The following is a 57,671-nucleotide window of genomic DNA, read 5'->3' as shown; positions in this document are numbered from 1 at the left end:
GACCCAAAAACTTCCCAATTGTTTTGGCCTTTGATGGTGATTCAACAATCACTAATTTCTTTTTTTGTTTTGCGCGACGAGTTGTTTTTCGTTTACTCGTTGTCTTTTTCTTTGTAGTACTAGTTGCCATTATATTGGCTCCTTACTTCTATACTTTTAAATATCTTGCTTACTGATACTACTATTATTAATGCATTTATATAGTATCTGTCAAACTATATCCAATCGAATGTTGATTTTAATTAAAAAGGAGCCGAAATGCAAGGATTAATTCGTTAAAAGAAATTCGTCAAGGAGATCCTTTGCCGCTGTAATTGGTTTGGCTCCCGCCGCAATTAACTGGTTACATCCCAATGATAGCGGAGCATCAATTCGTCCAGGAATTGCGCAAACATTCCGATTTTCTTCTAAAGCAATGTTTGCCGTGATTAGACTTCCGCTACGTTTCTTTGCTTCTACAACCAAGAGCGTTTCAGCAAGACCAGCGATAATTCTGTTACGTTCCGGGAAGTGCCAGGCTAATGGCTCCTCCCCTAACCCGTACTCAGAAATCACTAGCCCCTGCTCAGCAACCGCTTGCTGAAGATACTGATGATTTCGGGGATATACTTGATCTAATCCAGAACCAATGACACCAATTGTCTTTCCCTGATTTTTTAATGTAATCTCATGACTTAGACCGTCAACCCCTGCCGCTAGACCACTTATGATTGTAATTCCCCGTTTTATAATCACTGGAAGAATCCCCTTTAACGCTGCTTCACCATAACTCGTCATCTGGCGAGCACCAACGACCGCTAAACCTTGTGTATTCAGAAGTCTAAGATCACCTTGATAAAATAGCACTAGTGGTGGACAGAAGATTTCATTTAGTTGTCGTGGATATTCACCATCCACAATCGTAATATATGACTGCTTCATATTTAATTGAATTTTCTCACGTAACTCAATACTGTCCCATTTTGTGCACGAATACTAATACCAGCACGTTCAATTAACAAACTAAGATTATTAAATGACCGTGCTTTTTCCGCTGTTTGCCATAGTCGCCACCGGGAAACTGGGCTTAATCCCGGACAAAGGCTTAGTTTTAATAAAAATTCTCGAACTTGTAACATAAAAATTCCCCCTACTATTACAGTACGGAGAATTTTCAATTTACTATTATTTTAAATATTCCGGAACTGGATTAAATGAACGGCGGTGAATTGGGGTCGCCCCTAATTTACGTAAACCAGCTAAATGCTTTTTTGTCCCGTATCCCATATTTTCAGCAAAGTCATACCCAGGATAAACCTGATCATAATCGCGCATCAGATGATCTCGATACTCCTTAGCTACAATACTAGCTGCTGCTACACTAATTGATTTTTGATCTCCCTTAATTAAAGTTGTTTGGGGAATATCAAGTGCCGGTAAAGGAACAGCATCAACAATTAAGTGTTCGGGCTGATGATGTAATTGACGAACGCTTGTCATCATCGCGTCTTGCGTTGCTGCATAGATATTTAACTGATCGATTTTTGGCGAATCATTAACCGCAATGCTAACTTCAACTGCTTCGTTAACAATTTGCAGGTAAAGGTTTTCTCGCTCATGGCGGGTTAACTGTTTCGAGTCAGTGACCCCGATCAAATCAAAGTCTGAACTTAAAATAACAGCACTCGTTACAACCGGCCCTGCTAATGGACCACGACCGACTTCATCCATTCCAGCAACATACTGGCATCCTTGCTGCCAATACTGTTTTTCAAATTTAAACCGCTGATGAAATGCAGCTAATGCTTTTTGATAGTGTTCTTCTCGTCGCTGCCACTGCTGAAGGGCATTTTGGACTCCCTTTCGCGGATCCTGAGCTAGTTCTAGTAATAATGGCGAATTCGAATCATGCACTGTTTGAAGCGCTTGTTTAATCTCCGCAATCGTTTGCTTACTCATTAACGCCATCCTCATTTAAGTCAGCTGGAACTTCCATCGTAATGGGGCCTAACTTTCCCTTACGTAATTCAAAGATTAACCGTTCACTAGCCCGATCATAGTCATCACGAAAACCCATTTTTTCCGTAATTCTTAATAATAAATCTGGATTAGAAACACTTTCATCTAAGTCGGCATCCGTTAATCGGTACCGTTTCTTTAATTCTTCAGGTTGTTGGCAACGAAGATAGTCAAGGGCAAATAAGGCAACATCGTCTTTAGCGTAAAGACTATCTTTAATTGCCCCTGACAAAGCAAGCATTATTCCTTGCTTCTGACTGGCAAATTTATGCCAAAGAACTCCGGGTGTATCTAGCAATTCCAACTCAGCTGATGAACGTAGCCACTGTTGACCAGTTGTAACTCCTGGACGGTTTCCTGTTACAGCAACGTTCTTTTTGACCAGGTGGTTTAATAGGGTTGATTTTCCAACATTGGGAACCCCCACGCACATTGCTCGAATAGGCCGCTTTTTTAATCCCTTGGCTGCTTCTTCTGCTAGCTTATCATGAAGGATCTCCTTACTCTTAGCGGTAACAATTTTACTAACATTTTGTTGACGAGAATCAAGTGCTACTACTGGCTGGTTATGTTCCTTAAAGTAAGTTAGCCATTCACCTAACCGTTTAGGATCAGCAAGATCCGTTTTAGTCATAATTAATAAACGCGGCTTATCACCTGCTGCTAACGCTATTTCTGGATTCTGTGAGGAATAAGGAACCCGGGCATCAACTAGTTCAAAGACAATATCAACTAAGGACATTTGTTCACGAATTTGTCGAAGCGCCTTTGCCATATGTCCAGGGAACCATTGAATTGTAGCCATTTACCTTACCTCCTAATTCATTGCATCGCGATATTGTTGCCATGCGGTATCAAAGATTGTCATTGACGGTAAATAATCCGCATTTTCTTCTAGGTACTTTGAAATTTCGTCAAAATCTGTTGACTGCTTTGGAAAAGCTGAATCATAGAATGCATTATTAGCAAACTGTTCAACTTCATCCGCATCCGTAGGCTTTCTCTGGGTCATTAAATAGTGATAAAAGCTTTCACGAACTGCCATCTAATCCCCTCCTTTTATTTTTCAGGAACAGTAATTAGAAATTTAAACTGACCATCCTGCATGTTAATTTCTTGTGCCGAATACTTTAATTGCCGATTCCTACTATAACGATTTAAATCTAGTAAAACAGTCTTTTTCTTTGGGTTAATAGAAACCCACTTAGGAATATTATAATTTTTGGCGATATATCCCATCACAAATTTAATCGGAATATTGAGGCGACCAACGCTTAATCCTTTAGCACGCAAAAGAATGTTTCCCTGACTTGTCCGTTCGGGAATAAAATTAATTGCGAACCGAACCTTAGTACCAAGGAACTTAGTATCCCCAACTAAAGTTGCGTATTTTTCACCAACAATAAACTTATATTTAATTTTATTATCCTTTAAAAAATTATCCAAATAGTTTGCTGATAAGGCATTTACTTGTTTGCGGTTTAACTCCACCATTAATGATGAATCATTAGCCTTGGTGGTTTGCGACATTTCTGCTTGTGGTGCTGGTGCGGTTGCTCGCTGAAGAATAACACCACAGCTAATCACAATTAATAATACTAAAGTAATAAATGCCCATTTCCACCAGTTAATCTGTTTTTTACTATTCATTAACTATTTCCTCACATATTCCCAACTATCATACTTAACCATGCTCTTAAACAATTGACTTGCCATGTGTTGATATCCTAAATTATTCGGATGAAAATTATCTTCAGTCGAAATGTATTCGTTCAGATTACGGTCTTTGTTACTCATGATCGATAACAGTTGTGATTGCTGAACCTTTCCATGGTTCACCTTTTCTTCCTGTTGAATCAATTGTTGTCGTTGAGCCTTTGTTTGGTATTGGCCATATGACATTACCTTATAAATACTAACAAAATGCATTTTTGAATATTTCTTTGTAACACTTCGAGTTGCCTGATTCCACTGATTGATTGAGTCGTTAATTGCAGCTACATCTGGGAAGTATGTGTAAACCGGGTTATAAATACCCATTACAAAGATCGGTGCATGTTTATTCTCTTTTCTTACGGCTGTAAATAGTTGGTTTAATTTATCCTCATATATCCCCTGTGCTTGATTAATGCTCGACTGAATTTTGGCTTGTGATTGCATCATAATGTCCTTTTCCAGTGTTTGCATTAAATCATTACCACCAACCGTCATTATGATTACATCAGCGTTTCTTAAATCTTTCCGCATCTCTGCCTGCTTATTTAGCCGAGCAAGGATCTGGTCAGAACGATCACCACTTACACCGTAGTTAACGGTCGAAACACTAGTCTTCTTATACTTATCCTGAATCTTCTGCTTTATAATGCCTACATAGCCGCCATTTTTCTTCTCATCACCCTGTCCATAGGTAAGTGAATCACCAACTGCTACCAGCTTTATATGGCGCTTTTCAATGCGTTTAACCTGATGCTCCTGACTTATTGATGGCCGAATAAAATACTGATAGCCATACCATCCACCAACTATAAGCAGAACCAACAGCAAGGCGCCCCATAACCACTTTATTTTTTTCATTATTATTTCACCCTTCACCAAAAAAGCGGCATAGTGACTATGACCGCTTCCGAAATGTTTAAATTTAAACTATTCAGTATAGTAAAGCAAACAACAAGCTCCTAAACCAGTATGAGTGGCAATAATCGGCACCGTTTCCCGGACTACGACATCAAGATTAGGTTCAAATTCTTTAATCTTCGTTAAAAGACGGTTGACTTCACTATCCCCTTCAACATGAGAAATACCAGCGCCCATAACTTTAGGGCCATTTTTCATTTCATCTAAAATTCGATTCCACTCTTTATGAAGGGCCTTCTTTCCCCGACCCTTCATAATAATATGGATCTGGCCGCCATAAACTTGAAGCATCAACTTAATGTTTAATAAATTAGAGAGGGCCCCCGCAAATTTGCTGACACGACCACCAGCAACCAAATTGTCTAAGTTATCAATTGCCAAATAAAGCTTAGAATGTGCAAGAACATACTTCATTCGTTCGATCGCATCTTCAACAGAGCCACCATTTTCAATTACTTTAGCAGCCTCAACGATCTGGAAAGCCATTCCCCGGTCGGTTGTCTGGGAGTCGTAAACAGTAACCTTAGTCTTCGTCATCCCTGCAGCTTGTTCAGCTGCGTGAACAGTTCCACTAATAGATTCCATCATGTTGACACATAGAACCTCACTGCCGTCTTCACCAAGTTTATTAAACGCATCAACAAACCGTCCAATTGGTGGTTGGGATGTTTTAGGTAATGATTTAGCGTTTTTCATTAATTCTGGGAACTGGTCATTAGTAATTGTTTCCCGTTCCACATATACAGTTCCATCAATCATTACCGTTAATGGAATAACCGTAATGTTATACTTCTTTATTTCTTCTTCTGTTAATCCTGCAGAGGAATCACAAACGATCTTAATCTTTCCCATGAAAATTCACTCTTCCTAGAAAATGTTATGTTATAATAATCTAGTCTTAGAAACTAGATGACAAAGTTTCACGAACCATTATGCGACATAAATTTGCGCTGGTCAACTTGTTTATTTATTATTTAAGTATAGCAAAAGTAGCAGTAAAATTCATTGCTACATTACACGAAAGGGGTAGAAAAATGGAAAAAAGCAGAGAAACAAAACATTCAGTAATTATTGAAATTGGAAATGCAATTACCCATGGGATTGGTCTCGCCCTTGCAGTTGCTGGTTTAGTACTCCTAATACTTAAAGCCGTGCATACGGGTAGCCCAATGAGAATCGTTACTTTTACAATATATGGAAGTACCCTCGTATTATTTTATCTTTTCTCTACACTTTATCATTCGCTCTACTTTACCAAAGCACGACGAATTTTCCAAATCTTTGATCATGATTTTATCTATATCCTAATTGCTGGGACATATACTCCTTATTGTCTTGTAAGTATTAAGGGTTGGGAAGGCTGGACCCTATTTGGGGTTATTTGGGCACTTGCAATTATAGGCGTTGTCTACAAAAGTATTTGGTTAAGGAAAAAAAGTCACTGGTCAACTCTCTTATACGTCCTGATGGGCTGGTTATGTATTGTCGCCTTTTGGCCGCTTTGGGATGCCTTAGGTCCCGTTGGGTTTGGCTTACTCTTTGCGGGTGGCTTAACCTTTACAATCGGCGCACTATTTTACAGTCGGCCAACACAGTACACTCACCTTATTTGGCATATCTTTGTACTAGGAGGAACTACTTTTATGTTCTTTTCAATCCTTTTATTTGTTTAACTCCCAGGTTTCAAACCAACAACTAGTCTGACCATCTTCATTAACTTCATCACGGTTAATCAAATGCCATTGATCATAACTGATCGATGGCATTTTTACGTCACCGTTATAATGACCATTAATGATTGTTCGCTCAAGTTTATTTACTAACGGCATCATTAAGGAGAAAATTCGTGCGCCACCAATTACATATACCTGATTATCCGGTAACGCATCAATCAGCTGGTCGAGAGTTTCAACATCATGGACAACCGTAACCTGATCATTAGCAATTGATTGATGTGTTAACACAATATTCTGCCGGTGTGGTAACGGCTGACCAATTGAATTATAGGTTTTCCTTCCCATAATAATTGGGTGATTAGCTGTTAATTTGCGAAAATGTTTTAAGTCTGCAGAAACATGCCAAGGCAATTGGTTATCCTTTCCAATCCAACCATCAAGATCCTCAGCCCAAATAAAATTAACTTCACGCATTTCTTTGTCTCCCCTTAATTTAAACTGCAACTGGTGCCTTAATGGCTGGTTCGTGAGTGTAGTCTTCCAATTTAATATCACTCATCTGGTATTCGTCAATCGCCTTAGGTTCATCCGGTAAGATTAATTTAGGCGCCTTATGCGGCGTTCGTGATAATTGTTCCTTAATCTGTGAAAGATGATTCAAATAAATATGAGCATCCCCCAAAGTATGAACAAAATCACCTACCTGCAGCCCGCATTGATGAGCAATCATGTGCGTTAACAATGCATAACTAGCGATATTAAATGGCACTCCAAGAAAGATATCGGCGCTTCGCTGGTATAGTTGGCAACTTAACTTCCCGTCATTCACATAAAACTGGAACATTGTATGGCAAGGAGGTAAGGCCATTGATGGAACATCTTCCGGGTTCCAGGCAGAAACAATCATCCGTCGCGAATCCGGGGTCGTTTTTATTTGATGGATCACATTAGCAATTTGATCAATTGTTTGCCCATTGCTGGTTTTCCAATGACGCCACTGACTACCATAAACTAATCCCAAGTCACCATATTTCTTAGCAAAATCATCATCGTTAACAATCCGGTCACAAAAATCACGTTTTTCTTTTAAATAGACCTTCTTAAACTCAGGATCCTGAAGCCAGCGATGACCAAAATCCGTCATATCTGGACCATGATACTCATCACTCTCTACCCATTTTTTAAATGCCCACTCATCCCAAATATGATTTTTGTGTTTTAAAAGGAATTGAATGTTAGTATCTCCCCGAAGAAACCATAACAATTCACTTTTTATTAGGCCAAACGGAACCTTCTTGGTTGTAAGTAGCGGAAATCCTTCTTCAAGATTAAACCGCATCTGATAGCCAAAAACAGATTTTGTCCCCGTGCCGGTACGATCACCCTTAGTGTGACCATGCTCCAACACATATTGCGCTAAATTTAAATATTGTTGCTCATTTTCATTGATTACCATTACGTATCCTCATCATTAGTCAATATAGTTACTTAAATATTCCCATCGTGCTGTTTTATCGTCAATTTCTTTTTTGACCTGATCTAGCTTCTTTTGCAATTCGGCTAGTTTTTGATAATTAGCAGACTGCTCAGTCATCTGTTCTTCAATTGCTTTACGCTTATTATCAAGTTGATCAAGATCATCGTCAATATGATCCCATTCCAACTTTTCCGCATACGTTAGCTTAGTTTTTTTCTTTTCACTTGAACTTGGTACTGATTGTTGATGCTTAGCTGTTTGTTGCTTTTTTGCAGCGCGTTTTTGCTGTTGCTCCTCTTCAGCCTGCTTTTTAGCATCAGTAAGGTAATCAGTAAAGCGTCCAGTATAACGTTGAATATCACCATTACCGTGGAAAATTAACAAGTCATCAGCTACTTTGTCCAAGAAATAGCGATCATGAGAAACTGTAATAACAGTTCCCGCAAAGTTATCCAGATAATCTTCTAAAACCGTTAATGTTCCAATATCAAGATCGTTAGTTGGTTCGTCAAGAAGAAGGACGTTGGGCTGCTGCATAAGGATTTTCAGCAAGTACAGGCGTCGCTTCTCACCACCCGAAAGCTTCCTAATCAATGTTCCGTGCATAAAGCGGGGAAATAAGAAACGCTCAAGAAGCTGAGTAACGCTAAGCTTATTGCCATCCTTATCGGTGACATTTTCGGCAATTTCACTCAGAAAACTAATCATTCGTTTATCATCATCAATTCCCTCAGTTTGCTGAGTATAGTAACCAAGCTTTACTGTTTCACCAATTTTGAGCACTCCACTATCCAACGGTACTCGTTGCGCAATTACATTCAATAGACTGGTCTTCCCCGCGCCATTTTCACCGGTAATTCCAATTCGATCGCCAGCCTGAACCAACCAATCAAAATTATGGAGAATCTGGTGATCACCCAGGGTCAAATCAGCATTCTTAAACTTAATTACATCTTTACCGAGCCGTTGAGAACCCAAATTAATCGAAATATCCTCGTCAGTTTTCAGATTACCGACCTTATTTTCGAGTTCATGGAAACGATTAATCCGTCCTTTTTGCTTGGTTGATCGTGCCTTAGCACCGGTTCGCATCCAAGCTAATTCCTTCTTGTATAACTGTTGATTCTTTTTCTCGGTATCCTTAGCTAACTCTACTCGTTCTGCCTTTTGCCGAACAAAGTCTTGGTAATTACCATCATAGTGATAAAGGTTCCCAAATGACAATTCCCAAATATGATTAGTAACTTGATCGAGGAAGTACCGATCGTGAGTTACCAAGAGAACTGCTCCCTTATAAGAAGCAAGAAAACCTTGAAGCCAGACTACTGAATCAAGATCTAAGTGGTTAGTTGGTTCATCTAAAAGCAATAAATCTGGGTGTTGAATTAATACCTGGGCCAAGCCTACCCGCTTTTGCTGACCACCAGATAATTCACTAACCTTTTGACTAACGTTCTTAATTTTTAATTGGGTAAGGATCGTTTTAACCCGGCTATCAGCTTCCCATGCATCCTCTTGATCCATCTTTGCTTGCAATTTCGTGTATCGATCCATTGCTTGAGGATCTTCGGGATGATTACTAAAACGATCAAGTGCAAGTTCATATTCCCGAATAGTTTGAAAAACAGGCTGATCGCCTTCAAAGATTGCATCCATAATCGTTTTGGTTGGGTCAAGCGCTGGCTGTTGTTGCAGATACCCAATCGTGTAGTCATTTGGTGTAGTGATCGAGCCGCTTTCCGGGCTTTTCCGCTTACTAATAACGTTAAGAAGACTGGTCTTTCCACTCCCGTTAACACCAATTAAACCGATTCGATCGTTTTCGTTAATTGTAAAGGAGACATTATCAAATAGGGTTTTCTCGCCATAAGTACTGGTTAATCCCTCGGCTTGCATTGTTTGCATCTCGTTTTATCCCTCTTTTTTTAGTTTTTCTGCTTCATTAATTAAGGCTTCCCTATCATTAGGTAATTCGCCATTAACGACTTGGACTGTTAGTTTCCTAATGATCTTTCCTAGCAATGGGCCAGGCTTTACCCCAGCATTACTAATAAGAACTCCTCCATTAACAGCCAGTTCTTTACCGCTTTTAATGGGCAATAAATCATACTGCTTCATTAACTGCTCATCAGGAATCGCCCAGCCATATAATTTAGCAACTTGATTAGCATCCTGGACAGCTTTTTTCCCAGCCTTAAATAAGGTTAGCGGTGATAAATCACTAGTTCTTAATTCAGCAATCACTGGAAGCATCTTCTTCACATTGGTGATCAGTTCGTTAGAAGTCTTCCACCGGCGAAGAAACTTACCACTCTCTTGTAAACTCAAGCCAAGTTGGGTCACAAGTGTAGCCCATGCCTGCTCATTGTTTTGAAGTTGCCAATTATTTAATAATAACAGACCACTTAATTTTTCCTTTTGTCCAGATAATCCTGGGCAGTATTGATAAAGACCTGTTTGGAGGAAATCATTAAGACCAGCTACCGGATTTTGTCCTAGTAATAAATTCTCGAATTCGACTCGAATCCGTTCAACCGCAATTTTGTCCAACAGAGGTGCATTCTGCTTAATCCCATTAAGGGTCTTTGTAGCAATTACGAAATCCAATTTACTAGCAAAGCGAACAGCGCGCATCATCCGCAATGCGTCTTCATGGAATCGCTCATTAGGATCCCCGACAGCCTTGATTAAATGATGTTTTAGGTCGTCTAAACCATTAAAAAGATCAATTACCTCACCATTTTCCTTCAACGCGAGTGCATTAATCGTAAAATCACGCCGTTTAAGATCCTCGCTTAACGACCGAACAAAGGTTACCTTATCAGGACGCCGAAAATCTTGGTAGCCAGATTCGGTTCGAAATGTTGTGGTTTCATATCCCGTCCCATGATCAAGAATCATCACCGTGCCATGTTCGATCCCAGTATCAACGGTGCGGTTAAAAATCGCTTTAATTTCACTTGGATAAGCACTGGTAGCAATATCAATATCATGGATTGAATCGCCTAAGATCGTGTCACGAACGCAACCACCCACAAAATAGGCTTCGAATCCTGCTTCCTCAATTTTTTGGAGTACTGGTCGTGCAGGTTCAAAGATTGGTGGTAAGTGTTTGATGATCATTTAATCAAGTCCTTCATTTTTTAGTCAACCTCGATTATAGCAAATCTAGCAAGGGCGTGTGAACTGTTGTGGGTTCTTTTCTTTTGAGTGATTTTGGTTTAAAATGTTAGTTAAAGTAAATATCTGCTCATCAAGGAGACGAAACATGAATTACCCATACCAAGACCGTTTTCAATTATTCTTAAATCAACAGGGACTGGCACCACTAACAATTAAGACCTACGATGCTACCCTAACTCATTTCTTCACTTTTCTCATGGACAATCGACCAGAATTTGCTACTAGTCCTCAGCTAATTAACCTTACCGAAACCGACGTTCGTGCCTTCCTGACTGCCCTAAAAGAAAATGAAAAGATTACCCTTAGCACTTACAACAAGAACCTTTCCCACCTGAATCGTTATTTTCGTTACCTTTTTACTCATAAGTTAATCAAGATTTACCCAACCCTGACAATCCACGGGAAAGCAACTAGCAATAATAAGCGGTTAACAACTAAGTGGCTTGAAAAGCTTCCTGAAATTCTCCATGATAACCAAATTCACTTTTACACTCGCCTAACAATTTTTCTCTCCAGTCGCGGATACACGGTTAGTGAATTCCTTGCTCCCGGTTTTGAAAACGTTTGGCAAAAGCTTAGTCCTGCTAATGAAACCGAGAAGAAATTCATCAGTAACTTTAATTTCTTCATTAAGCCCTTACAAGAACTCCAACATTCTCCCCAAATCTTTCTTAAGCAGCGGTTCTCACCGGATAATCCCGGACTTTCAAATGCTGGTCTGCATAAATACCTGCGTCAAGATGAAGGTTATCTTGGCTTTAGCCTAGCCCCAAAATTTCTCCATCAGGCATACATTCTCTACGAACTCAACAATCATCCAGAGCTTTCTCCTGCCCAATTGATGGAGAAATTACGGTTGGACCCAGCTTCACTACTGTATTATCAAAAGCAACTGATTAACCATAATAAATAAAGTCCCCTAACACTCCGTTTCCTGACATTTCTGTCATTCGGATTGAAAGTTAAGGGACTTTTATTTACTTGAAATTAGAATTGTTTCTTTTTAACTACTCCTAAGCCAAAGATAGCTGTAAGGGCGCCTAATGCAATTAATGATATTGAGTTATCATTTCCAGTTTGTGGAAGACTATTTTTCTTTTGGCTTTGGTTTGAACTTGGGTTACTTGCTTGTGAGCTATTAGGTGCAACAAATGCTACTTGAGCTGGTTTATCACCTAATCCACTCTTGATATCTGCCGCACCAAAACTAACCTTGTCATCATTTATTGACTGAGCTACACCTGAACTAGTATTTAATTGAGTGGCACTGCTGTCGCTTTGTTTAGCCGCACTTAAACTAGCACTGTTGTCACTTGACTTAGCTGCACTCGAGCTGGCACTACTGTCACTTGGTTTAGCTGCACTCGAACTGGAACTGCTATCACTCGGTTTAGCTGCACTCGAACTAGCACTGCTATCACTTGGCTTGGCCGCACTCGAACTAGCACTGCTATCACTTGGCTTGACCGCACTCGAACTAGCACTGCTGTCACTTGGCTTAGCTGCACTCGAACTAGCACTGCTATCACTTGGCTTAGCTGCACTCGAACTAGCACTGCTGTCACTTGGCTTAGCTGCACTCGAGCTGGCACTACTGTCACTTGGTTTAGCTGCACTCGAACCAGCACTGCTGTCACTTGGCTTTGCCGTACTGGAACCAGCACTGCTATCGCTTGACTGTAATTTTGCTAGCTCAGCTTTTAATGCTGTTAACTTAAAATTGGCTTGTGCTAAGGCATTGCTGGCCTGATTAACTGCTTGAGTTGCATTATCATTGTTTCTAGCAGCTTGTGTATAATCATCATTAATTTTATTTAACTTTGCACTATATTGGTTCAAAAAGGCAACTGCTTTATTGTACTTATTTTGATCCTCTGGGGATAGGTACGATGGATCAAAAGTATACCATCCGCCTAGGTTTGCCCAATTCTCAGTATGTAAAGGTGAATCCCTAAATTTTCTCCATTTAGTAAGAGCGGCTTGAGAGTCAGCTGATGCCTTTTCGTAAGCCTTGTTTCCTTGTTTCACTAAGGGGATCATTTCTTGATATTTTGCATTGTATTTCTCCCTCTCCTTAGTGAGTTCTTCAATAGTAGCTTGATCCTGATCAGAAAAATGTCCCCTACGATTATCATATATTTGTTGTATTTTATTATAAGCATCTAACCATTTATTATAATATTGTTCTTGCAACTTTTCCGGTTCTGAAGTCAATAAATCGTTAGCTTCACTCTTCAATCGGTCATAATCTGCAAATAATTGAGTATCTGTTTTATTATATAGATCTATCGTTGTGGGCGCGTAATTTTTATATTGTCTTACATATCGCTGATTTCTTGCCCAATCTCCACCGATTTTCATAAGCTCTTTACTAGCTTCTTCCTGGGCAGTTTTAGCATTATTATAGTCATTCTGCTTTTGCTGAACTTCAGTCTGAGCTTGCTTAATTTGTTGCTCTAACTCAGCCTGCTTTGAAGCATTATCAATCGACTGATTATTGGTTTGAGCGTCACTCACGGTCAAAGTTTGGTCATTCTGAATTTGAGCCACTGTCGAATTAGTATTTTGTTCATCGGTTGCTGCATGAACTGGTGAATTAGCATATAGCCCAGTAGCAGTAATTGCAGCTGTCAAAATTGTTGCGGTTACCCAATTCTTCCCAGACTTATATAATTTCTTATGTTCTTTCATTATCATTAACTCCTCCTAATACCTGTCGTTAGAACAGATCTTACTACCCCCCCCTCATAAAAAATCAAGTGTTTTTATACAACAAAAGCAGCTAATGATTACTAAGTGGCCTAATCATTAGTTGCTTTTGTTTAATTATTTTAATAATCTTCTTCGTACTGTTCCAGTAACTCTTGCATTTCATCATCTGTTGGCACGAGCTTAAGATAGTGCTTCAATTCTTCAACCATTTGTTCAGTGTCACCAGCCTCACGGTAAAAGTTGACTAATTCCTTTAGGAAAGTTGGATTTTCACTATAAGTAACTGCCGCTTCACGGTAGTACTTGCTAGCAAGATCAAATTTTTCTAAGCGCTGGTATGAACGAGCGAGGTTCCAGTAAATCTGCGGATCAACTTCATCCTCTTCAATTAGCGGTTCTAGCAGTTTCACGTTGGCTTCATCATTATGCGTATGCAAAAGGAAATTGCTATACTCCAAAGTAATTGTTAAGTTATCAGGATCCAATTCGTGAGCCTTCCTTAAATACTCATCCATCAACTTATTATTTCCCAGGTGGCTAGTTACATTAGCCGCCTGTGCATATAAACGGGCATTGTATTGATCGACAGCCAGCCCTTCTTGAAGCGTTTTTAGTGCTTGCTGATACTTATTTTCCTTAACGTATGCTTTGGCTAACTCAGGGTAAACAGAAGCGTATTGAGAATCATCCTTGATTAAGTCATTGAATGTTTTAATCGCATCGGTCGTCTTGCCTAACTCTAATTCTGTCAGGCCAGTTTGAAAGCGAATATCACTGGTTCGGTACTCTGGACTAACCTGATTTAGGTAGCCAAGTGCCTGCTTAAATTGACCACTTTGCGCATAACAAATTCCCAAGCGACCCGCAATATTGACCTTTGCAAACTCTGTATAACCGTTTCGGATTAACTCAAAATAATATTGAATGGCCTCATCAAACCGACTAGTCATGAAATAGAATTCACCAAGGGCAAACTGAACTGCTGGCTCATCAGAAGCAATCCGATAAGCCTCCTTCAGTTTCTCTTCCGTAACTTCATATTCGTTTTCGGTCTGATACAAATCAGCTGCCACAAGTAACGATTGCAAGTAAGCATCCGAATCAGGCTGGACTTGAGCTAAATATGCTAAAGCTTCATCATTATGACCCTCACTAACCGCAATTTCCGCCAAATTAACCCGTAACTCATCTTCATTCGGGTATTTAGCTAACAAATGGAGGTAAGCCTGCCGTGCTTGGTGCAGAAATCCCATTCCATAAAGTTCTTCTGCTAAGCTAAAGACCATATCATCACTGTCCTTAGCCAGGGCTTCAGTGAAGGATTGTTGGGCAGCTGGCATTTGTCCAGCCTGGATCTGTTCTAACATTTTTTCAGAATAAGTCATTATTTTCCTCCTCTACTATCCCCACATCACATTAATTATCTTAGCATAGTTAGGTCAAAAACAGTTATTAGCCGCACTAAAAAAGGACTGTGAGCATGATGTTCACAGTCCTTTAAATATTTATCAAGTAATCCAAAATTACTTAACAGCATCCTTCAAAGCTTTACCAGGCTTAAATGCTGGTACCTTGCTTGCAGGGATTTGGATTTCTTGACCAGTTTGTGGGTTACGACCCTTACGAGCAGCACGTTGACGTACTTCAAAGTTACCGAAGCCGATCAATTGAACCTTTTCACCCTTAGCTAATGATGCTTGGATTGAGCTAAATACTGCATCAACAGCAGCAGTAGCATCCTTCTTAGTTAAACCAGTTGCAGTTGCAACATTACTTACTAATTCTGCTTTGTTAGCCATTGAATTTCACCTCCAACATTTAACGTAACCAGAATTGATTACATCAATGAATGAATGTTAATTTTGAGTGGTCCAAAATTAACGAAACATACGAAGAACTCGTATAATTTCATTGTTAAGATTAGCATAGTGAAACCTTGATGACAAGCGGTTTATAGGCTTTTTCACCCTTTTTTCAGAAATTTATAACCAAATTGAATGATTTACTGACGCTTTCGCTTAATAATTCGGATTGGTGTCCCCGTAAAATCAAACGCCCGGCGAATTTGATTCTCTAAGTAACGCTGGTATGAAAAATGCATTAAGTCTGGATCATTGACGAAAATAACGAACGTTGGCGGTTGAACAGCAACCTGAGTACCATAATATACTCGTAACCGACGTCCATTTTGGGTTGGCGTTGGGTTAGCAGCTAATGCATCCATCAGAACATCATTAAGGACAGCTGATTGAATTCGTCGACGACTATGATCGTAAACCTCTTCAATCATCGTTGGCAGTTGATTTAGCCGTTGTTTAGTCTTAGCAGAAACAAAGATAATTGGCGCATAGCTTAAGTACTGGAATTCATTCCGAATCAAGGTTGTAAAATCAGTCATTGTCCGGTGGTCTTTATTCTTGATTGTATCCCACTTATTAACAACAATAATAACTCCACAGCCTGCTTCGTGAGCATAACCAGCAATATGCTTATCGAGCTCGCGAATTCCCTCTTCAGCATTTAGAACCACTAAAACAACGTCACTATCATCAATTGCCCGCATTGACCGCATCAATGAGTAACGTTCAGTATTTTCATAGATCTTACCCTTTTTTCGGATCCCGGCCGTATCAATCATTGTAAATTCACGACCATCCTTAGCCGTAAAGCGAGTATTAATGGCGTCCCGTGTCGTCCCAGCAACATTTGAAACAATTACCCGATTTTCACCTAGAATAGCATTAACTAATGAGGACTTTCCAACATTCGGCCGACCAATTAAACTAAAGTGAATCGTCCCATCATCTTCATTATCAGCTGTCTCAGGGAAATGATTAATCACCGCGTCAAGTAAATCACCGACACCAACACCGTGAACTCCAGAAACTGGATAAGGCTCCCCTAAACCTAATGAGTAAAAATCGTAAATATCACTTCGCCGTTCTGGATTATCAACTTTATTAACAGCCAAGACAACTGGTTTATCTGAACGATATAAAATCTTAGCAACCTGTTCATCAGCATCAGTAACACCATTTTGAATATCCACAACCAGAACGATGACATCTGCCTCATCAATCGCTACTTCTGCCTGTTGACGAATTTGTGTAAGAAGCGGTTGATCAGAAATCTCAATTCCACCAGTATCAATTAGGTTAAAATTTTTACCTAGCCACTCAGCATGGGCATAAATTCGATCTCGGGTAACTCCCGGTGTGTCTTCAACAATAGAAATCCGTTCACCAGCGATTCGGTTAAATAATGTTGACTTTCCGACATTGGGACGACCAACAATCGCAACAACTGGATTTGCCATTTTTACACCTTCCTTCTTTTATTTGAAATAAAAAGAGTATGACAAAATGCCATACCCCTTTCTAAGTTAAATATGTGGTCTCGATTACTTCAAGCCCTTTAATTGATCACCAATTAAATCACCCATTGAGAAGCCACTTTCTTCTTCAGGGGCGTTGTTCATGAAGTTACGGTTATTGTTACGACGAGGACGACGACGACCACGGTTTTCGTTACCGTTGTTTTCTTCATCCTTTGGACGTTCTTCAAGAGCCTTCATGGATAAACCAAGACGTTGATGTTCAGGATCAACGTTTAAGACCTTAACCTTAACTTCTTGACCAGGCTTCAATACATCAGCTGGTGTAGCAATGTGCTTGTGAGAGATTTGGGAAATGTGTACCAAACCTTCAACACCAGGGAAGACTTCAACGAAAGCACCAAAACTGGTTAACCGCTTTACAGTACCAGTAAGGACACTGCCTTCTGGAGCCTTTTCTTCAATGTCATCCCATGGTCCAGGCAATGTTTGCTTGATTGAAAGTGAAATCCGTTCACGTTCAGGATCAACATTTAAGACCTTAACCTTAACTTCTTGACCTGCTTCCAATACATCTGAAGGCTTGTCAACATGATCATAAGAAATTTCAGAAACGTGAACCAAGCCATCAACACCACCGAGGTCGATGAAGGCACCGAAGTTAGTCATCCGAGCAACCTTACCTTCTACAACATCGCCTGGTTGAAGCTTAGCAAAGATTTCCTTAGCTGCTTCTTCATGTTGAGCTTGAACAATTTCCTTGTGAGAAAGGATAAGACGGTTTTCACTAGGTTCGATTTCGATAATCTTGAATTCAAGTTCTTGACCCTTAAATTGGTTCAAGTCTTCTACGTAGTGATCAGTAATCATTGAAGCAGGGACGAAGCCACGTACTCCGGCATCAACTACTAAGCCACCCTTAACAGCTTGGGTAACCTTAGCAGTAATGTGTTCACCAGCATCGAACTTCTTTTGAACGTCATCCCAAACCTTACGTGCTTCAAGACGACGGTGTGAAAGTAAGTAGCTACCATTTTCCTTATCGTTACCGATCTTAGAGATAACTACTAAATCAAGTTCGTCACCGACTTTAACTGCGTCATTGATGTCTTCAACTGGCTTGGTTGATAATTCCTTAGCAGGGACGACACCTTCAACCCCTGCATCTTTAATACCAACGATAGCTTGGCGATCATCATCAATTGCCAATACTTCACCCTTAACAACATCACCCACTTTTACAGTTTCAATGCTATCAAGAGCTTCTAACATATCGTTTTTGTTTTCGTTGTTTTCAGCCATTAAAAAAAATCCTCCTTGCGACAATCAACTCTAAAGACTATTTTACTAGATGAGCGCTCACATTTCCAGTAATTATGCTAAATGTTTTTCAGTTTTTTTTATTATTTTACTAATCTCAGCAACAACCTCATCAATTGTTAAATTAGTTGTGTCTAATCGAACTGCGTCACTAGCTTGAGTTAGCGGTGAAACCTTCCGCGTTGAATCTTTCTGATCACGTAATTCGATTGCTCGCTGTAACTCTTCAAGACTTGTGGTCGTAATCCCTTTTTGCTTATTTTCTAAATAACGGCGCCGCGCCCGCTCATGGGCAGTTGCTACCATAAAAATTTTGACTGGGGCATGAGGCAAAACAGTTGTTCCAATATCGCGACCATCCATTACAATTCCGCCTTCAGCTGCAATTTGCCGTTGCTGTTTGGTCATTTCCTGACGCACAGTTGGGATCGCAGCAACTGCCGAAACATTTTTGGCAACTTTAGGAAGTCGGATATCGCGTGTTACTTCCTGCCCATTAATAAATACTCGCTGTTCTGGTTCCGCTGGTTGAAAAGTAATCTTGATCTGCTTTGCTAGTTCACTAATCTTTTCGGTATCAGTCATTACTAATCCTTGTTGTAAAGCCGCAAGGGTAACCGCCCGATACATTGCTCCCGTATCACAATAAACATACCCGAACTTCTTTGCGACTTTCTTCGCAACGGTGCTTTTACCTGCCGAAGCTGGCCCATCAATTGCAACTTGTAATCCAATCGTCATTCAATTCACTCCTCATTTACCGAACTCTTAACTGTTGTCCCGGCCTTAAATGTGCATTCGGGGTTAAACCATTTAACCGCATTAATTCATTAACAGAAATTCCGTTCTGTGCTGCAACACGATATAAGCTACCGTTACGAGGAACAGTAGCATAGCGAATCATACTTGATGATTGGCTCGCCGATGAGGAAGAACTTGTATTAACCGATGAAGAACTACTCATACTTGTTACCGAGCTCGCGTTAGTCTTACTAGACGAACTCAGAGAATTGTGTCTCTTTGAATTGGCTTCCCGTTTCTTTGGCTGGGCTTTTTTTTTAGTTGATCGTGACTGCGCTAACCGTTCAGTTCTTACCGGATGATTCATCGTTTGCTTATGGTTAACCCAGTATATCAACGGAATAGCCGCTAAAATAATTATTAAGACGATCAAGATAGTGGTAATAGTAGAATTATGTTCTCTCTGCCGACGATGTTCGGTTCGTGACAGATGACCATCACTACCTAAATCTTCACTATCAGCAAACTTCTTATCCCATAGCTTGTCGTTAGCCTCACGACTTTCTTCCCGTCGTTCACTCATGGTTGCCCCTCCTTTTTTATAAAATTAACATTCTGATTGTAGCGCAAATAATCATAGAATGTCTAGTTTTCTTTATTATGATTAATATTAAATAACTGATAAAGTCGTTCTTGCCAATTTAGTTTTACTGTTGGTTGTGTATGCTTAGTTAACCCATCATCGCTTTTTTCAAACTGTTGAAGCAATGTTTCGTCGGTAATGTCACAACATGGCACTTGGGGTTTAGCTAACTGTTCACCAAAGTATTCTAAAATCATTTGTCGGCGGCACAATTTAGTATTATTAATGTACCTTGCCATCCAATTTAAATGCTTTTTCAGACTTGCTTGTCTGTTTCTAAATGCTTTTATAATTGTCTCACCATCATAACCGTGACGAAGGTAGAAAGTAAATAATTCTCGATTATCTCCCAAAGCACTACTAGGCTGACGTTTCTCTCTTACAGCATTTAATAATTCCTTATCAGGAAGTTCAATATAATTTAGCGTGCGTTGAATCTGCTCATCGCCTGGAGAATACAGAAGCATTGCTAGACTTGGCTTACCATCACGACCTGCTCGGCCAACCTCTTGAACATAGCTTTCTAGATTCGCTGGTTCATGAAAATGAATGACAAAGCGAATATCTTCCTTATCAATCCCCATCCCAAAAGCACTAGTGGCACAAATTAGCTGAATCTGATTCTCCATAAACTGTTGCTGCAGACGGTAGCGGTCTATTGAGGCAATCCCCGCATGGTAAGCAGCCACTGTCTTATTGGTTTTCTGGTTTAACGTTTCAGCAAACTGCGTAGCTAATTTACGACTTGCAAAATAAATTATTCCGGAGCCTGCTAACCGATTAACTAAATCAATTAGATACTGTTCCTTCTCGTTAACGGAGATGAAACGTTCTACTGCATAATAAATATTGGACCGATTTACAGAACGAATTACTTGAGTAACTGTCTCTCCTTTCAACCCCATCTTTTGAATAATATCCTGACGCACTTCCGGAGTCGCCGTGGCCGTCAGTAAAAGTGTCGTTGGTGAACCGAGGTTCCTCCTTATTGAACTAAGTAAGAGGTATTCTGGGCGAAAGTCAGGACCCCACTGTGAAATACAATGGGCTTCGTCAACAACAAACAACGTAATACGAACTTCTTTTAACTTGTTAATAATCTCAGGATTGGCAAGCGATTCTGGTGAAGTAAAGATAAATTTAAACGAAGAAAGACGCTGTAAGGCTTGGTGCCGGCTTTTACCCGTCAGCTGACCATTTATCATTAGAACCCGTTTTTCGCCAGAACGATGAAGTCGATCAACCTGATCCTGCATCAAGGAAATTAGCGGTGACACAATCAAGACTGTCCCGGGTAATAAATATCCCGGCATTTGGTAAAGCAATGATTTCCCGCCACCAGTCGGCAGAATAGCCAAGGTATCCTGATGATTAAGAACTGCTTTAATCGTTTCTCGTTGACCGTCACGAAAGGCAGTGAAGCCAAATTGTTCATTTAGTTTTGTTAACAGTTGTCGATCACTAATCATTTACTCTCTCCTCATACAATTGATAGAGCCGGAAGTAATAGAACGCCGCTGGTCCGCCTGGAACAATTTCTGGATCAAATTGCCAGTCTTCTATTTTTCCTTGATAGTGCTCAGCTAGTTGATTTCGAACACTTACCGGCAAAGCTCGATCCCAATCAATCGATTCAGGATAAACGATTGCAGCTTCTAATAGGTGTTCACGAACAGTGTTAGTCTTGATTTTCCTTTTTTGAGCAATTTGACTAATCGAAATTCCTTGTTGATATAACAGTAATGTTTGGTTAGCACTTTGGCTTAACGGACTTTTTGCTAGTAAATCCGTTAATAAGCAATTCAAAACGCCGTGATAGCTATTAGCAAATGCAGCAATTGCTAGTAAGGCATCCTGTTTAATAATTGGTAGTTGGTAACCGGGAAGCTCTAACTGTTCACTAAGCTGCATATCGTTTTTGCCAGTAATTCCGTGACCAATGAGTAAATAAAAGAAATATTTCGCTAGTCGCTTGTCAGCACTTTCCAACGAATCGCCAAATAATTCAAGTTCTTGTATCAGATCGCTAATTATATTTCCTCGCCAGCTAAGAAGCCACTGCTTTACAATTTGCTGTTCATGATATTCATTCACTATTGGAGCATAATAACGATTGTGGTATGACAATTCAGAGACAACTTGTATGCCGAGCAATAACCGTTGTTCAATTCGTTGCGTGTTAGCTAACCAGTACCAATCATAAAAATGGGGTTGATACTGTTCACCTGCCAGTTCCTCTTGTCTCAGGACTCCTAAAGTAGTTAACAGCACCTGCCCGTCAAGATTCTGCTGAATTAAGTTAGCCTTAATTAATTCTGCAACTGCGTTTTCAACCTGCTTTCGTTCTAATGAGCGATCTGCCCCCGTCCAATTAAGAATACCGTACTGTTTAGCCCAGAAGAGGGTTGATACTGTTCGTCGGCTCTTTAACGTATTTTCAATTACCCTGATCCGTCGTGGCTGATGTTCATCAAAGAATTTTAACAAGAAGTTGTTCATTTTTTCACTCTCCACTCTAATTAATTATAACGAAAAGCAGTGAAAATGATCTGAATTAAAATTAGATTATCTTTAAAAGAAACAAAAAGACCGGTCTCTAATGTCCATCTTAATGGAACACTAAACACCGATCTTAAAGTCTTTAATTATTAATGCTCAAGCTGCTTTTGACTAAGCCAAGATTTTAAGCGAACAGCCACTAATGCGAAGACGGCTGAAACAAGAACTCCCTTAATCAAATTAAATGGAATAACTGCCACCGCGATTAATTCCGGAATTGGCAAGGTTGACTTCCAATTCCACAGCGCCATGTATAGCGGTGTTAGTACCCACCAATTTAATAGCGCCATCACTACAACTAAAGTAACTGTTGACGAAATACTTCCTAACCATAATTGACGCTTGAATGACCACGACTTGTGCTTCCATGCCCAGCAGAATGGTAACAGCAAGGCTAATGATGAAAGAAAGTTACCAAGAATCCCAACTAATTCCCCAGCAGAAAAGCCGCGTGTCATTGCATGAATTAGGCACTTCAGGAAAGCAATCATTACCCCAGCAGCAGGACCGTAGATAAACCCGCCAATCAATACTGGCAAATCAGAAAAATCCATTTTAAGATAAGGGGCCACTGGTAAAATGGGAAATTCAAACAACATTAAAATAAACGCCAACGCACTTAGTGAACAAACACCCACCATTTGGTGAATTTTTTGATGAGATGTAACCATCAATAACAACCTCCTATTGAGATTGTCTTCAAAATTACCTAAACATAAAATAAATACACGTTACCTAATCTGTCCCTCGGCAACGTGCATTTTATAATTCATGTTTAAATAAGTGTAGTAGAATCTTCTGCATACCAGACTATACTGTCGGCTCTGGAATCTGACCAGATCAACCATAAAGATGGGTTGCGGGCTATACCGCCGGTCGGGAATTTCACCCCGCCTTGAAGACAATTTCTATTAAATTTTTACACTTATATTTTACAAGTAATTTTTCAAACTGTCAATGCTTGACATTCTATTTACTGATCCGCTTTAAAAGCTTAACCTCGTCCTGTTTTAACTCCCTAAACTCGCCAGACTGCAAGCCGTGGAGATCTAGTGGTCCATAGGTTTCCCGGTGAAGTTTTATTACAGGATGCTGAATTGCATCAAACATTAGCTTAACTTGGTGATAACGTCCCTCATGGATTGTTAATTTGACTAAACTAGTCTGCTTTTTATGGTCAGTTTCAATTAACCGACTCTTTGCCTTTTTAGTTAAGCGACCATTAACCTCAACACCTATTCGCAATTGCTTCAAATCATTATTATTAATGATTCCCCGCACCTTTGCAATATAAGTTTTCTCTACTTCAAATTTAGGATGCATTAGGCGGTTAGCAAGCTCACCATCATTAGTTAATAGTAAAATGCCGGTAGTATCATAGTCTAACCTTCCCACTGGGTAGACCCGTTCCTCTACTCCTTCCTCTTTTAAAATATCCACAACCGTTCGCCGCCCCTTATCATCATGAGCACTCGTAATTACAGAGCGGGGCTTATTTAACAAGTAGTAGACATGAGCTTCTTGATGTAGTGGAACACCATCAACTACAACTTCATCGTGTTCGCCAACCTTAATTCCCATTTCTGTCACGGTCTTTCCATTAACTTGAACGTGACCGCTAGCAATTAATTTTTCTGAGGCTCGACGCGATGCTACTCCTGCTTCAGCCATTACTTTTTGTAGACGTTCCATTTTCTTCCTCCTGTTGTTTCTGTCGTGCCTGTAACGCTTCCAAGAATAGGTCACCATTATTCATGTCATCTAAATCAAGATCTTCTTGTTTAGCTAGTGGAGGTAAATCCTTCAACGAAGATAAGCCAAAATAATCCAAAAAGCTATCCGTTGTTACATATAAAAATGGCCTTCCGGGAGCATCCAATCGTCCATGGGTATCAATCAGTCCCCGAACCATTAATTTCTGAAGCGATCCTGAACTCTGAACGCCACGAATATCATCAATCTCCAAACGAGTAATTGGTTGACGGTAAGCGACAATTGCCAAGACCTCCAGCAATGCTCGTGTTAGTGGGATTGTCAGTGGTACCTCAAAATAGTGCTTAATAACCGGCGACAACTCGTGTTTAGTTGCTAACCGATATGTATCACCACTATTTAACAATACCAGTGCTGAACCAGTATCATTTTCATACTTCGTTTTTAACTGTTGAAGCAATCCAAGTACAGCCGGCTTCATAAAACCGGAAATCTTTGATAAGTCGCCTAACGTAATTCCTTCATCCCCACTAATGAAAAGAAGCCCCTCAATTTTGGCTAGGTTTGTTGGCTCGATATTGTTCACTCTTTGATCCCTCCACTAAAATAATTGGCCCGAATAGCTCGTCCTGGTGAACGGCAATCGCCTGATGCTTAGTTAGCTCTAATACTGCTAAAAAGGTTGTTACTAGTTCATCACGGGTACATTGACCAGTAAATAAATCATTAAACCTCGTTGCTGCTTGACTAACGGTTGCAAAGACCTGGCTCATCCGTTGAGCAACACTAATCTTTTCCGCTGCTACCGTTTCGTGAACCGGTGCGGCTAATTGACGGCGCCTAAGAACATCTGCAAATGCTCGTTGAAGCTGTCCAAGGGTAACTCCAGGTTCAACATGCTGGGCAATCATCTCAGCAGGAACATGCATTGCCGGTCTGGTATACTCAGCTTGCCGAAAATCAGCTTTGTCTTTCAAATGAGATGCCGCTTTTTGGTAACGTTGATATTCCAGTAGCTGTTCGACCAGTTCTTGCCGTGGATCCGCCACTTCTTCGCTTGGTTCCGCTACTTCTACTTCTGATTGTGGTAATAACAAGCGACTTTTTATATTCATTAACGTTGCTGCCATCACAAAATAATCACCAGCTACTTCAAGTTGGTGACTCTTCATTGCCCGTAAATAATCAAAGTATTGTTGAGTAATCTGCTCAATTTGGATGTCATAAATATCCATCTTCGACTGACGAATTAGGTGTAAAAGAAGATCGAGCGGTCCTTCAAAGCTACCAATTTTTAAGGTAGGCTGAAAAGGATACCGTGGGATCACTTCCTGATCATTTTTCATTATTTCGCTCCCAGTTTGATATTAGCGGTTGTGTTTTTAACGTTCCCATTAATCGACGATCCTGGTATTGCTCGTGAATTGCAGTTAGTAACGCATAAACATTTTTCCCAGAACGATCAGTCGGTGTAAAAGAAAGATGGCGAACCAAAACGTACGCTTCCCCTACCTCTATAACAATAATCCCGATAAAGTGATTATCATCGGTATCTTTCCATAAGTATATCTGGTAATTTTTATCTAAAGAAAACTTAATTGCACTTGCTAGCTGATCATAATCCCGTAATTCTGGAAGAAAGGATAGGAGACCCATTGCAATTTTCTCATAGTCTTTTCGATATTTAACTAGCATACTTTCCCCTTCTGATTAATTCAAGCTCGTGGATGGCAACGACGATAAATCGCCACAAGTTCTTGTGTATTAAAGCGAATATACGACTCAAAACTTTCACGACCGGTTTCTCGACCAAGCAACGTCTGAACAGCTTGCCAACTAGCACCATTTTTCAATAAGTCTGCAGTAAAAGTATGGCGAAGCGTCTGTAATGTGATTTTCTTTGATAAACCGGATTTTCGAACAATCTCCTTAAAGTTTTTCCAAACTCCCTGTCGCGTCATTTTCCCGCCACGAGCATTTAAAAAAACGTAGTCACTTGAAACACCTGCAGTTGCTTTAAGGTATTTTGCCAACCATTCCCTAGCCATTTTACCAAGGGGAACAATTCGTTGGTGACGAGGGTTATCTTGAATTTGCAGAATTTGTAAATCAAAATGGACCTGCGAACGCCTTAAATTTATTAGTTCGCTAACCAGCATCCCCGTTCCATACATTAACTCCAGCAACGTCCGATCACGCAAGCCAGTAACTGTAGTTGTGTCAGGGATCGCAAACAACTGCTCAATTTCCTGCTGGGATAACGTTACGGGAGTCTTTCTTACTGCAACTTCTTCAAGGTCGATATAGTCCATTGGATTTGCCTGAACCTCATGTCGACGTAAAAGGTAGCGATAAAGTTGTCGAAGGCTTGAGATCGTCCGATTAATTGTGGTACTAGCACGATCTTCACGTTTCATCTCAGCAATAACATTAATTACTGCATACTGATCTACTTCCTGCCATGTATTAATACCACTGGCAGTAAAAAAAGCCACACATCGTTCTAAATCATGACGGTAGCTTTCTCCCGTATTTCGTGAACGACCCTTTTGAGTCATTAAATAATCAATAAAGTGATCAATTGTTTCCTGCATTATCATTTTTCTTTTCTCGGAGAACTAATTGTCCTTCTTCTTCCGTTACTAAATCGGCCTTTAAAAGGTGCCCGATTGCTCGCTTAAATTGTCCTTTACTAATGCCAAAAACTTCCCGAATTACACCCGGATCCGTTTTATCAGTATATGGTAAGCGGTGGTTTGGGTTATGCTCCAGCATTGCAAGGAGCATTTTAGCATCCTCACTAATTGCCTGGTAAGCTCGCGGCTTGAGTGAGAGGTTCAACCCACCGTGAGAAGAAAGGCCAATCACCCGAGCTTTTACTCGTTGACCAAGGCGCGGTTCCTGATCACGTTCACTTGGATGAATGTAGCCAAGGTGGTAACCGTCAGTTAATACAAAAGTGCCACTCATTTTTAGCCGATAAACAGTTGCATAAGTATCCCGATTCAACAGTCGTTTATTAGGGGCAGTCGAAATAGCCTGGTAAATTTGTTCATCTGCCAATTTGCCCCAAATCCGGTCCTTATCGTCCACCTGAAGAGCGAGGAGAAGCCGATCGCCCGGTTGTGGCCAAAGGTGCTTTAATGATGGCAGATCATCTAATGAAACTGCAATATCCTTATTTGGTAAACCAATATCAACAAATACTCCTAGGTCTCGACGGACACTAACTACAGTTCCGTAATCATAATGGTCTACCTGAACAGTTGGAATATGCTTACACGTCATTTGTAGTTGGTGATCTTCGTTTTCATAGACAAATCCCCGAACTTGCCCACCGATATGCAAAGTCTGAGGACTCTCGTCTTTCGGTAACCGGTACGTTTGTCCATTGCGGTCAGGTTGGACAAAGTAATCCTTTTCGTTTTCATCAATCATTACTGCCGTAACAACTTTTCCTAATGCTGAATTCATCAACTAATCTCACTTTCATTAATCCGATTTCATTTTACTAATAAATAATTTTACACGGCTCTAACTAATTTTACTAGTACTATGGGAAACAAAAAAAGAAGGGTGGAAAAAACGTTTAGTTTTTTCTCACCCTCTACCTATACTTAATGATCTCCGAATTTACAGAGTCTAATCGCGGGAATTAACTGAGGGACTCGAGCCTAACTACGAACGATTCTGATGATTTCATCATCATTCATCGTTCTAGGTTAGTCAACCGTCCCTCCGAGAAAGTTAATTCCCAGCTTCAAAAAAGAAGCTGAGAATTCCTCTCAACTTCTTTCATTATTCTGATAACTTTATAAGACTTAATTAGTCAATAGTCTTAATCCGCATCATGTTAGTAGCACCCTTAACACCCAAAGGTACACCGGCAACAACGATAATCTTGTCACCCTTCTTAGCAAAGCCAAGTTCAACAGCCTTCTTGGCAGCCAAGTCAAACATCTTATCGGTGTTGCTCATTTCATCAACAACGTATGGTTGAACACCCCAGTTGATCATAAGTCCGCGTTCTACTCGTTCGTTAGGTGTAAGAGCAACGATATCAGCATTAGGACGGTACTTAGAAATCATCTTAGCAGTGTAACCAGATGCAGTGTAAGCAACAATGGTGTGAATATCTAAGTCCTTAGCTGCGTTAGCAACAGCAGAACCAATAGTTTCGGTAACGTCTGACTTATCCCAATCAAACTTTTCAGTACCAAATTCCCAAAGGTGGTTTTCAGCCTTAATGTCAATAGCGTTCATCATAGCAACTGACTTAACAGGGTAGTCACCGTTAGCACTTTCACCAGAAAGCATGGTTGCATCAGTACCATCAAAGACAGCATTAGCAACATCAGATACTTCGGCACGAGTTGGCCGTGGGTTTTCTTGCATTGAATCAAGCATTTGAGTAGCAGTAATTACTGGCTTACCTAATTCGTTGCAACGCTTAATCATGTGCTTTTGAACAATTGGCACATTTTCAGCAGGAATTTCAACACCCATGTCACCACGAGGAACCATCAAACCATCAGAAACTTCAATGATTTCTTCAAAGTTGTCGATACCTTCTTGTGATTCAATCTTAGGGAAGATTTGAACGTCTTCCATGTTCTTTTCCTTAAGGAGTTCACGGATATCAAGAACATCTTGAGCCTTACGAACGAATGAAGCTGAAATGTAGTTAATCTTGTTATCCAAACCGAAGCGGATATCACTGCTATCCTTTTCAGTAATTCCTGGTAAGTTGATAGAAACGCCAGGAGCGTTAACACCCTTCCGAGAACCAAGTACACCATGGTTAAGAACATGGCAAACAAGTTCCTTGTGTTCTTCATCCTTTTCGTCGATCAGCATGTCAATCAAACCATCATCGAAGAGGACGTGGCCACCAACATGAGTATCATCGTAAAGGCCTGGGTAAGTAACGGCAATCTTGTCATGAGTACCTTCAATTGAAGGATCCATAGAAATACGAACTTTGTCGCCGATTTCGTAGGTAATCTTACCTTCCTTTTGAACAGTTGTCCGAATTTCAGCACCCTTGGTATCAAGCATCAAACCAACGTGCTTACCAGTAATTTTTTCGGCCTTCTTAACGTTTTCCATCCGACCCAAGTGTTCTGGGTGGTCACCGTGTGAGAAGTTAAACCGGAAAATATTTGCACCAGCATTAATCAACTTAACAATGGTGTCAACATCTGTACTTGCAGGACCAAGTGTACTTACAATCTTGGTTTTCTTCATAAATGAATCTCTCCTTTGCATTTATGCATCAACTGCGGTTTGCAATCGCATACCTCATTTGCACAGCCTTATGATAGCACTTTTTAAAATCTGTGTCTGTACTTTTTTGTGAAAAGATATCAAGAAAACGCTATCATTTAACAAATCTCATTAACTCTTAATTTTTTAACTCATTGAGGGCTTCGCTTAAGAACCACATTATCCTTACCAAGGATTTTCACCAGTCCCTGACGCGTTTCAACTTGCGAATTCAACCACCGTGATTGTGGTTGCATCTTTTTTTGATCATTTTCTGGATAATAAATAATCACTGGAATAGGGCCCCGATGAGATGTCATAAACTGATAAAGTCGTTGGAGAACCTGCTGATTATCATTTTCTGGCATAATTCGCAAAAACCACCGCTGTTGGGTGTGCCGTTGTCGTTGACGCAATTCATTAGCGTCTCGAATCTGATCGACAATTACCTGAAGACCATGGCCCTCACGTTGCTCCGTATGTCCGTTAATCATTACTACCTGGTTGCTATTCAGCAATGATTGATATCGGGTATATTGTCGTGGAAAGACCGTGGCCTCGATTTCGCCAGTCTGATCTGTCCCTGATAGGAATGCCATTTGACGGTGATCCTTTTTAGTATGAATTGTTTTAACCCGGTTAATTAACATTAATATTGTAACAGTTTGGCCGGGACGAAGCTGACTTGCTGGCTGAACCCGGTACTTAATTGCTAGATCTTGATACTGGGTCACTGGGTGTCCTGAAAGATAGACCCCCAAATATTCATTTTCCCTTGCCAAGCGCTCTGTTAATGGATACTCTTGACGGGCAGTAATTGTAGACTGCAATTCCGGATCTGTTTCTAATTCATTGGTGCTACTAAATAATTGAATCCCGGAAATTAACATTGGTAATGCATCAATCATTTCAGCACGATTATAGCCGAGATCATCGAATGCACCCGCATAAATCAGCGGTGCAATTAATTCCGGTTTTTGCCATTTGCTAGCTAAGCGGGAAATGAAATTACGAATATCCTTATAGGGACCATTTTGTTGTCGTTCCTGCAGAATTTCACGAATAAAGTCGCGCCGAAGCCCCTTAATAGCGGTCAAGCCGAAAAATAATTGATTCTGGTGCAGCGAAAACTGCTGCTGACTTTCATTAATCCGAGGGCCAACTAGCTCAACACCAGAACGACGGGCATCCTGAACATGCATCTTTAATTTTTCAACGTTCGGTTCAGCATTCATCAACGCAGTAAAGAATTCAGCAGGATAATTAGCTTTTAGGTAAGCCATTTGGAAAGCCATCTTTGAGTATGCAACCGCATGTGACCGATTAAAACCATAGTTTGCGAACTGGTCAATGTAGTCAAAAACCCGTTTTGCCAAGTCCGCCGAGTAACCATTTGCTTGGGCGCCCTTCATGAATTTAGTCCGCATCCCCTCCATTGTCGCACGCTTTTTCTTACTCATCGCACGACGCAGCAGATCGGCTTCACCCAAACTAAATCCCGCCATTACCGACGCCAGTTGCATTACTTGCTCTTGGTAGACTAAGATGCCATACGTTGCTCCTAAGATTGGCTCTAGTGATGAATCAGGTAACTGATAACTCTCCTTCCCCTGTTTACGCGCAATAAAGTGAGGAATATTTTCAAGCGGACCAGGTCGATAAAGCGCGTTGACCGCAACAATATCTTCAAAACTGTCAGGATGAAGATTAACTAATACTTCCCTAATTCCCGCTGACTCAAATTGAAATACACCATCAGTTAAGCCTTTTTGGAAAAGAGCCAACGTTTTAGAATCTGCTAATGAGATCTTTGAAAGATCAAACTGTGGATTTCGCTGACGGATTAATTTCAAGCTATTATCCATTATTGAAAGGTTGCGTAAACCTAGGAAGTCCATTTTTAATAGTCCTAATGCTTCCACGGTGTCCTTGGGGAATTGAGTCATCAATAACCCTTCACTTCCGTTCTGCAGAGGGACAATCTCATGAAGCGGCTTCTCAGATAAAACAATTCCCGCCGCATGAATTGAGTAATGACGAGGAAGGCCTTCCAGTTTTTGTGCTACTCGGTATAGTAACCGATATTCTGGGTGATCATTCAAAAGGTTGCGTAACCGCTGGGATTCTTTCAAGCTTCCTGCCAGACTAATGTGTAACCCATGGGGAAGTGACCCCGTTAATTCATTGATTGCGTAACGATTTAATCCAAAAACCCGACTCACATCACGAATAACCTGCTTAGCGGCTAGCGTCCCAAAAGTAATAATTTGAGCTACCCGACTGTGTCCATACTTTTGGTGGACATATTCAAGAACCTCGCTCCGTCGATTATCTGGGATATCAAGATCAATATCCGGCATTTGAGCTCGTTCAGGATTAAGAAAACGTTCAAACAGAAGATTATATTGCAGCGGATCAATATCAGTTATTGCTAAAGCATAGGCTACTAATGATCCTGCGGCTGATCCCCTTCCTGGATCTGTTGTAATTTTTGTCCGGTGAGCAAACCGCATTACGTCCCAAACGATCAGGAAATAGTCATCAAATCCCATTTCGTGAATTACTTTTAGTTCTTTAGCTAACCGCTGTTGGTAGTCAGTTAATTTTAGCCCTGGCGCAATCTGCCGTTTTTTTAGTCCTTCAATGCACAAATAATGAAGATATTCAGCAGAAGATTTCCCGGTTGGCGTATCAAAGTGCGGAAGAATTGGCTGCTTAAATTCAAAGTCAATATTACACTTTGTTGCAATTTCAACCGTTCTTTCAGCCGCTTGCTCAAGATTAGCTGCTTGGTAGGCCGTTAAAATATCTGACTGGGGTTGAAGGTAGTTCTTTCCAAGTTCTTTAGCTTTTACTTCAACGTTTTCCAACTGAGTATTAGCATCAATCGCCTGGAGGACTTTACTGGCAAATAGATCATCGGCATTCAAATATTCAACTGTGCCGACCCCTACTAATGGTAAAGAATGACCTGCTGCTAGTTGGGTCAATGTTGAGCGCTGAATTTGGTCTAATTGGGGATTAATTCCTAAAAGGAGACTATCCTGGTCAGTACTCTCATGAAGAAGATTAACGACTGCATCCTCAGCTTTTAACCAGCTAAAAACTGTCGATTGTGGCGGAATAATAACATATAGTGATGAAAGAAACGGTTTGATTTGTTCAAAAGTTAACGGAAGCGTATCGCGATCGCTTGTTTGTTGACGAGTGGAAAGCTCCATTAAATTTTGGTAACCTGAACGATTTTTCGCTAAAAATAGTAATTCTAAGTTTGTCCCGTCAACATTGTTTAACGTAATCGTTAATTGCAAGCCGATTATTGGCTTAATGCCTGCTTTTTTAGCAGCGTTATAAAAATCAATTGCCCCGTATAATACGTTCTTATCGGTCAATGCAATTGCAGAGTAACCGCGTTCTTTTGCGGTTGTGACTAGTTCAGCAATGCGAATCGGGCTTCTTAACAGGGAAAAGCTACTTTTTACTTGGAGCGGTACAAAATCCACCTTCATTCATCCCCCTTTCTTTAAGAAATTATAACAAATGTCGTTAAATTATGCTGTGAAAGGCTAGCGAGATTATTTAGTAAGTGTTAAAATTATTTTAATTGAGATGGACAAGGAGATGTTCCGAGTGAAACTATTAGAAGCAAACATCGGTGCTGGTGTCATTGCTCTCATTTTAGGTGAGATCTTAGCTTACATTGATAGTCAACTAGAAACAATGACCCCAGATTACCTACTCACTGGTATTTTGGCCGTTGTATTCGGTTTAGTTGCCGCTAACTGTGTATACTTCATCACACGAAAAGCTGATCCATCAAAAAACTAATTCCTAAAAGAACTAATAAAAAGAACCAGGGAAGTTAACTTTCCTGGTTCTTTTTATTATGCCGCCCCGCTAAGTTTTTGCTTAGCTAAAGCGCAACAATAAATCATAACTTCAATCACGGCAATAAAGAAACTAACTGGCCAATTGGTTAAATAGCCAAGAAACAATCCCAGCCAAGTTCCTAAAAGGGAAAAGAGGATCGCCAGGCCAATCATTCTAGCAACTCCATGAGTGAAATATTTAGCACTAGCTGCTGGAAGAGTTAATAGAATAAAAATCAATAGTGAACCAACTATCTGCGCTGCCACACTCACACTCAACGCTAAAATGATTAAGAAAATAACTGAGTATAGTGTAGCATTAAGGCCACTTACCCGCGCACCAATCGCATCAAACGAGGTGAATTTCAACTGTCGATAAGTAATAAAGATTACCATCAGGACAACGATTGATAACCAAATCAATTGCTGGACTTCACCCAAATTAATCCCGACAACACTCCCAAATAGAATATTAGTCGCTGAACTAGCATTTTTACTGCTTAGAGAAAGGAATAGGATCCCTAAGCCAATAAAAAGAGCGGAAACCGCACTCGTTACTGCTTCACGGCGCGATTCTTTAATACTCATTTGACCAACCAGAATTGAACTAAGCATTGTGAAAAGGATCATTCCATTTAAGACCGGCCAGCCAATAAAGACAGCAAATGCGCCCCCGGCAAAACCGATTTCCGACAAAGTATGAGTCAAAAAGGAAAGGTTCCTGGCAACAACAAAAACACCGACAAAACCACTAACTATTGCAATAAAGGTACTAGCAACAAAGGCATGGCGCATAAAACTAAGCGTTAACATTACTCAGCCTCCTTTTCCGGGTGAGGAAGTTCATTAATTGGACCTGTCAAATAGCCATCCCCGGTCATTTGAAGGAAACGAGTTCCGTAGTGCTGAGCTAATTCCCAATCGTGGGTAACAAACATTACGCTCAACCCCTGTTGTTGAAAGCGAGTAACAAGATCCAATAATTCATACTTCATTTCATTATCCAAACTAGCTGTTGACTCATCAAGAATTAATAATCCAGGTTTGGGCAGCAACGCTTGAGCTAAATATGCCCGCTGCTTTTCGCCACCAGACGCTAACCCCAACGGTCGGTCAGCAATCTTTTGTAAGTTAGTTTGACTAATTATTTCGTCCACCCGTTGGCGTTCACTTATTCTCAACCACGGGAGAAAACTATGGCGAACGTTTAACGCAATGAAATCACGAATTGAAAGCGGGTATTCCTGATCAATATTACGGAATTGCGGAACATAGCCAATTTTGGTTTGCGGACTAATTATTATTTCACCTTTTTGTGGTTTAATAAAGCCTAGCATTGAGCGAACAAGGGTTGTTTTACCAACTCCATTTTCCCCGATAACTACCAAAAAATCTCCCTGGTTAATATTAAAGCTCAAGTTATCGATCACTTGATGATTACCATAGGCAACCGTTAAATCATTAACTGTAACAATTGACATTTTTACTTTTCTCCCTGCTGAATTCGTGAAAGATTCCGGTACTGTGAAAGCATCCACTCCTGATAATTTTTCGCACCATTTGGTTTAGTCTCCGTTACCTTAAGCACCGGAACATGGTTTTCACGGGCTAACTTTACTAATCCATTAACAACATGATCACTAGTTTGAGAATTCTCAACAAAAAAAGCGATCTCATGGTTCTTTATTGCAGATTGTAATTGTTGAATATCGTGTGGCGATGGATCATTACCATCTTCAATCGCTTTTTCAAAATGCTGATCCACTATCTGATAACCAAGCGCAGCTAATGAATAATCAAAGACCGGCTCACTAACCGCAACCTTATTATTTCCCGGATTAACGTTTGCCTTAATTTTCGCGATTTCTTGATCTAATGGCTTCAAAGAATCGATATACTTTTGGGCATTTCTCTGATAGTAATCACGGTGAGCTGGATCAAGTTTACTATATTGATTAGCTAATTGTTTGGCTAATCTTTTCATCGTTGCTGGTTCATACCATAGATGCTCATTATCACCTGAATGTTTCCCCATTAATTGACCAACATTAATCACTTTTCGGGCCTGACGATGACTACTAGATTTAACAACCTTGTTCAACCACTCATCATAACCTAAGCCATTCTCGACCACCACATTGGCAGTTCCTACTTGCTTTGCCTGAGCAGTTCCCGGCTGGTAGTCATGAGGATCAATAGAGGCATTATCAATGATTGATGTTACCTTACCGTACTTTCCGGCAACCTGCTGAGCTGCTTCCCCATAAAAATTAAGACTAGTAACCACTTGGATTGGCTTTTTATCAACATTGTGCGTTTTAAACGGGATACAAGATAAGACTAAAACGACTAGTAATAGACTAACTAGACACCCCACACCAATAAAATATCTCTTCATTGTTTCTCCCTTTAAGAGTAATAATTACTATTAAGAACAATTGATATCTTACCGAACTATTCGTTTAAATGCAAGGTTAAACTGAATAATTATTAAAAAAGGATTGACTCCGGTTGAATATCGGAATCAATCCATTAATTAAGATTTAATAAAATGTCTACACTTCAGTTTTACCGATTACTGAAGCCCATTATTTATGTTAATGTGTTAGCCGTCATTTTAATTTTCAACGAATATTCATTAGTTCAAACTATTTAATTCATTAATCTTAAGAAGAACATCTAGTGCCTTTTCCATTGTTTGCAGGGAAACATATTCGAAACGACTGTGCATATTTTCCCCACCAGCAAACAGGTTTGGTGTTGGCAAGCCCTTATAAGAAATAGTTGAACCATCAGTACCACCACGAACTGGATAGATTACTGGCTTAATATCCAAGTCTACCATCGCCTTTTTGGCAATTTCAACTGACTCCATCTTCTCCTTTAAAGCATCCTTGAGGTTATAGTACTGATCGTATAAGTTCATATTGATTCGCTTACTGCCTAACTCAGTATTCAAACCATCAACGATCCGTTCTAATAAATGCTTCCGTTCTTCAAAAGTTTCTCGATCATGATCACGGATAAGGTAAACCATGCGTGCATGATCAACGCTGCCGTCAAATTTATAGAGGTGGAAGAACCCTTCACGACCCTCTGTTCTTTCAGCCCGTTCATGCGCTGGCAAACTATTGTGGAGATCGATTGCAACCTGGATGGCATTAACCATTGTTCCCTTAGCAACTCCGGTATGAACATCCTTCCCAGAAATTTCAATTTCTACTTGGGCAGCGTTAAAGGTTTCATACTCTAATTCGCCTAATGGACCACCATCAACAGTATAAGCAAAGTCAGCGCCAAAATCATCAACGTCAAAGTGGTCAGCACCCGTACCAATTTCTTCATCAGGGCCAAGGCCAATCTTGATTTCACCATGCTTAACTTCTGGATGCTTCATGTAATAAGCTGCCATTGTCACAATTTCGGCGACTCCTGACTTATCATCGGCACCCAATAAAGTTGAACCGTCAGTAGTAATTAACGTATCCCCCTGGTAATTCTTCAAATTAGGAAATTCTGTAGTTGATAAAACATAGTTACCATCCTCATCAAGTTGAATGTCACTCTGTCCATCATAGTCTTCAACAATTTGCGGGTTAACGTTATGGGCATTAAAATCAGCTGTATCAACGTGTGAGATATAGCCGATTGTTGGAACGTCATGGTCTAAGTTACTTGGAATCGTAGCATAGACGTATGAACACTGCGGATTAATATGAACATTACTCAACCCTAAATCTTTTAATTCTGCTGCTAATTCATTTAAGAATGCTGTTTCCTTAGGGTCAGAAGGAACAGTATCTGAATCAGGATTAGAACGGGTTTCTGTTTTTACATACTGTAAGAAGCGTGGTAATAAACCTTCATATTTTTCTTCTGTCATTGTTAATTCTTCCCTTCATTATTAACCATAAAATTAAATGGATCGGTATTCAACTTATTACGAATAATGGTAAAATTCCAATTATTTTCCTTCTTCCACTGTTCAAACAAATCAGCCAAGCACGACTCACAAATTGCTTCAATATGATGACCGGGATCAACTACCATTAAATGGTTAGCAACCATATCATGACCAAAATGATAGGTAACATCTCCCGTAACATAAGCATCTGCACCCTTTTTCACCGCGGTTTGCCAGAAGTCTTGGCCAGCACCACCAAGAACCGCGACCCGGCGAATCGGCTTATCCAGATCCGCTGATGCAGCTAACCACCGTAGCCCATTAACATTGAAAATTCGCATACAGTATTGAGCAAATTCTCTTGCATTCATCGAACCATTTAACGTTCCAATTCTTCCCATCCCAACTGGTTGTCCAGATACAGGATCAATGCCGGCTTCAACAAGCGGTTCCAGATTAGTTAACCGTAATCTAGCTGCTAGCCAATCATTCATCCCCCCATTAGCCGTATCTAAATTAGTATGAGCAGCATACACCGTAATTCCATGATTAAGTAGCTGCGCATACATTTCATTCTGCGGAATTCGGGTATCCAGATTTTTTGCTGGATGAAACATTACCGGGTGATGCGCAAAAATAAAATCGACATCTTGCTTAATTGCTTCTTGAACAACTGCTGGTCGAACATCAAGAGTTGTCATCAACCGGTTAATCGGTCGATCAGGATTGCCTAATTGTAATCCGGGATTATCCCAACTTTCTGCAAGCTGCGGACTCGCAAATTGCTCAAAGCGCTGAATTAATTCATTTCCTGTCGTCATTAATTAAGGACCTCCCTTATCAAATCAATGTATTCCTCCTGTTGCTTAATTTTAGCAACTGGTGGTTGACTGGCACGTTTGATCTGCTGGAGAACATTCTCTTGCCGCTGCAATTCATTTTGCCACTTTTGGGTAAATACGGGAGAACGCTGTTCAAGCAAAAACGGTCCAAAAGTTAACTCATACTTACTATAACGAAACGGAACAATTGACGGCTCAGCAACAATTACTTCATAAATATGACCATCTTCAGCGACCATTCTTTCAGCCATAATTTGAAATTGATGGTTCATTAACCATTCTCTTAAACGGGCCTCACCAACATTCGGCTGTAAAATTAATCGAGTTACCCCTATTAATTTTTCTGGATGAGCATCAAGAATTTGGGTAATTAATGCCCCGCCCATCCCAGCAATTGTAATTGTATCGATTCGATCACTATCTTTAATTGCTGCTAGCCCATCAGCTAGTCGTGCTTGGATAATCTTTGCTAAATCTAACTTCTTAATCTCACTAACTGCATTTTCATAAGGCCCCCTTACAACTTCACCAGCAACTGCGTATTCAATCTGACCTTGCAGTGCTAATGCTGCTGGCAAGTAGCCATGATCTGACCCAATATCGGCTACTCGTGCGCCTTGAGGGACAAATTTAGCAACAGTTGTTAAACGCTGGGATAAATTTTGTGCATCCACTATACCATTTCCTCTCAACATTTCTTTATATATTAAGTATAGCAAATGTTTAACCAAAGAGGAGGACAACAATAAAGCCAAAATTGACTTTACCAATGTCCTCCCCATTAAATTTCATCCTAATTATTAATTATTCAATTCTTTTACAAACTTACCAATCCGATTAAGGGCTTCATGAAGATCCTCATCAGAGGAAGCATATGAAAGACGAACATAGCCTTCGCCCCCAGCACCAAATGCACTCCCGGGAGTAACGCCGACCTTTGCTTGATGAGCTAATTCAGTAGCAAACTTAACATCGTCCTTACCAAATGATTCTGGAATCTTAGCAAAGATATAGAATGCTCCTTCTGGCGTTGACATTTCAAAGCCAAGATCACGTAGTCCTGCAGTCACAAAGTCACGACGCTTTTCATAGGTCTTACGGAATTCAACTGGATCTTCCTGACCATTATTAAGTGCCTCAACGGCTGCTGCCTGAACATTATCAGTAACAGTTGTTACCAAGAAGGCGTGCATTTTACCAATGCTGCTCATAATCTCTTGAGGACCAGCCACATATCCTAGACGATAACCAGTCATTGCATGTGACTTCGATAGCCCTGAAATAAAAATTGTTCGTTCCGGGATCATTGAAGTTAACGAATAATGTTTAACCCCGTAAACAAGATCACTATATATTTCATCCGCAATCGCGTACAAGTGATGCTTTGTCATTACCTTAGCTAACCCCGCCAAAGTTTCCTGAGGATATTCACGACCAGTAGGGTTACTTGGGTAGTTTAGAAGAACCGCCCGCGCACCATGGCCTTCCTTTTGCAATACTTCTTCAAGTCTTTCGGGAGTCAGCACAAAGCCGTCTGCTGAAGTGTCGACTTGAATTGGGGTAGCACCGGTCATTGCTACTAATGGGAAGTAAAGTGCAAATACTGGTGTTGGGATAATTACCTTATCACCAGTATTTAATAAAGCAAAAAGAGTTGATGCTAATGCTTCTGTTGCACCAACGGTTACCACAATTTCACTTTCAGGATCGTATTTAACGCCACGAGTCCGTTCAACATACTTAGAGATTGCTTCAAGCAATTCTGGTTTCCCCATTTGTGGTGCATAGTGGGAATCATTATCTTGAATACTCTTAATTGCAGCTTGCTTAACATGTTCAGGGGTATTCATATCCGGTTCACCAAGAGTTAACTTAATGATTCCGGGAATATTAGAAACTGAGCGATCAAATGCCCGGATTCCAGAAGGCGATGTTGCAGCTAATTTATGGTTAATAGTACCTGTTAAGTCTGATGACAACTTTGGCATTATAATGGTTCCTCCTTGTTAACAATTGAACATTATAAATATAATTAAGTTTAAATCCTTAAAACTTAAACAATTTAAGTGTACTGTGGAACATATGCCCAAGTCAAGCACCTTTTAATCTTTTTCTTAGAATTATTTAATTTAATAGGTATTTGATGAAAAACAATTAATAAAATAAAGTCTTAATTATCATTGATAAGTCTTGGTACGATTTCCTGGTAACTAGAACTTAATAGAGCGCGGTGAGAAAATCTTCTCTCACACGCGCTCTATCGTTTATCTATCAATCTTACTTAATTTACTCAAGGAAATCCTTTAATTGCTTTGAACGAGATGGGTGGCGCAACTTCCGCAAGGCCTTTGCTTCAATTTGCCGAATCCGTTCACGGGTAACACCAAAGACTTTTCCAACTTCTTCAAGTGTCCTAGTACGACCATCGTCAAGACCAAAGCGAAGCCGAAGAACATTTTCTTCCCGATCGGTTAATGTATCAAGAACATTTTCCAGCTGCTTCTTCATCATTTCATAAGCAGCATGATCGGCTGGACTAGTTGCATCCTGATCCTCAATAAAGTCTCCCAAGTGTGAGTCATCCTCTTCACCAATTGGTGTTTCAAGGGAAACCGGTTCTTGGGCAATCTTAAGAATATTTCTTACCTTTTCAGTCGGCATATCCATTTCAGCACCAATTTCTTCTGGAAGTGGTTCCCGTCCCAAATCCTGAAGTAGTTGACGCTGGATCCGGATCAATTTATTGATTGTTTCTACCATATGAACTGGGATCCGAATAGTCCGAGCTTGATCAGCGATGGCCCGGGTAATCGCTTGACGAATCCACCAAGTAGCATAGGTTGAGAACTTAAAGCCACGCCGGTAATCAAACTTTTCAACGGCCTTCATTAACCCCATGTTACCTTCCTGGATCAAATCAAGGAACTGCATTCCTCGCCCAACATACCGCTTAGCAATGGAAACAACTAACCGCAAGTTGGCTTCAGCAAGTTCTTGCTTTGCTTCTTCATCACCTTGCTCAATCCGGAGAGCAAGGGCAACTTCTTCGTCAGCACTTAACAGGTTTACCCGACCGATTTCCTTCAGGTACATCCGTACTGGGTCATTAATCTTTACCCCAGTGGGAGCAGAGGTATCCTTCATCGCTTTTTGGGACAGCTTTTCGGTAGCTTTTAATGCCCGCGGATCAGGATCACCATTTTCATCAACAACACTAATTCCTGAATCTTCAACGTTTTGGAGTAAGTTGTCAATTCCATCAGCATTCAGTTCAAATGGTTTAGCAACAAGTTCGGTCAGCTCATCATACTTAATGTGTTTGCGCTTCTTGTAAGTACGAATTAACTTACCAACAGCGGTATCGTACTTTTTTTGATCGAAGTTATCACTATTTGAAATGACGATTTCTTTCTTTTTACTTTTTGCCATATTAATTGGTCTCCTCCGCTTTTAATTCTTGTTGCTTCTTTAAAAGTTTTATTAACTTCATTGTTAACTGGGTTGCTAATTCACTGTTATTCAATGAACCAGCCTCTCTAATCTGCGATTGCAATTCTTTGATCTTTTGTGACAGGGGAATTTGCTCCTGAATCAATTGAACACAATCATCAATAAGTTGCATATTAACTACATCATCAACGTTTAGCTGCTCAATTTGACCAAGAGTTGAACGCAAGCTATCTTCTTTCAGGTAATCCATTAGCCCGGCAGCTGAATACTCTCCATGCTCAGAAAAATAACTCTCCGCTAATAAGTATAACGTTTGATAGCGTTCATGTGCAAAGTGAAAATCATTTATTGCCGCTACATGATCCCAGACTTCCTGATCATGGAACATGTACCTTAGTAGTAATTGCTCTGCTAATTCAGTGCGCTTAATTGGATTCCGTTGTGGTGCTGGCGAGCTAGACGGTACCACCGAAATTGCCGCGGGGCTCCCATCATTTTGCGGTAACGCTGCTGGTTGCGAGTGGCGATTTCTTCTCCCTAATTGCCGACTAATATCTTGTAATTGACTTTTTAACGTCGCCTTATCAAGATCAAACTCCTTAGCAAGCTGCGTAAGGTACATGTCTTGTTCCAGTGACGATGAAAGAGTGGCTAGCAGTTTTAAGGATTGTTCTAAGTACGAAATTAACTCGGTTTGGTTGTTAAGATTCTTATTTAACCGATAAAAACGTAAATAAAAATCAACTGGCGTTTCCTCTTGATCAACTAAATACTTAGCAAACTTATCAGCACCGTTTTGTTGAACATATTCATCTGGATCGATTCCTGCTGGTAATTGAACGACACGCAATTGCATTCCTTGTGGCTGGTGATCGCGAAAAAGCGTCACTGCGCGATCAATCGCATTCTGACCAGCAGAATCACCATCATAGCAGATATCGACTTGTCTAACTGCCCGACCGAGAATGCCAACCTGTTCTTCAGTCAGACTCGTCCCCATCGAGGCAACACCATTCTTAACACCAGCACTATAAGCAGAAATAACATCCATAAACCCTTCAAACAGGTATATTTTTGATGTTCCTCGGGCCTCCTTGCGAGCAATATCAAAATTAAAGAGGGTTCGCCGCTTATTAAAAATTGGTGTTTCAGGACTATTTAAATACTTAGGCGTTTCTGCGGGCACCTTCCCAATTACTCGCCCAGAAAAACCGATCACACGACCATTCTGATTACGAAGTGGGTACATTACCCGGTCGACAAACCGGTCATGAAGACCACCATTATTATCTTCTACAAAAAGACCTGATTTACGTAACAACTGGTAATCATTGATCTTTTGCTCCAAAAAAGGCTTCAAAATTCGTTGTTCCGGGGCAAAGCCGAGATTAAAGTCATTAATTAGTTCATCGGTCATCCCCCGCCCTTTCAAATACTTTAATGCTTGAGCACCGGCAGGAGTGTTCATTAGGATATGATGATATAGTTTTGCAGTCTCTTCATGCATTACCATCAACTTACCATTAGGGGTATTATTCTCTTGACGGGTATTTTGCTCACCATTATTGAGGTATTGTGAAGGTAGATCGACATTCGCCAGTTGGGCGACTTCGGCAACGGCTTCGGTAAATGGAATGTGTTTTAATTCCATTAAAAATTGGAACACGTTTCCGCCACGGCCACAACCGAAACAGTAAAAAAATTGTTTCTGTTCATTAACGGAAAAAGAAGGAGTCTGCTCCTCATGAAATGGACAAAGGCCAACAAATCCCTTTCCTGATTGGTGCAATTGCACATAGTGACCAATTACATCACTAATATCTACGGAATTACGAATTCGATCGATGACCTCTGATGGTATTCTTGCCACTAGCTGACACCCCCCCACTGATACTAGAACAGCTACGAAAGGCCGCAACCCCTGCGGAATGCGACCTCCATAACTATTTAGCCAAAATTAACTAATATATATGATACCACAAGTCATCAATAATACAATCAAAAAGGCTTATTTAACAATTAGTTTATCCAAGTTACCAATTAAGTACGTTTGCCGAGCAAGAATTCCTAGCTGAGTCAAACGATTATTCTTTACGCTTTCATCCTTATCCATGATCATGTTTTCATCGAAGTATTCACTAATAATCGGTGCTAATGACCGCAGAGCAGCAAAGTTATCATCAACCGTCCTCTGTGCATTCTTATCAACTAAGTCATTAACGGCATCATAAAGTTTCTGTTCTGATGGATTTTGGAATAAACCTGGGTCAACCTTTACAGAAGAGTCATCATTCCCCTTTTTAGCAATCCGTAATACCCGAGTTAATGCTTCAACAACACCCTTGAAGTTTTCATCATCATGATGGGCTTTGATTGTCTTTGCAGCGTCCAGAACGTTTTCAATATCATCAGATTGAGTATCAGTAACAGTATCAATCACATCATGTTTCATGTGTTGACCACTCAATAACTGGTGAATTCGATCCATAAAGAAGGAGCGAACCTGGGCCGCATTCTTACTAATATCAATATCGACATCAAGCCCAGCTTCATTAAAGCCCTTAATGATTTCCGGTTGGATATTCAATAGTGGCAAATGCCAATTCCGGTCAGCAATAATCCGCACAATCCCGAACGCTTGACGGCGTAATGCATATGGATCATTGGAGCCGCTTGGAATCATGTCAACAGCAAAGAAGCTCATAATACTATCAAGCTTATCAGCAATTGCTAAAGCAGCGCCAACCTTACTCTCAGGTAGATCCCCTTCAGCTGAAACCGGCATGTAATGTTCCCGAATTGCTTGAGCAACAGCCGGCTTTTCACCAAAGAGCTTAGCATAGATTTCACCCATTACACCTTGCAATTCAGCAAATTCACCAACCATTTGAGTTGTTAAATCAAACTTATAAATATGTGCCGCCCGATCAAGATCAGCTAATTCTTCATCACTAAAGTTCAATCGGTTACCAAGAACTGCTGCAATTACGGCAACCCGTTGCATCTTATCGTACATCGAACTGATCTTATCGTGGAAACTAACCCGCTTTAATCGTTCAACGTATTCATCAATACTAATCTTTTGGTCCTCTTCATAGAAGAATTTTGCATCTTCCAAACGAGGTACCAAGACCCGTTCGTTCCCCTTAATCACGTTTTCTAGGTAATCGGTATTACCGTTACGAACTGCAATAAAGTTTGGTAAGAGATTCCCCTCGTGATCACGAAGATAGAAGAACCGTTGGTTATCCTTCATTGAAGTAATTAAAACAGCATCTGGAAGAACCAGGTACTTTTTGTCAAATGAGCCAGCAAAAGCGGTTGGCCATTCAACTAAGTTATTAACTTCTTCTAGTAAATCCGGATCCTTATCAATTACCCAATCATTAGCAGAAACAATCTTATCAATTTGTTCCTCAATTAACTGCTTACGCTTTGTCTGATCAGCAATCACAAAATCATCATGCAAGGCCTTTTCGTAATCAGTTGCTTGGTTTAGTTCAACCTCATGGCCAAGGAAGCGGTGACCACGAGTAGTCCGTCCCGCTTCAACATCAAGAATCTTAAATGGAACTACTTGATCGTTCAAAAGAGAAACCAACCAGCGAATTGGTCGGATAAACTGCAGGTTATTGTATCCCCACTTCATCAAGGTTGGGAAGTTCATTGAAGTAATTACGTCTGGTAGTCCTTGAAGGACTTCAGCTACTGGCTTACCACTGATATGCTTTTCAACAAAGACATATTCAACACCCTTAACTTCTTTAAACTCAATATCGTCTACTGATGCACCTTGTCCACGAGTAAAGCCGATTGCGGCCTTAGTCCAATTGCCGTCTGCATCTTGAGCAATCTTCTTTGCGGGACCCTTTACGGATTCATCAACATCCGGTTGCTTGTCGCTTAGTTCATGAATTAACAATGATAGCCGCCGTGGGGTTGCGAATTCCTGGATCTCGTCAAAGGAAATCCGTTGTTCCTTAAGATAATTAGCTACCCGTTCATGGAGCTGCTTAATACTTGGCGTTACCACATGGGCAGGCATTTCTTCAACACCGACTTCTAATAAGTATGAGTTAGCCATGTTACTTGTCCCCCTTTTGAGCTTGCTTTGCTTTTTTAGCAGCTTGCTTTGCAGCCCGCTGCTTAGCCTTTTCTGCTTTCTTTGTGTACTCGTCTAAGGTCTTTTGCCGAAGCTTTTCATCATGGATAAGTGGGAAGCCCCGTTTACGTCGTTCTTCAACAAAGGCCTTAGCAATTGACTTAGCCATGATCCGAATCCGGTGAAGGTAACCGGCACGTTCCGTAACGGAAACTGCACCACGAGCATCTAATAAGTTAAAAGTATGGCTGCATTTAAGAACATAATCATATGCAGGATGAACCAAACCAAGCTTAATTAGGCGCTTTGCCTCAGTCTCATAATTATTGAACTCTGCTAGCAACATATCCTGGTTGCTCTCTTCAAAGGCATACTTTGAATGCTCGTATTCTGGTTCCTTAAAGATATCGCCATAGAGAACCCCGTCTGCCCATTCGAGGTCGTAAACAGAATCAACATTTTGAATATATTCAGCTAATCGTTCAAGGCCATAAGTAACTTCGGCCGCCACTGGATTCATTGGTAATTCACCAACTACTTGGAAATAGGTAAATTGGGTAACTTCCATCCCATCAAGCCAAATTTCCCAACCAACACCAGCACACCCCATTGAAGGATTTTCCCAGTTATCTTCAACAAAGCGAATATCGTGCTCAAGTGGATCGATTCCTAATTCACGTAAGCTCCCTAAGTAAAGTTCTTGAATGTTATCAGGAGACGGCTTCATGATTACTTGGAATTGATGGTGTTGGTACAAGCGGTTAGGGTTTTCACCATAACGACCATCAGCAGGCCGTCGTGATGGTTCAACGTAAGCAGCATTCCATGGTTCAGGACCAATTGCTCGTAAAAAGGTGTATGGACTCATTGTTCCGGCACCTTTTTCATTATCATAAGCCTGCATTAACATGCAACCTTGTTTTGCCCAGTACTTTTCAAGTGTAAATATAATATCTTGAACACTTAACTTATCAGACATATCGACTCTTCCTTTCAAAAAAGTCCCTGTAGAAACTAGTCTGCGACTAATTTCTACAGGGACGAATTAATTTCGCGGTTCCACCCTGCTTTTTTGTATTACTACAAAACAGCTCAGTTAATACAGCTGCTAAAGTGCCCCACTAATAGGCTAACTCAAAGGCTTGCACTCTCCCTCTGTCGCTCCACATTAACCGTCATTAGCTTTTTCTTTGTCGTTGCTGTAAATATATTTTTATACGTGACTTATGATAGATAAACATTTTCTAAATGTCAATTACTAAATCACTATTTTTTTAATTTCTCTTCCCATTGCCCCATTTGACGAATAAATTGTTTACTTTTTAAATTCAAGCCGACTTCATTGTCATACAACGAGTCCAGCACGAATTGTAATCGTCGTTTTGTTGCGGGATTAATCTTAATGGAATTGAGTTTTTGAAGGTTTAGGGTTGAAAACCGCTGCAAATAATAAACCGTCCGTTGATCGAGGTGCAACCGTCGCTCGTCAAGATGCCAATGATTTCGACAAAGCATTCCACCGTACTGCTCAGAAAAATCCAGTGGCAAATCATCACGGCCACAAACAACACAATGATCCCAGGTTGGGGCAACCCCAAAGCGAACAAGTAATTGTGTTTCAATCACATTTGCAATTACCTGTTCATCAAGGCCGCTGTTGATTAGTTCAAGAGCTGCAGCAACCTGGTTAAACCAGCCGCCAATTCCCTGACCGTCCTGAAATGCACTGTCGACTAACGCTAATATGTATGTCGCATATGCATTTTTACTAATATCAGTGGCAATGGAGCGATACTGACTAGTATCACTTGCAGTGTTAATAAAACTTAAGCCGTTATCAGTTAATGAACCAATATATTCACCATGAGTAAAGGGCAAAATATCTGCAGCCAACCGAAAACCGCGCTTTTTTGCTCCCTTAACAAAGAACATTGCCGGGCCAATTTTATCAGTTAAGATTTTTACTAGGAGATCCCGCTCACGGTAATCACGGCGAAACATTACTATTCCCCTAAAATCAGTGGTAATCCGACTCATTGGGGCTCATCCCTTCAATTAATAATCTTTATTACGGTAACCATAGTCTTTAAGCATTGCTGATTTATCTCGCCAATCTGGAACAACCTTTACCCATAATTGAAGGAAAACCTTATCACCCAAAAGATGTTCAATATCTTGTCGGGCCTTGGTACCGATCTTCTTCAGCATTTGTCCCTTTTTACCAATAATAATCCCCTTTTGTCCGGGGCGTTCAACAATAATATTGGCAGAGATGTGAACATGCTCATCATCTTCACGTTTAACAGAGGTCACGTCAATTGCCACTGAATGAGGGACTTCCTGGCGAGTTAATTCAAAGACCTTTTCCCGAATCATTTCCGCAATTACAAACCGCTCGGGGTGATCACTAATTTGATCGCCAGGGTAATATTGCGGACCATTAGGAAGCGTTTCGATTAGCTTATTAATTAGTGGGTTAACATTATTTCCCTGAAGGGCTGAGATTGGGTAAATTCCGGCAAATGGCAACGCATCTTTATATTGCGCAGTTATTTCTGGCAAGTCATTTGGATTAACCTGATCGATCTTGTTAATTACCAAGAAGATTGGCTGCTTAACGTTTTTTAACCGGTTAATAATAAAGTCATCCCCTGGACCACGATCCTCAGTAGCTGAAACCAGATACAATACGGCATCTACTTCATCAAGAGCTGACAAAGTGGACTTTTCCATAAAGTCACCCAGTTTTGTTTGTGGTTTATGAACTCCGGGAGTATCAATGAACACTATTTGAGCATCATCAGTAGTATAAATTCCCTGGATCTTATTCCGGGTTGTCTGGGCAACATTACTCATAATCGCAACTTTTTGACCAACCACATAATTCAAAAACGTTGATTTACCAACATTCGGTCGTCCAATCAAAGCAACAAAGCCGGACTTATAATTTGGATTATCCATTCTTTCTTCTTCCTTTCTAATAACCTAGTAACTTTATTATCCTTGGTAAAAAGATAATTAGTCCCACTAAAACAGCAAATACTGCAGTAATTAACACGCCACCTGCAGCGACATCCTTCGCCTTCTTAACATTAACATCGTAGTGATGCTCACCAAGTAAATCTGTTACGGCTTCAGTAACCGTATTCAAAAATTCAGCCGAAAAGACAACTAGGATCGCAAGAAGAAGCCACAACCATTCCAACCGATCAACCCGCAACAGGAAGCCAAAAATAATAACTACGATCGCGGCTGCAAGATGATAACGCATATTTCGCTCTTGTGAAATCACATCAAAAATACCGTCCATTGCGTGTCCCATTGCCTGAATCAAGTGATGATTTTTCTCTGTTTGCCGATTATCTTTCGAGACCATACTGATCCAATATCTCCCGTTGTAATGTAAACATTTTCTTTTCGTCCTCCGGCTGTTCATGATCATAACCATTTAAATGAAGGAAGCCATGGACAACAAGAAAACCCAGTTCTCGGTCAAACGAGTGACCGAGAAACTTAGCTTGCTCGGCAACCTTATCAATTGAAATAAAGAGATCGCCAAGATTTACCGGTAATTCAGCTGCTAATTCAGGTTCCAAAATAATCGGTGTTTCATCACCAGATTCCTCAGCAGCAAAACTCAATACATCAGTTGCCCGGTCAACGTGCCGATATTGAGAATTTAATTCCCGGATTTCAGGGTTATTGACTAAGGTTACTGAAATTTCAGTATCATCCGCTAACTTTAATTTATTTCCCGCAAAATCAAGTAGCTTTTTTATTAATTCAATATGGGCTGTACTAACCTTTTCTGAAGTATGATCAAATATTTCTAATTCCATAAGTTAATCCTTTTCCTCGGCCTTCTTCTTCGTTGCCGCTTCCGTTTCCTCATCCCGCTTAATTAACCGTTTTGTTGCATTGGTTTCGTAAGCATTGATAATCCGGGCGACAACGGGATGGCGAACAACGTCTTCTGCCGTAAATTGAACAAATTTAATTGACTTAATGTCCTTCAAAATTCGTTTTGCGCTTACCAAGCCGCTCCGGGTGCCATGTGGTAAATCAATTTGGGAAATATCACCATTGACTACCATTTTTGAACCAAATCCCAGTCGGGTTAAGAACATCTTCATTTGTGCATTAGTGGTATTTTGTGCTTCATCAAGAATAACAAAAGCGCCATCCAAAGTTCGGCCACGCATATAAGCCAGCGGTGCAATCTCAATTACCCCCCGTTCCATTAAGCGTTGAGTATGATCCGCGCCAAAAATATCATTCAGTGCATCATAAATTGGCCGCAAGTATGGATCGATCTTTTCCTGAAGGTCCCCCGGGAGGAAACCAAGACTTTCGCCCGCTTCAACCGCTGGCCGGGTCAAAATGATCCGTTCAACTTCGCCACGCTTAAGTGCAGCCACCGCCATTGCTACGGCTAAGTAAGTTTTCCCGGTACCAGCTGGGCCAATCCCAAAAGTAATATCGTTGTGTTTAATAGCGTTAACGTACTGGCGTTGACCAAAATTTTTCACTCGAATGGAACGCCCACGACGATCCCGAATAATTGTTTCACTATAAAGATCGGCAAAGTAATCTAGCGTTCCTCGATGGGCCATCTTCATTGCACTAACAATATCCGTACTATGAAGGTGAATCCCCTGTTTGCTTAAATTCAGTAAAGCATGGAAAACATCTGCAGTTAATTTAACATCCTCAGGTAATCCCTTGATCTTTAAATTGTCGCCAAAGGGGTTAACGGTAACATTCATTCCTTGTTCATACAAGGAGACGAATTTATCTTGAATCCCTAATAAAGCAACCTCGGATTCTGGACTACTGATTTGAAATGTTTGCTCAATTTCTTCGTTATTTTCTACCAATTAAAATAGCTCCTCTTAGTTAATATAAGTAGATCCTTAGCACATTATATCATAACAAAAAAAGCCAAAGGATGACTCATCGTTAAAATCATTCTTTGGCTATTTTATTCCTTTAAGCAAACAATGGCTAATGATCAGCAAGAAGTTCTTTAGCCTGCTTAATTTGTTCATGTACTTGGGTAAAGCTTGTTCCTCCAAGCGACTGTCGACGTTTTACAGCCACTTTGGGTTTCAGGCATTCATAAACATCCTCCTGAATTTTTGAATTAATTTCCTGGTATTTGTTTAACGGAATGTCGCTTAGGTTCGTCCCCGTCTTTAATCCTTGAAGAACTAACTCCCCAACAATTTCGTGCGCCTGACGGAACGGAATGCCCTTAGTTGCTAAGTAGTCAGCAAGCTCAGTAGCGTTAGAAAAATCATTATGAGTTGCATGTTCCATCCGTGCCTTATGGACATGTAGCGTTTTTACCATTCCAGTCATAATTTTAGTTGAAGGGAGAATTGTTTTAACGGCATCAAAAATGCCTTCCTTATCCTCTTGCATATCTTTATTGTACGCTAATGGCAAGCTCTTCATTGTCGTCAAGAGACCAACCAGATCACCATAAACACGACCGCTCTTTCCCCGAATCAATTCAGCCATATCAGGGTTCTTCTTTTGGGGCATAATTGAGCTCCCAGTCGAATATTCATCCGCTAACTCAATATAGTTAAATTCGTAGCTACACCAATAAATAATCTCTTCACACAAGCGAGACAGATGCATCATAAGAATACTAGCATTACTCAAGAATTCTAAGACAAAGTCACGATCCGAAACTGCATCTAACGAATTAGCATACGGCTGGTTAAAGCCTAATAATTGAGAGCTTAGTTCACGATCAATTGGGAAAGTTGTCCCTGCTAAAGCGGCAGCTCCTAGTGGTGAAATACTTGTATGCTGTTTATTAAATTCAAACCGTTCAATGTCCCGCTGAAACATTTGAAAATATGCCATCAAGTAATGTCCATAAGAAATTGGTTGGGCATGTTGCATGTGCGTATAACCGGGCATAATTGTCTCCACATTTTCTTCGGCCTTGGCAACTAAAACCCGTTGCAAACTGCGTAAAGCCTGAATAACTAATGGCAAGCGTTCATTAACGTATAAATGTAAATCTGTTGCCACTTGATCATTTCGGCTCCGCCCAGTATGGAGTTTCCCCGCTACAGGACCGATCTCTTCAGTTAGTAATGCTTCAATATTCATATGGATATCTTCATTATCAACTGAAAACGTTAGCTTGCCTTGGTGTAACTTCTGTTCAAGCTTTTCTAAACCAGCAATAATTTGATCAGCGTCATTTTCTGAGAGAATATTAGTTGCTTTTAACATCTTTACATGAGCCAGTGAACCATGAATATCTTCCTCGGCCATCTCCTGATCAAATCCAATTGACGCACCAAAATTGTTAATAAAGTCATCACCGGCTTCTTCAAACCGGCCACCCCACATTCGCTTAATTGACATCAGCAGTCACACCTTTATTATCAATTTGATCTTGCTTTGTTGCCAATGCTTTTTGCTGAACTTGGGCATAGACCTTATCAGGAAGTTCCCATAGCTTGATAAACCCAGTAGCTGCTTCTTGGTCGAATTCATCTGCTGAAGTATATGTAGCTAGATTCTTATCATAAAGCGAGTTAGGCGACTTCCGTCCTTCACAGATTACGTTCCCCTTAAATAGCTTTACCCGAACAACACCATTGACAACTGCTTGTGCCTGGTCAATAAAAGCAACTAGCGACTTCATTAACGGTGAGTACCAAAGGCCGTTATAAATAATCTCACTCATTTTTTGTTCAACAATTGGCTTAAAGTGGGCTAGTTCACGCTCTAAGGTTAGGTCTTCCAAATCTTTATGAGCGGCCAGTAATACAGTTGCTGCCGGACATTCATAGATTTCCCGTGACTTAATCCCGACCAACCGGTTTTCAACGTGATCAATTCGACCAATTCCATGACTACCAGCAAGGTGATCTAATTTCATAATCAATTCATCAAGCGGCAACTTCTCACCATCAATAGCTGTTGGAACTCCTTCTTCAAAACTAATCTCGATTGTTGTCGGGGTATCAGGAGCATCCTCAATCGCTACTGTTCGGTCGTACGCATCAGCTGGTGCAGCAGCCCATGGATCTTCAAGAATTCCACATTCATTTGCCCGACCCCAGAGATTTTCATCAATTGAATATGGGCTAGCCTTAGTAATTGGAACCGGAATATTATTATCCTTGGCGTATTGGATCTCCTCTTCCCGTGACCAATGCCAATCACGAATTGGATCCTCGATCTTCATTTCTGGAGCAAGAGCATGAATACCGGCTTCAAAACGAACTTGATCGTTCCCCTTACCAGTACAACCATGAGCAATTGCGGTGGCGCCATATTCACGGGCAACAGCCACCAGTTTTTGAACGATTAATGGACGGGATAGTGCAGAAACAAGTGGGTACTTTTGCTCATACATTGCGTGTGCTTGAAGCGCTGGCAAAACAAATTGTTCAGCAAAGTCATGTTTAGCATCAATTACTACTGACTTCCATGCACCAACTTGCTTTCCCTTTTCTTTAATTGCTTCAAGATCTTTTCCTTCACCAACATCAATACAACATGCAATTACGTCATATCCTTTATTTTTTAACCACGCAATTGCAACCGAAGTGTCTAAACCACCGGAATAAGCTAATACAATTTTTTCTTTTGTCATCTGTATATCCTCCATCCATTTTAGAAATTGATAATAAATATACAATCGATATTAATTTAAAGCAAGTAAAAATCACTTATTAGCAATTTTTATTCAAAAATAATAATTTACTATGTATATTAGCAAATAAAAAATTCCCTTCATTTTAGCTGGCTGAGCCTAATTGCTAACCTAAATGAAGGGAATTCTGCTTAATTATTTAATTTTGGAAATTAATCACTTGTTCATTCTGAAGTGGGTATTCCATTAACTCAGTTTGATCTAACCGATCCTTTTCCAATTTGACCGCATTAATTTGGTTATTACCATATGTTGAATAGTAAAAGGTTCCCGTAGTTAGATTAATACCGTCAGAATAAATTGTATATTCAAATTGTCCAGGAGCTACTTGATCGAGCCCCTTTTGTTGTTCAACCGCATGCAGATTATGAAAATAATTAGTAATATTTTCTATTTCTGATTTTCCCTTAGGAGCATGCGCTTTGGTAAAGACTTCTTTAACAAAGCGACTTCCTGAATCCATCCCACCCGGTAAAAAGTGAGAGCCAAATCCACGGCTATACGTATTGAGCTTAACTTCAGGAACCAAAGTGTTCTTTGGATAATCCGGCGAAACACTTTGATAGTTGCTCAAGTTTAATAGTTGTTTAGGAAATTCGGGATTATTAGTCAAAACACCGACAGGATTATCGTAAACTTTTAACCCCTTTATTGTTGATTCAACCACAATTGCCTCACCGGACTTATCGGCAATAAGCCAGTGAAGTGGTGACAAGTGGAGCTTTGCGGAGAAATCAATCTTAACCAAGTTCAAATTACTAAGTAGTTTACGTGCCTCAGCAACCGTTTTACATTGACCTAAAATGTAAGGGATAAATTCGAATGGTGTTACGTTATTCTTTGCTGGATCTTCCGGAAAATAATGGCAAGGTCCGTCAAAGTTTAAACCAGCCATTCCCAATCCTTTTTCATTTGCTCCGTCAAAATACAATGGATAACCATCCTCAACCAATGCCATCCCGGTAATTGCATAGTGCTGATCTAGCGATGGTCCTTTGCGGAATTTAAATGGATAATTTCGTGGTGTCACAACTACTTCCTGGCCAAAAGAAATTTCCAAATCAAGATTCCGACCGAAATAGCTGTCACCAGCTGTATAAATAATCGATGTACACATAATTCTTATCCTAATATAAAGCTACTTATTCAATTCTTCCTTAACGGTTTGGTTAACTAATTTACCATCAGCTTGTCCCTTAACCTTAGGCATCACAGCACCCATAACCTTACCAAAATCCTTCATGCTAGAAGCATTAACTGCCTTAATTGTTTCATCAACAATCTTCTTAACATCAGCAGCAGAAAGTTGTTGTGGCATATATTTTTCGACAACTTTCATTTCCGCCTTAGTTTTGTCAACCAGATCTTGACGTCCTGCTTGTTCAAATTCCTCAAGTGATTCTTTTCGTTGTTTATATTCACGAGCCATTACCGCAACTTCTTCATCTGGAGTTAAATCATGGCCTTGCTCAATCTGTTCATTTTGAACAGCAGCCTTCAACATCCGGACCGTTGCCAATGTTTCCTTATCACGGTTTTTCATAGCAGAAACCATATCTGCAGTTAGATCATTTAATAAACTCATTATCCTGCTCGCTCCTTTGACTAAAATTAAAATGAAAAAACTCCCACCTGACATGGAGAGGTAGGAGTTAAAAAATTAATAACGACGGCGCTTGTTCTTACGCTTCCGTGCCGCTTCAGATTTCAACTTACGTTTTACACTTGGCTTTTCGTAAAATTCACGTTTACGGTATTCTTGCAAAGTTCCGTTGCGTGAAACTGTACGTTTAAAGCGTCGAAGAGCGTCATCCAAAGATTCATTCTTACGAACGACTGTTTTTGACATGTTGATTCCCTCCCTCCGAGCTTAAAGTTACGTATTAGAACGGTATAACCCCGTTCTTTCACTACAAAAGCAATTGTAACCAATTAGATTCTGGGTGTCAATATTACTTCCTAAATATTTAGGATAAATTTTCTTACTATAATATTAATCTGATCTCTGCATTGAAAGCGATTTTATTCATTTTTATTTGAATTATTCGAAATTATTGAATAAAATACGCTATTTTTTAAATAACTATTGCATATTTAATCATATAGTCGTATATTACATACCAATGTATTTATTTTAAGAAATTGAAGGAGTTATTGATTATGAAATGTTTCAAACATTGGTTAATGCTAATAATCATCGCGTTCCCAATACTGTGCGCACCAGTATCAGCATTAGCCGCCGATGAAAGCAGCAGTTCAAGTTCAGCTACGAATACTTCACAGGTAGCTGAAAATGATTCACTGCAAAAGATTAAACAAAAAGGAACACTCGTTGTCGGGACAAGTGCCGATTATCCGCCATATGAATTTACGACCAAGGAACATGGCAAAACAAAGTATGTTGGCTTTGAAGTATCGCTCATGAAGCAATTTGCTAAAGATATTGGGGTTAAACTAGTAATTAAAAATATGGACTTTGATTCACTTTTAGTTGCTCTAGAAACCGGAAAAATTGACTGCATTGCTGGGGCAATGAACATCACCAATGAGCGGAAAAAGAGTGTTGACTTTTCTGATGTCTACTATACCGGTGACAGCTACTTCCTAATCAATAAGAGTGACAAGGATAAGCTGGTTAATGCCAAAAGTTTTAATGGTAAGACTGTTGGTGCCCAAAACGGGACCTTACAATCAACAATGATTTCTAAGGACATGCCACAGGCTAATGGTAAAGGATTAGCAAAGCTTTCTTCATTGGTAATTGGTTTACAGTCCCATAAATATGACGGTATTTTAATGGATGCGGCGACTGCAAAGGCATACGCATCTAATAATTCTAACCTCTACGCTTTTAACTCAAAGTTACCGGTTACTGCTGGCGGAATCGCCCTCGCCTTTCCAAAGGGTGACACCTCCCTCGTAAATGCCGCTAACCAAACGATCAAAAAAGTCAACGACGAAGACTTAATTAATAAGAAATGGATTCCAGAGTCAGCCCAATATATGAAGAGCTACAAAAAGCAAAATACTGTTCTTAGTTACTGGCGTTACTTTGCAAAGGGGCTCGAATACACACTAATTATTACTATCGTCTCAGTATTCTTCGGCTTCATTTTAGGAACCCTCTTCGCTCTCATGCGTCTTTCAAAGAACAAGCTTCTGCATACAATTGCGGTTTGCTATATTGAATTCCTCCGGGGAACACCAATGATGGTTCAAATCATGTTTGTTTACTTTGGTATTGGTGCAATTATCCAATCCCTCCCCGCCTTGCTTGCCGGGATTATTGCCGTTTCGTTAAATTCTGGAGCCTACGTTGCTGAAATCATTCGTTCTGGAATTCAGTCAATTCCACTTGGTCAAACTGAAGCAGCTCGGAGCTTAGGAATGGATAAAAACAAGGCTTTCCGTTATGTAATCATGCCGCAAGCGCTTAAGAATATTTGGCCTGCTTTAGGAAATGAATTAATTACCTTGTTAAAGGATAGTTCACTAGTTTCCGTTATTGGTGTAACTGAATTAATGTTCCAAACACAATTAGTTCAGTCAGCAACCTACAAAGGAGTTCTCCCACTATTCATTACTATGATGATTTACTTCATCTTAACGTTTACACTTTCCAGAATTCTACTTTACTTTGAAGGGAGAATGAAACATGTCCACTAAAATGATTGAAATTCAAAATTTGCAAAAAAAGTTTAAGAATAACACTGTCCTTAAAGATATCACTGAACATGTCGATAAGGGTCAGGTTATCTGTGTCATTGGTCCCTCTGGTGCTGGTAAAAGTACCTTCCTTCGTTGCCTGAACTGTCTCGAACAGCCAACTAGCGGCAAGGTATTCTTTGAGGGAAAAGACTTAACTAAGATCAACGATAAGCAACTTAATCAGTTACGGGAAAAGATGGGAATGGTTTTCCAAGGATTTAACCTCTTCCCAAATATGAACGTGATTGAAAACATTAAACTAGCACCAATGAAGGTTAAAAACATCCCCGAGAAGCAGGCCGAAGAAACTGGAATGAAACTTTTGGAGAAGGTCGGTCTAGCAGAAAAGGCAAAGCAATATCCTGACCAGCTATCTGGTGGGCAAAAGCAACGGGTAGCAATTGCTCGTGCTTTAGCGATGGATCCCGAAGTAATGCTCTTTGATGAACCAACAAGTGCCCTTGATCCAGAAATGGTTGATGAAGTGTTAACTGTAATGCATGATCTCGCTGATTCTGGAATGACAATGGTAGTTGTTACTCATGAAATGGGATTTGCTCATGAGGTAGCAGATCAAATCTGGTTTATGGCCGATGGTTATATTCAGGAAACTGGTAAGCCAGATGAATTTTTTGCCCATCCAACAAGTGACCGGGCAAAGGAGTTCTTAAAGAAGATTCTAAAGTAATTAAGGATCTATAATAAGCATTGATAATATCCAGTAAAATTAAAAATGGACAGAAAAAACAAACCGTTTTCTCTGTCCATTTTTAAGGGTATACACTTTCTGGTATTGATAAAAAATCAATGCCAGTTTTTTTGTACACAAAAAGGACAACTGCTGTCCTCGT

55 protein-coding genes, 1 pseudogene and 1 riboswitch (1 of these 57 running past the window's edge) are annotated in these 57,671 nt (G+C 40.2%); of the genes and pseudogenes, 5 read left to right on the top strand and 51 right to left on the bottom strand.

Annotated features, from left to right (window positions below; all coding sequences use genetic code 11):
* The 8 genes and pseudogenes from topA to MR181_RS07695 all read right to left on the bottom strand — a co-directional run.
* Nucleotides 1-130, bottom strand: the beginning of a protein-coding gene (gene topA, locus MR181_RS07730; RefSeq protein WP_242336741.1) for a type I DNA topoisomerase. The gene continues 1,997 nt to the left of window position 1, outside the view; 130 of the gene's 2,127 nt are visible here — the first part of the coding sequence; its start codon is at nt 128-130; its stop codon lies off the left edge, out of view.
* Nucleotides 131-267: 137 nt separating this feature from the next.
* Nucleotides 268-1,118, bottom strand: a pseudogene (gene dprA, locus MR181_RS07725) (DNA-processing protein DprA).
* Nucleotides 1,119-1,164: 46 nt separating this feature from the next.
* Nucleotides 1,165-1,938: a ribonuclease HII gene (locus MR181_RS07720; RefSeq protein ID WP_242336738.1), complete on the bottom strand. Its 774-nt coding sequence runs from the start codon at nt 1,936-1,938 to the stop codon at nt 1,165-1,167.
* On the bottom strand, nt 1,931-2,803 hold the full coding sequence (gene ylqF / locus MR181_RS07715; protein ID WP_242336735.1) for a ribosome biogenesis GTPase YlqF: 873 nt from the start codon (nt 2,801-2,803) through the stop codon (nt 1,931-1,933). Before ylqF ends, MR181_RS07720 begins: the two co-directional genes overlap by 8 nt.
* A 12-nt stretch (nt 2,804-2,815) precedes the next feature.
* The gene (locus MR181_RS07710) at nt 2,816-3,043 is read right to left on the bottom strand and encodes a YozE family protein (RefSeq protein WP_102168838.1); all 228 of its coding nucleotides are present in this window, start codon (nt 3,041-3,043) and stop codon (nt 2,816-2,818) included.
* 14 nt (nt 3,044-3,057) lie between these two features.
* Nucleotides 3,058-3,648, bottom strand: a complete 591-nt coding sequence (locus MR181_RS07705) for a YpmS family protein (protein ID WP_242336731.1) — start codon at nt 3,646-3,648, stop codon at nt 3,058-3,060.
* 3 nt (nt 3,649-3,651) lie between these two features.
* Nucleotides 3,652-4,572 (bottom strand): SGNH/GDSL hydrolase family protein, encoded by a 921-nt coding sequence (locus MR181_RS07700; RefSeq protein WP_242336728.1) that lies wholly within the window; start codon nt 4,570-4,572, stop codon nt 3,652-3,654.
* A 69-nt stretch (nt 4,573-4,641) separates the two neighbouring features.
* Nucleotides 4,642-5,484 carry a DegV family protein gene (locus MR181_RS07695; RefSeq protein WP_242336725.1) on the bottom strand — a complete coding sequence of 281 codons (843 nt, stop codon included), beginning with the start codon at nt 5,482-5,484 and terminating at the stop codon, nt 4,642-4,644.
* 182 nt (nt 5,485-5,666) lie between these two features.
* Here MR181_RS07695 and trhA point away from each other — a divergent pair, with 182 nt between their 5' ends.
* Complete coding sequence (gene trhA, locus MR181_RS07690) at nt 5,667-6,305, top strand: PAQR family membrane homeostasis protein TrhA (RefSeq protein ID WP_242336722.1); 639 nt, start codon at nt 5,667-5,669, stop codon at nt 6,303-6,305.
* Here the strand turns inward: trhA and MR181_RS07685 are convergent.
* Genes MR181_RS07685 through MR181_RS07670 form a run of 4 tightly spaced genes read right to left on the bottom strand, consistent with a single transcriptional unit; the run spans nt 6,294 to nt 10,908 of the window.
* Nucleotides 6,294-6,782 carry a dihydrofolate reductase gene (locus tag MR181_RS07685; RefSeq protein WP_242336719.1) on the bottom strand — a complete coding sequence of 163 codons (489 nt, stop codon included), beginning with the start codon at nt 6,780-6,782 and terminating at the stop codon, nt 6,294-6,296. The genes trhA and MR181_RS07685 overlap by 12 nt on opposite strands.
* Nucleotides 6,783-6,801: 19 nt before the next feature.
* Nucleotides 6,802-7,764, bottom strand: coding sequence for a thymidylate synthase (locus MR181_RS07680; RefSeq protein WP_242336716.1), 963 nt, complete (start codon nt 7,762-7,764; stop codon nt 6,802-6,804).
* A gap of 15 nt (nt 7,765-7,779) precedes the next feature.
* Complete coding sequence (locus tag MR181_RS07675) at nt 7,780-9,690, bottom strand: ABC-F family ATP-binding cassette domain-containing protein (RefSeq protein ID WP_242336712.1); 1,911 nt, start codon at nt 9,688-9,690, stop codon at nt 7,780-7,782.
* 6 nt (nt 9,691-9,696) lie between these two features.
* Nucleotides 9,697-10,908: a CCA tRNA nucleotidyltransferase gene (locus MR181_RS07670; RefSeq protein ID WP_242336709.1), complete on the bottom strand. Its 1,212-nt coding sequence runs from the start codon at nt 10,906-10,908 to the stop codon at nt 9,697-9,699.
* Between the two features lie 145 nt (nt 10,909-11,053).
* Between MR181_RS07670 and MR181_RS07665 the strand changes: the two genes are divergently transcribed.
* Complete coding sequence (locus tag MR181_RS07665) at nt 11,054-11,881, top strand: phage integrase N-terminal SAM-like domain-containing protein (RefSeq protein WP_242336706.1); 828 nt, start codon at nt 11,054-11,056, stop codon at nt 11,879-11,881.
* A 74-nt stretch (nt 11,882-11,955) separates the two neighbouring features.
* On the opposite strand, the gene MR181_RS07660 is transcribed toward MR181_RS07665, so the two are convergent.
* From MR181_RS07660 to dnaE, 18 genes are all read right to left on the bottom strand, one after another.
* Nucleotides 11,956-13,659: a KxYKxGKxW signal peptide domain-containing protein gene (locus MR181_RS07660; protein WP_242336703.1), complete on the bottom strand. Its 1,704-nt coding sequence runs from the start codon at nt 13,657-13,659 to the stop codon at nt 11,956-11,958.
* A gap of 140 nt (nt 13,660-13,799) precedes the next feature.
* Nucleotides 13,800-15,065, bottom strand: coding sequence for a tetratricopeptide repeat protein (locus tag MR181_RS07655; protein WP_242336701.1), 1,266 nt, complete (start codon nt 15,063-15,065; stop codon nt 13,800-13,802).
* A 138-nt stretch (nt 15,066-15,203) separates the two neighbouring features.
* On the bottom strand, nt 15,204-15,479 hold the full coding sequence (locus MR181_RS07650; RefSeq protein WP_003717019.1) for an HU family DNA-binding protein: 276 nt from the start codon (nt 15,477-15,479) through the stop codon (nt 15,204-15,206).
* Between the two features lie 203 nt (nt 15,480-15,682).
* Nucleotides 15,683-16,996: a ribosome biogenesis GTPase Der gene (gene der / locus MR181_RS07645; RefSeq protein WP_242336699.1), complete on the bottom strand. Its 1,314-nt coding sequence runs from the start codon at nt 16,994-16,996 to the stop codon at nt 15,683-15,685.
* An 84-nt stretch (nt 16,997-17,080) separates the two neighbouring features.
* The gene (gene rpsA, locus MR181_RS07640) at nt 17,081-18,316 is read right to left on the bottom strand and encodes a 30S ribosomal protein S1 (RefSeq protein ID WP_098044580.1); all 1,236 of its coding nucleotides are present in this window, start codon (nt 18,314-18,316) and stop codon (nt 17,081-17,083) included.
* A gap of 72 nt (nt 18,317-18,388) precedes the next feature.
* Nucleotides 18,389-19,075 carry a (d)CMP kinase gene (gene cmk, locus MR181_RS07635; protein WP_242336697.1) on the bottom strand — a complete coding sequence of 229 codons (687 nt, stop codon included), beginning with the start codon at nt 19,073-19,075 and terminating at the stop codon, nt 18,389-18,391.
* Nucleotides 19,076-19,091: 16 nt separating this feature from the next.
* Nucleotides 19,092-19,658, bottom strand: coding sequence for an SAG1386/EF1546 family surface-associated protein (locus MR181_RS07630; RefSeq protein ID WP_242336695.1), 567 nt, complete (start codon nt 19,656-19,658; stop codon nt 19,092-19,094).
* A 62-nt stretch (nt 19,659-19,720) separates the two neighbouring features.
* A complete protein-coding gene (locus tag MR181_RS07625; RefSeq protein ID WP_242336693.1) occupies nt 19,721-21,187 on the bottom strand; it encodes a RecQ family ATP-dependent DNA helicase in 1,467 nt (488 codons plus the stop codon).
* Nucleotides 21,180-22,217 carry a helix-turn-helix domain-containing protein gene (locus tag MR181_RS07620; protein WP_242336691.1) on the bottom strand — a complete coding sequence of 346 codons (1,038 nt, stop codon included), beginning with the start codon at nt 22,215-22,217 and terminating at the stop codon, nt 21,180-21,182. The genes MR181_RS07625 and MR181_RS07620 overlap by 8 nt, the downstream gene beginning before the upstream one ends.
* A 149-nt stretch (nt 22,218-22,366) precedes the next feature.
* The gene (locus MR181_RS07615; RefSeq protein ID WP_191911259.1) at nt 22,367-22,948 is read right to left on the bottom strand and encodes an ECF transporter S component; all 582 of its coding nucleotides are present in this window, start codon (nt 22,946-22,948) and stop codon (nt 22,367-22,369) included.
* A 118-nt stretch (nt 22,949-23,066) separates the two neighbouring features.
* Nucleotides 23,067-23,184: riboswitch (FMN riboswitch) on the bottom strand.
* Between the two features lie 62 nt (nt 23,185-23,246).
* Nucleotides 23,247-23,969 (bottom strand): pseudouridine synthase, encoded by a 723-nt coding sequence (locus MR181_RS07610; protein WP_191911258.1) that lies wholly within the window; start codon nt 23,967-23,969, stop codon nt 23,247-23,249.
* Complete coding sequence (gene scpB, locus MR181_RS07605; RefSeq protein ID WP_242336689.1) at nt 23,941-24,576, bottom strand: SMC-Scp complex subunit ScpB; 636 nt, start codon at nt 24,574-24,576, stop codon at nt 23,941-23,943. The genes MR181_RS07610 and scpB overlap by 29 nt, the downstream gene beginning before the upstream one ends.
* Entirely contained in the window at nt 24,539-25,336 is a 798-nt protein-coding gene (locus MR181_RS07600) for a segregation and condensation protein A (protein ID WP_242336687.1), read from the bottom strand. The genes scpB and MR181_RS07600 overlap by 38 nt, the downstream gene beginning before the upstream one ends.
* On the bottom strand, nt 25,326-25,685 hold the full coding sequence (locus MR181_RS07595) for a reductase (RefSeq protein WP_242336685.1): 360 nt from the start codon (nt 25,683-25,685) through the stop codon (nt 25,326-25,328). The genes MR181_RS07600 and MR181_RS07595 overlap by 11 nt, the downstream gene beginning before the upstream one ends.
* 20 nt (nt 25,686-25,705) lie before the next feature.
* Nucleotides 25,706-26,584 carry a tyrosine-type recombinase/integrase gene (locus MR181_RS07590; protein ID WP_242336683.1) on the bottom strand — a complete coding sequence of 293 codons (879 nt, stop codon included), beginning with the start codon at nt 26,582-26,584 and terminating at the stop codon, nt 25,706-25,708.
* Nucleotides 26,568-27,464: a CvfB family protein gene (locus MR181_RS07585; RefSeq protein WP_242336681.1), complete on the bottom strand. Its 897-nt coding sequence runs from the start codon at nt 27,462-27,464 to the stop codon at nt 26,568-26,570. Before MR181_RS07585 ends, MR181_RS07590 begins: the two co-directional genes overlap by 17 nt.
* A gap of 351 nt (nt 27,465-27,815) precedes the next feature.
* Entirely contained in the window at nt 27,816-29,237 is a 1,422-nt protein-coding gene (gene pyk, locus MR181_RS07580) for a pyruvate kinase (protein ID WP_242336678.1), read from the bottom strand.
* A 170-nt stretch (nt 29,238-29,407) separates the two neighbouring features.
* Nucleotides 29,408-32,758, bottom strand: coding sequence for a DNA polymerase III subunit alpha (gene dnaE, locus MR181_RS07575; protein WP_242336676.1), 3,351 nt, complete (start codon nt 32,756-32,758; stop codon nt 29,408-29,410).
* A 118-nt stretch (nt 32,759-32,876) separates the two neighbouring features.
* On the opposite strand from dnaE, the gene MR181_RS07570 reads away from it, so the two are divergent.
* Entirely contained in the window at nt 32,877-33,083 is a 207-nt protein-coding gene (locus MR181_RS07570; RefSeq protein ID WP_040531151.1) for a DUF2929 family protein, read from the top strand.
* Nucleotides 33,084-33,139: 56 nt separating this feature from the next.
* Here the strand turns inward: MR181_RS07570 and MR181_RS07565 are convergent, their stop codons facing one another.
* The 21 genes from MR181_RS07565 to rpsU all read right to left on the bottom strand — a co-directional run bounded on the left by MR181_RS07565 (nt 33,140) and on the right by rpsU (nt 54,961).
* Complete coding sequence (locus MR181_RS07565) at nt 33,140-33,937, bottom strand: metal ABC transporter permease (RefSeq protein WP_242336674.1); 798 nt, start codon at nt 33,935-33,937, stop codon at nt 33,140-33,142.
* Nucleotides 33,937-34,605 carry a metal ABC transporter ATP-binding protein gene (locus tag MR181_RS07560; RefSeq protein WP_191911250.1) on the bottom strand — a complete coding sequence of 223 codons (669 nt, stop codon included), beginning with the start codon at nt 34,603-34,605 and terminating at the stop codon, nt 33,937-33,939. Before MR181_RS07560 ends, MR181_RS07565 begins: the two co-directional genes overlap by 1 nt.
* Nucleotides 34,606-34,607: 2 nt before the next feature.
* Nucleotides 34,608-35,522, bottom strand: a complete 915-nt coding sequence (locus tag MR181_RS07555) for a metal ABC transporter solute-binding protein (RefSeq protein ID WP_242336671.1) — start codon at nt 35,520-35,522, stop codon at nt 34,608-34,610.
* Between the two features lie 240 nt (nt 35,523-35,762).
* The gene (gene pepT, locus MR181_RS07550) at nt 35,763-37,007 is read right to left on the bottom strand and encodes a peptidase T (protein ID WP_242336668.1); all 1,245 of its coding nucleotides are present in this window, start codon (nt 37,005-37,007) and stop codon (nt 35,763-35,765) included.
* A 2-nt stretch (nt 37,008-37,009) separates the two neighbouring features.
* Nucleotides 37,010-37,849, bottom strand: a complete 840-nt coding sequence (locus MR181_RS07545) for a Nif3-like dinuclear metal center hexameric protein (RefSeq protein ID WP_242336665.1) — start codon at nt 37,847-37,849, stop codon at nt 37,010-37,012.
* Entirely contained in the window at nt 37,849-38,544 is a 696-nt protein-coding gene (locus MR181_RS07540; protein ID WP_242336662.1) for a tRNA (adenine(22)-N(1))-methyltransferase, read from the bottom strand. The genes MR181_RS07545 and MR181_RS07540 overlap by 1 nt, the downstream gene beginning before the upstream one ends.
* A 126-nt stretch (nt 38,545-38,670) precedes the next feature.
* A complete protein-coding gene (locus MR181_RS07535) occupies nt 38,671-39,858 on the bottom strand; it encodes an aminotransferase class I/II-fold pyridoxal phosphate-dependent enzyme (protein WP_191911246.1) in 1,188 nt (395 codons plus the stop codon).
* Nucleotides 39,859-40,156: 298 nt separating this feature from the next.
* Nucleotides 40,157-41,299, bottom strand: coding sequence for an RNA polymerase sigma factor RpoD (gene rpoD, locus MR181_RS07530; RefSeq protein WP_191911245.1), 1,143 nt, complete (start codon nt 41,297-41,299; stop codon nt 40,157-40,159).
* A 1-nt stretch (nt 41,300) separates the two neighbouring features.
* Entirely contained in the window at nt 41,301-43,190 is a 1,890-nt protein-coding gene (gene dnaG, locus MR181_RS07525) for a DNA primase (RefSeq protein ID WP_242336659.1), read from the bottom strand.
* A 138-nt stretch (nt 43,191-43,328) separates the two neighbouring features.
* Nucleotides 43,329-45,404 carry a glycine--tRNA ligase subunit beta gene (gene glyS / locus MR181_RS07520; protein WP_242336655.1) on the bottom strand — a complete coding sequence of 692 codons (2,076 nt, stop codon included), beginning with the start codon at nt 45,402-45,404 and terminating at the stop codon, nt 43,329-43,331.
* 1 nt (nt 45,405) lies between these two features.
* The gene (glyQ, locus tag MR181_RS07515; RefSeq protein WP_102168668.1) at nt 45,406-46,401 is read right to left on the bottom strand and encodes a glycine--tRNA ligase subunit alpha; all 996 of its coding nucleotides are present in this window, start codon (nt 46,399-46,401) and stop codon (nt 45,406-45,408) included.
* A 287-nt stretch (nt 46,402-46,688) separates the two neighbouring features.
* On the bottom strand, nt 46,689-47,459 hold the full coding sequence (gene recO / locus MR181_RS07510; protein WP_242336652.1) for a DNA repair protein RecO: 771 nt from the start codon (nt 47,457-47,459) through the stop codon (nt 46,689-46,691).
* Between the two features lie 18 nt (nt 47,460-47,477).
* A complete protein-coding gene (gene era / locus MR181_RS07505; protein ID WP_242336649.1) occupies nt 47,478-48,383 on the bottom strand; it encodes a GTPase Era in 906 nt (301 codons plus the stop codon).
* A 16-nt stretch (nt 48,384-48,399) separates the two neighbouring features.
* Nucleotides 48,400-48,798, bottom strand: a complete 399-nt coding sequence (locus MR181_RS07500; RefSeq protein ID WP_191911239.1) for a diacylglycerol kinase family protein — start codon at nt 48,796-48,798, stop codon at nt 48,400-48,402.
* Entirely contained in the window at nt 48,782-49,261 is a 480-nt protein-coding gene (gene ybeY, locus MR181_RS07495; protein ID WP_242336646.1) for an rRNA maturation RNase YbeY, read from the bottom strand. Before ybeY ends, MR181_RS07500 begins: the two co-directional genes overlap by 17 nt.
* Nucleotides 49,262-49,264: 3 nt before the next feature.
* Complete coding sequence (locus tag MR181_RS07490) at nt 49,265-50,299, bottom strand: PhoH family protein (protein WP_242336643.1); 1,035 nt, start codon at nt 50,297-50,299, stop codon at nt 49,265-49,267.
* A gap of 127 nt (nt 50,300-50,426) precedes the next feature.
* Complete coding sequence (argH, locus tag MR181_RS07485; protein WP_242336640.1) at nt 50,427-51,812, bottom strand: argininosuccinate lyase; 1,386 nt, start codon at nt 51,810-51,812, stop codon at nt 50,427-50,429.
* Complete coding sequence (locus MR181_RS07480; protein ID WP_242336637.1) at nt 51,802-53,052, bottom strand: argininosuccinate synthase; 1,251 nt, start codon at nt 53,050-53,052, stop codon at nt 51,802-51,804. The genes argH and MR181_RS07480 overlap by 11 nt, the downstream gene beginning before the upstream one ends.
* 199 nt (nt 53,053-53,251) lie before the next feature.
* Entirely contained in the window at nt 53,252-54,229 is a 978-nt protein-coding gene (gene bsh / locus MR181_RS07475; RefSeq protein WP_242336634.1) for a choloylglycine hydrolase, read from the bottom strand.
* 21 nt (nt 54,230-54,250) lie between these two features.
* A complete protein-coding gene (locus tag MR181_RS07470; RefSeq protein ID WP_242336631.1) occupies nt 54,251-54,697 on the bottom strand; it encodes a GatB/YqeY domain-containing protein in 447 nt (148 codons plus the stop codon).
* A 75-nt stretch (nt 54,698-54,772) separates the two neighbouring features.
* Nucleotides 54,773-54,961, bottom strand: coding sequence for a 30S ribosomal protein S21 (gene rpsU / locus MR181_RS07465; RefSeq protein ID WP_003716981.1), 189 nt, complete (start codon nt 54,959-54,961; stop codon nt 54,773-54,775).
* A gap of 311 nt (nt 54,962-55,272) precedes the next feature.
* Between rpsU and MR181_RS07460 the strand changes: the two genes are divergently transcribed.
* Both MR181_RS07460 and MR181_RS07455 read left to right on the top strand, forming a co-directional pair.
* Nucleotides 55,273-56,778 carry an ABC transporter substrate-binding protein/permease gene (locus tag MR181_RS07460; RefSeq protein ID WP_098044601.1) on the top strand — a complete coding sequence of 502 codons (1,506 nt, stop codon included), beginning with the start codon at nt 55,273-55,275 and terminating at the stop codon, nt 56,776-56,778.
* On the top strand, nt 56,768-57,508 hold the full coding sequence (locus tag MR181_RS07455; protein ID WP_277956502.1) for an amino acid ABC transporter ATP-binding protein: 741 nt from the start codon (nt 56,768-56,770) through the stop codon (nt 57,506-57,508). The genes MR181_RS07460 and MR181_RS07455 overlap by 11 nt, the downstream gene beginning before the upstream one ends.
* Nucleotides 57,509-57,671: the final 163 nt, after the last annotated feature.

The sequence above is a fragment of the Limosilactobacillus urinaemulieris genome (genome assembly GCF_932750685.1).
GTDB classification, from domain to species: Bacteria; Bacillota; Bacilli; order Lactobacillales; family Lactobacillaceae; genus Limosilactobacillus; species Limosilactobacillus urinaemulieris.
This window is presented reverse-complemented; position numbering and strand designations above follow the sequence as displayed.

Coding starts and splice junctions, on each gene's coding strand:
- MR181_RS07720 (WP_242336738.1), bottom strand. CDS start 1,938: ATGAGTAAGCAAACGATTGCGGAGATTAAACAAGCGCTTCAAACAGTG.
- ylqF (WP_242336735.1), bottom strand. CDS start 2,803: ATGGCTACAATTCAATGGTTCCCTGGACATATGGCAAAGGCGCTTCGA.
- MR181_RS07710 (WP_102168838.1), bottom strand. CDS start 3,043: ATGGCAGTTCGTGAAAGCTTTTATCACTATTTAATGACCCAGAGAAAG.
- MR181_RS07705 (WP_242336731.1), bottom strand. CDS start 3,648: ATGAATAGTAAAAAACAGATTAACTGGTGGAAATGGGCATTTATTACT.
- MR181_RS07700 (WP_242336728.1), bottom strand. CDS start 4,572: ATGAAAAAAATAAAGTGGTTATGGGGCGCCTTGCTGTTGGTTCTGCTT.
- MR181_RS07695 (WP_242336725.1), bottom strand. CDS start 5,484: ATGGGAAAGATTAAGATCGTTTGTGATTCCTCTGCAGGATTAACAGAA.
- trhA (WP_242336722.1), top strand. CDS start 5,667: ATGGAAAAAAGCAGAGAAACAAAACATTCAGTAATTATTGAAATTGGA.
- MR181_RS07685 (WP_242336719.1), bottom strand. CDS start 6,782: ATGCGTGAAGTTAATTTTATTTGGGCTGAGGATCTTGATGGTTGGATT.
- MR181_RS07680 (WP_242336716.1), bottom strand. CDS start 7,764: ATGGTAATCAATGAAAATGAGCAACAATATTTAAATTTAGCGCAATAT.
- MR181_RS07675 (WP_242336712.1), bottom strand. CDS start 9,690: ATGCAAACAATGCAAGCCGAGGGATTAACCAGTACTTATGGCGAGAAA.
- MR181_RS07670 (WP_242336709.1), bottom strand. CDS start 10,908: ATGATCATCAAACACTTACCACCAATCTTTGAACCTGCACGACCAGTA.
- MR181_RS07665 (WP_242336706.1), top strand. CDS start 11,054: ATGAATTACCCATACCAAGACCGTTTTCAATTATTCTTAAATCAACAG.
- MR181_RS07660 (WP_242336703.1), bottom strand. CDS start 13,659: ATGAAAGAACATAAGAAATTATATAAGTCTGGGAAGAATTGGGTAACC.
- MR181_RS07655 (WP_242336701.1), bottom strand. CDS start 15,065: ATGACTTATTCTGAAAAAATGTTAGAACAGATCCAGGCTGGACAAATG.
- MR181_RS07650 (WP_003717019.1), bottom strand. CDS start 15,479: ATGGCTAACAAAGCAGAATTAGTAAGTAATGTTGCAACTGCAACTGGT.
- der (WP_242336699.1), bottom strand. CDS start 16,996: ATGGCAAATCCAGTTGTTGCGATTGTTGGTCGTCCCAATGTCGGAAAG.
- rpsA (WP_098044580.1), bottom strand. CDS start 18,316: ATGGCTGAAAACAACGAAAACAAAAACGATATGTTAGAAGCTCTTGAT.
- cmk (WP_242336697.1), bottom strand. CDS start 19,075: ATGACGATTGGATTACAAGTTGCAATTGATGGGCCAGCTTCGGCAGGT.
- MR181_RS07630 (WP_242336695.1), bottom strand. CDS start 19,658: ATGAGTGAACGACGGGAAGAAAGTCGTGAGGCTAACGACAAGCTATGG.
- MR181_RS07625 (WP_242336693.1), bottom strand. CDS start 21,187: ATGATTAGTGATCGACAACTGTTAACAAAACTAAATGAACAATTTGGC.
- MR181_RS07620 (WP_242336691.1), bottom strand. CDS start 22,217: ATGAACAACTTCTTGTTAAAATTCTTTGATGAACATCAGCCACGACGG.
- MR181_RS07615 (WP_191911259.1), bottom strand. CDS start 22,948: ATGGTTACATCTCATCAAAAAATTCACCAAATGGTGGGTGTTTGTTCA.
- MR181_RS07610 (WP_191911258.1), bottom strand. CDS start 23,969: ATGGAACGTCTACAAAAAGTAATGGCTGAAGCAGGAGTAGCATCGCGT.
- MR181_RS07600 (WP_242336687.1), bottom strand. CDS start 25,336: ATGAAAAATGATCAGGAAGTGATCCCACGGTATCCTTTTCAGCCTACC.
- MR181_RS07595 (WP_242336685.1), bottom strand. CDS start 25,685: ATGCTAGTTAAATATCGAAAAGACTATGAGAAAATTGCAATGGGTCTC.
- MR181_RS07590 (WP_242336683.1), bottom strand. CDS start 26,584: ATGCAGGAAACAATTGATCACTTTATTGATTATTTAATGACTCAAAAG.
- MR181_RS07585 (WP_242336681.1), bottom strand. CDS start 27,464: ATGAATTCAGCATTAGGAAAAGTTGTTACGGCAGTAATGATTGATGAA.
- pyk (WP_242336678.1), bottom strand. CDS start 29,237: ATGAAGAAAACCAAGATTGTAAGTACACTTGGTCCTGCAAGTACAGAT.
- MR181_RS07570 (WP_040531151.1), top strand. CDS start 32,877: ATGTTCCGAGTGAAACTATTAGAAGCAAACATCGGTGCTGGTGTCATT.
- MR181_RS07565 (WP_242336674.1), bottom strand. CDS start 33,937: ATGTTAACGCTTAGTTTTATGCGCCATGCCTTTGTTGCTAGTACCTTT.
- MR181_RS07560 (WP_191911250.1), bottom strand. CDS start 34,605: ATGTCAATTGTTACAGTTAATGATTTAACGGTTGCCTATGGTAATCAT.
- MR181_RS07555 (WP_242336671.1), bottom strand. CDS start 35,522: ATGAAGAGATATTTTATTGGTGTGGGGTGTCTAGTTAGTCTATTACTA.
- pepT (WP_242336668.1), bottom strand. CDS start 37,007: ATGACAGAAGAAAAATATGAAGGTTTATTACCACGCTTCTTACAGTAT.
- MR181_RS07545 (WP_242336665.1), bottom strand. CDS start 37,849: ATGACGACAGGAAATGAATTAATTCAGCGCTTTGAGCAATTTGCGAGT.
- MR181_RS07535 (WP_191911246.1), bottom strand. CDS start 39,858: ATGCCAAAGTTGTCATCAGACTTAACAGGTACTATTAACCATAAATTA.
- rpoD (WP_191911245.1), bottom strand. CDS start 41,299: ATGGCAAAAAGTAAAAAGAAAGAAATCGTCATTTCAAATAGTGATAAC.
- glyS (WP_242336655.1), bottom strand. CDS start 45,404: ATGGCTAACTCATACTTATTAGAAGTCGGTGTTGAAGAAATGCCTGCC.
- glyQ (WP_102168668.1), bottom strand. CDS start 46,401: ATGTCTGATAAGTTAAGTGTTCAAGATATTATATTTACACTTGAAAAG.
- recO (WP_242336652.1), bottom strand. CDS start 47,459: ATGAGTCGGATTACCACTGATTTTAGGGGAATAGTAATGTTTCGCCGT.
- era (WP_242336649.1), bottom strand. CDS start 48,383: ATGGATAATCCAAATTATAAGTCCGGCTTTGTTGCTTTGATTGGACGA.
- MR181_RS07500 (WP_191911239.1), bottom strand. CDS start 48,798: ATGGTCTCGAAAGATAATCGGCAAACAGAGAAAAATCATCACTTGATT.
- ybeY (WP_242336646.1), bottom strand. CDS start 49,261: ATGGAATTAGAAATATTTGATCATACTTCAGAAAAGGTTAGTACAGCC.
- argH (WP_242336640.1), bottom strand. CDS start 51,812: ATGTCAATTAAGCGAATGTGGGGTGGCCGGTTTGAAGAAGCCGGTGAT.
- MR181_RS07480 (WP_242336637.1), bottom strand. CDS start 53,052: ATGACAAAAGAAAAAATTGTATTAGCTTATTCCGGTGGTTTAGACACT.
- bsh (WP_242336634.1), bottom strand. CDS start 54,229: ATGTGTACATCGATTATTTATACAGCTGGTGACAGCTATTTCGGTCGG.
- MR181_RS07470 (WP_242336631.1), bottom strand. CDS start 54,697: ATGAGTTTATTAAATGATCTAACTGCAGATATGGTTTCTGCTATGAAA.
- rpsU (WP_003716981.1), bottom strand. CDS start 54,961: ATGTCAAAAACAGTCGTTCGTAAGAATGAATCTTTGGATGACGCTCTT.
- MR181_RS07460 (WP_098044601.1), top strand. CDS start 55,273: ATGAAATGTTTCAAACATTGGTTAATGCTAATAATCATCGCGTTCCCA.
- MR181_RS07455 (WP_277956502.1), top strand. CDS start 56,768: ATGTCCACTAAAATGATTGAAATTCAAAATTTGCAAAAAAAGTTTAAG.